At 45.4% G+C, this 57,671-nt stretch carries 51 protein-coding genes, 9 tRNA genes and 1 other RNA gene (1 of these 61 running past the window's edge); 57 read left to right on the plus strand and 4 right to left on the minus strand.

The window, feature by feature from the left end; translation table 11 throughout:
• Nucleotides 1–138: 138 nt before the first annotated feature.
• The 16 genes from ACQKMP_RS17905 to ACQKMP_RS17980 all read left to right on the plus strand — a co-directional run bounded on the left by ACQKMP_RS17905 (nucleotide 139) and on the right by ACQKMP_RS17980 (nucleotide 9,461).
• Nucleotides 139–230 (plus strand) — tRNA-Ser (locus tag ACQKMP_RS17905).
• A 30-nt stretch (nucleotides 231–260) separates the two neighbouring features.
• Nucleotides 261–337: transfer RNA gene (locus ACQKMP_RS17910), tRNA-Met, on the plus strand.
• Nucleotides 338–345: 8 nt separating this feature from the next.
• Nucleotides 346–421, plus strand: a tRNA-Val gene (locus tag ACQKMP_RS17915).
• Between the two features lie 33 nt (nucleotides 422–454).
• Nucleotides 455–530, plus strand: a tRNA-Thr gene (locus tag ACQKMP_RS17920).
• A gap of 13 nt (nucleotides 531–543) precedes the next feature.
• Nucleotides 544–621: transfer RNA gene (locus ACQKMP_RS17925), tRNA-Asp, on the plus strand.
• Between the two features lie 66 nt (nucleotides 622–687).
• Nucleotides 688–760: transfer RNA gene (locus tag ACQKMP_RS17930), tRNA-Phe, on the plus strand.
• Between the two features lie 9 nt (nucleotides 761–769).
• Nucleotides 770–855, plus strand: a tRNA-Tyr gene (locus ACQKMP_RS17935).
• A 5-nt stretch (nucleotides 856–860) separates the two neighbouring features.
• Nucleotides 861–933 (plus strand) — tRNA-Lys (locus ACQKMP_RS17940).
• A 149-nt stretch (nucleotides 934–1,082) separates the two neighbouring features.
• Nucleotides 1,083–2,177: a PucR family transcriptional regulator gene (locus ACQKMP_RS17945; RefSeq protein ID WP_042183986.1), complete on the plus strand. Its 1,095-nt coding sequence runs from the start codon at nucleotides 1,083–1,085 to the stop codon at nucleotides 2,175–2,177.
• A gap of 114 nt (nucleotides 2,178–2,291) precedes the next feature.
• Complete coding sequence (locus ACQKMP_RS17950; protein ID WP_042123255.1) at nucleotides 2,292–3,413, plus strand: ABC transporter ATP-binding protein; 1,122 nt, start codon at nucleotides 2,292–2,294, stop codon at nucleotides 3,411–3,413.
• A 210-nt stretch (nucleotides 3,414–3,623) separates the two neighbouring features.
• Nucleotides 3,624–4,562, plus strand: coding sequence for an HPr(Ser) kinase/phosphatase (gene hprK / locus ACQKMP_RS17955; RefSeq protein ID WP_042183988.1), 939 nt, complete (start codon nucleotides 3,624–3,626; stop codon nucleotides 4,560–4,562).
• A 12-nt stretch (nucleotides 4,563–4,574) separates the two neighbouring features.
• Nucleotides 4,575–5,606, plus strand: a complete 1,032-nt coding sequence (gene lgt, locus ACQKMP_RS17960; protein WP_042183990.1) for a prolipoprotein diacylglyceryl transferase — start codon at nucleotides 4,575–4,577, stop codon at nucleotides 5,604–5,606.
• A 5-nt stretch (nucleotides 5,607–5,611) separates the two neighbouring features.
• Nucleotides 5,612–6,268 (plus strand): pyrophosphatase PpaX, encoded by a 657-nt coding sequence (ppaX, locus tag ACQKMP_RS17965; RefSeq protein ID WP_076286834.1) that lies wholly within the window; start codon nucleotides 5,612–5,614, stop codon nucleotides 6,266–6,268.
• Complete coding sequence (locus ACQKMP_RS17970; RefSeq protein WP_179281711.1) at nucleotides 6,265–6,774, plus strand: acyltransferase; 510 nt, start codon at nucleotides 6,265–6,267, stop codon at nucleotides 6,772–6,774. The genes ppaX and ACQKMP_RS17970 overlap by 4 nt, the downstream gene beginning before the upstream one ends.
• 293 nt (nucleotides 6,775–7,067) lie before the next feature.
• Nucleotides 7,068–8,264: an acyltransferase gene (locus ACQKMP_RS17975; protein WP_427470287.1), complete on the plus strand. Its 1,197-nt coding sequence runs from the start codon at nucleotides 7,068–7,070 to the stop codon at nucleotides 8,262–8,264.
• Nucleotides 8,265–8,306: 42 nt separating this feature from the next.
• Nucleotides 8,307–9,461 carry an acyltransferase gene (locus ACQKMP_RS17980; protein WP_339244233.1) on the plus strand — a complete coding sequence of 385 codons (1,155 nt, stop codon included), beginning with the start codon at nucleotides 8,307–8,309 and terminating at the stop codon, nucleotides 9,459–9,461.
• Between the two features lie 72 nt (nucleotides 9,462–9,533).
• Here the strand turns inward: ACQKMP_RS17980 and gntK are convergent, their stop codons facing one another.
• Nucleotides 9,534–11,063, minus strand: a complete 1,530-nt coding sequence (gntK, locus tag ACQKMP_RS17985; RefSeq protein ID WP_339248359.1) for a gluconokinase — start codon at nucleotides 11,061–11,063, stop codon at nucleotides 9,534–9,536.
• A gap of 379 nt (nucleotides 11,064–11,442) precedes the next feature.
• On the opposite strand from gntK, the gene ACQKMP_RS17990 reads away from it, so the two are divergent.
• The 26 genes from ACQKMP_RS17990 (at nucleotide 11,443) to ACQKMP_RS18115 (ending at nucleotide 38,887) form a co-directional block, all read left to right on the plus strand.
• Nucleotides 11,443–12,660 carry an ATP phosphoribosyltransferase regulatory subunit gene (locus ACQKMP_RS17990; protein ID WP_042193089.1) on the plus strand — a complete coding sequence of 406 codons (1,218 nt, stop codon included), beginning with the start codon at nucleotides 11,443–11,445 and terminating at the stop codon, nucleotides 12,658–12,660.
• 69 nt (nucleotides 12,661–12,729) lie between these two features.
• On the plus strand, nucleotides 12,730–13,368 hold the full coding sequence (gene hisG, locus ACQKMP_RS17995) for an ATP phosphoribosyltransferase (protein WP_042123270.1): 639 nt from the start codon (nucleotides 12,730–12,732) through the stop codon (nucleotides 13,366–13,368).
• A gap of 36 nt (nucleotides 13,369–13,404) precedes the next feature.
• Complete coding sequence (hisD, locus tag ACQKMP_RS18000; RefSeq protein WP_042184000.1) at nucleotides 13,405–14,715, plus strand: histidinol dehydrogenase; 1,311 nt, start codon at nucleotides 13,405–13,407, stop codon at nucleotides 14,713–14,715.
• The gene (gene hisB / locus ACQKMP_RS18005; RefSeq protein ID WP_427470290.1) at nucleotides 14,702–15,310 is read left to right on the plus strand and encodes an imidazoleglycerol-phosphate dehydratase HisB; all 609 of its coding nucleotides are present in this window, start codon (nucleotides 14,702–14,704) and stop codon (nucleotides 15,308–15,310) included. Before hisD ends, hisB begins: the two co-directional genes overlap by 14 nt.
• Nucleotide 15,311: 1 nt before the next feature.
• Nucleotides 15,312–15,935 carry an imidazole glycerol phosphate synthase subunit HisH gene (hisH, locus tag ACQKMP_RS18010; protein ID WP_427470292.1) on the plus strand — a complete coding sequence of 208 codons (624 nt, stop codon included), beginning with the start codon at nucleotides 15,312–15,314 and terminating at the stop codon, nucleotides 15,933–15,935.
• 42 nt (nucleotides 15,936–15,977) lie between these two features.
• A complete protein-coding gene (hisA, locus tag ACQKMP_RS18015; protein WP_427470294.1) occupies nucleotides 15,978–16,715 on the plus strand; it encodes a 1-(5-phosphoribosyl)-5-[(5-phosphoribosylamino)methylideneamino]imidazole-4-carboxamide isomerase in 738 nt (245 codons plus the stop codon).
• 828 nt (nucleotides 16,716–17,543) lie between these two features.
• Nucleotides 17,544–18,302: an imidazole glycerol phosphate synthase subunit HisF gene (hisF, locus tag ACQKMP_RS18020; RefSeq protein WP_339799674.1), complete on the plus strand. Its 759-nt coding sequence runs from the start codon at nucleotides 17,544–17,546 to the stop codon at nucleotides 18,300–18,302.
• On the plus strand, nucleotides 18,299–19,015 hold the full coding sequence (hisIE, locus tag ACQKMP_RS18025) for a bifunctional phosphoribosyl-AMP cyclohydrolase/phosphoribosyl-ATP diphosphatase HisIE (RefSeq protein ID WP_427470296.1): 717 nt from the start codon (nucleotides 18,299–18,301) through the stop codon (nucleotides 19,013–19,015). Before hisF ends, hisIE begins: the two co-directional genes overlap by 4 nt.
• Nucleotides 19,016–19,030: 15 nt before the next feature.
• Nucleotides 19,031–19,858, plus strand: coding sequence for a histidinol-phosphatase HisJ (gene hisJ, locus ACQKMP_RS18030; protein WP_427470298.1), 828 nt, complete (start codon nucleotides 19,031–19,033; stop codon nucleotides 19,856–19,858).
• A 23-nt stretch (nucleotides 19,859–19,881) separates the two neighbouring features.
• Entirely contained in the window at nucleotides 19,882–20,832 is a 951-nt protein-coding gene (locus tag ACQKMP_RS18035; protein WP_042123288.1) for a ribose-phosphate diphosphokinase, read from the plus strand.
• A 234-nt stretch (nucleotides 20,833–21,066) separates the two neighbouring features.
• Complete coding sequence (locus ACQKMP_RS18040; RefSeq protein ID WP_042184012.1) at nucleotides 21,067–22,803, plus strand: tetratricopeptide repeat protein; 1,737 nt, start codon at nucleotides 21,067–21,069, stop codon at nucleotides 22,801–22,803.
• A gap of 40 nt (nucleotides 22,804–22,843) precedes the next feature.
• Nucleotides 22,844–23,797: a thioredoxin-disulfide reductase gene (gene trxB / locus ACQKMP_RS18045; protein WP_042184014.1), complete on the plus strand. Its 954-nt coding sequence runs from the start codon at nucleotides 22,844–22,846 to the stop codon at nucleotides 23,795–23,797.
• Between the two features lie 309 nt (nucleotides 23,798–24,106).
• Nucleotides 24,107–25,534 (plus strand): glucuronate isomerase, encoded by a 1,428-nt coding sequence (uxaC, locus tag ACQKMP_RS18050; protein WP_427470301.1) that lies wholly within the window; start codon nucleotides 24,107–24,109, stop codon nucleotides 25,532–25,534.
• Between the two features lie 57 nt (nucleotides 25,535–25,591).
• On the plus strand, nucleotides 25,592–26,590 hold the full coding sequence (locus ACQKMP_RS18055; RefSeq protein ID WP_427470303.1) for a LacI family DNA-binding transcriptional regulator: 999 nt from the start codon (nucleotides 25,592–25,594) through the stop codon (nucleotides 26,588–26,590).
• Between the two features lie 162 nt (nucleotides 26,591–26,752).
• Nucleotides 26,753–28,222, plus strand: coding sequence for a tagaturonate reductase (locus ACQKMP_RS18060; protein WP_427470305.1), 1,470 nt, complete (start codon nucleotides 26,753–26,755; stop codon nucleotides 28,220–28,222).
• A gap of 34 nt (nucleotides 28,223–28,256) precedes the next feature.
• A complete protein-coding gene (locus ACQKMP_RS18065) occupies nucleotides 28,257–29,747 on the plus strand; it encodes a UxaA family hydrolase (RefSeq protein WP_427470663.1) in 1,491 nt (496 codons plus the stop codon).
• A gap of 201 nt (nucleotides 29,748–29,948) precedes the next feature.
• The gene (locus ACQKMP_RS18070) at nucleotides 29,949–30,176 is read left to right on the plus strand and encodes a DUF1858 domain-containing protein (RefSeq protein WP_042184022.1); all 228 of its coding nucleotides are present in this window, start codon (nucleotides 29,949–29,951) and stop codon (nucleotides 30,174–30,176) included.
• Nucleotides 30,177–30,216: 40 nt separating this feature from the next.
• Nucleotides 30,217–31,479 (plus strand): DUF438 domain-containing protein, encoded by a 1,263-nt coding sequence (locus ACQKMP_RS18075; RefSeq protein ID WP_427470307.1) that lies wholly within the window; start codon nucleotides 30,217–30,219, stop codon nucleotides 31,477–31,479.
• A gap of 209 nt (nucleotides 31,480–31,688) precedes the next feature.
• Nucleotides 31,689–32,639, plus strand: coding sequence for an ROK family glucokinase (locus ACQKMP_RS18080; RefSeq protein WP_042184026.1), 951 nt, complete (start codon nucleotides 31,689–31,691; stop codon nucleotides 32,637–32,639).
• A 45-nt stretch (nucleotides 32,640–32,684) separates the two neighbouring features.
• A complete protein-coding gene (gene rapZ, locus ACQKMP_RS18085; RefSeq protein ID WP_042123306.1) occupies nucleotides 32,685–33,584 on the plus strand; it encodes an RNase adapter RapZ in 900 nt (299 codons plus the stop codon).
• A gap of 57 nt (nucleotides 33,585–33,641) precedes the next feature.
• A complete protein-coding gene (locus ACQKMP_RS18090; protein WP_179085868.1) occupies nucleotides 33,642–34,589 on the plus strand; it encodes a gluconeogenesis factor YvcK family protein in 948 nt (315 codons plus the stop codon).
• Between the two features lie 144 nt (nucleotides 34,590–34,733).
• A complete protein-coding gene (gene whiA, locus ACQKMP_RS18095) occupies nucleotides 34,734–35,663 on the plus strand; it encodes a DNA-binding protein WhiA (protein ID WP_042123310.1) in 930 nt (309 codons plus the stop codon).
• Nucleotides 35,664–35,760: 97 nt separating this feature from the next.
• Nucleotides 35,761–36,030 (plus strand): HPr family phosphocarrier protein, encoded by a 270-nt coding sequence (locus ACQKMP_RS18100; RefSeq protein ID WP_036687106.1) that lies wholly within the window; start codon nucleotides 35,761–35,763, stop codon nucleotides 36,028–36,030.
• Between the two features lie 150 nt (nucleotides 36,031–36,180).
• Nucleotides 36,181–36,936: an SIMPL domain-containing protein gene (locus tag ACQKMP_RS18105; protein WP_042184030.1), complete on the plus strand. Its 756-nt coding sequence runs from the start codon at nucleotides 36,181–36,183 to the stop codon at nucleotides 36,934–36,936.
• Nucleotides 36,937–37,062: 126 nt separating this feature from the next.
• Nucleotides 37,063–38,163, plus strand: a complete 1,101-nt coding sequence (locus ACQKMP_RS18110) for a PdaC/SigV domain-containing protein (RefSeq protein ID WP_427470311.1) — start codon at nucleotides 37,063–37,065, stop codon at nucleotides 38,161–38,163.
• An 85-nt stretch (nucleotides 38,164–38,248) separates the two neighbouring features.
• Entirely contained in the window at nucleotides 38,249–38,887 is a 639-nt protein-coding gene (locus tag ACQKMP_RS18115; RefSeq protein WP_042184032.1) for a GDSL-type esterase/lipase family protein, read from the plus strand.
• A gap of 95 nt (nucleotides 38,888–38,982) precedes the next feature.
• On the opposite strand, the gene clpP is transcribed toward ACQKMP_RS18115, so the two are convergent.
• Nucleotides 38,983–39,579 carry an ATP-dependent Clp endopeptidase proteolytic subunit ClpP gene (gene clpP / locus ACQKMP_RS18120; RefSeq protein ID WP_042184034.1) on the minus strand — a complete coding sequence of 199 codons (597 nt, stop codon included), beginning with the start codon at nucleotides 39,577–39,579 and terminating at the stop codon, nucleotides 38,983–38,985.
• A 193-nt stretch (nucleotides 39,580–39,772) separates the two neighbouring features.
• Nucleotides 39,773–39,847: transfer RNA gene (locus ACQKMP_RS18125), tRNA-Arg, on the minus strand.
• A gap of 335 nt (nucleotides 39,848–40,182) precedes the next feature.
• Between ACQKMP_RS18125 and ACQKMP_RS18130 the strand changes: the two genes are divergently transcribed.
• From ACQKMP_RS18130 to ACQKMP_RS18190, 13 genes are all read left to right on the plus strand, one after another.
• Complete coding sequence (locus ACQKMP_RS18130) at nucleotides 40,183–41,235, plus strand: sugar-binding transcriptional regulator (RefSeq protein ID WP_042123320.1); 1,053 nt, start codon at nucleotides 40,183–40,185, stop codon at nucleotides 41,233–41,235.
• A gap of 102 nt (nucleotides 41,236–41,337) precedes the next feature.
• The gene (gene gap / locus ACQKMP_RS18135) at nucleotides 41,338–42,348 is read left to right on the plus strand and encodes a type I glyceraldehyde-3-phosphate dehydrogenase (protein ID WP_036687120.1); all 1,011 of its coding nucleotides are present in this window, start codon (nucleotides 41,338–41,340) and stop codon (nucleotides 42,346–42,348) included.
• 116 nt (nucleotides 42,349–42,464) lie between these two features.
• Nucleotides 42,465–43,646 (plus strand): phosphoglycerate kinase, encoded by a 1,182-nt coding sequence (locus ACQKMP_RS18140; RefSeq protein ID WP_042184036.1) that lies wholly within the window; start codon nucleotides 42,465–42,467, stop codon nucleotides 43,644–43,646.
• Between the two features lie 27 nt (nucleotides 43,647–43,673).
• Nucleotides 43,674–44,426, plus strand: a complete 753-nt coding sequence (gene tpiA / locus ACQKMP_RS18145; protein ID WP_042123325.1) for a triose-phosphate isomerase — start codon at nucleotides 43,674–43,676, stop codon at nucleotides 44,424–44,426.
• Nucleotide 44,427: 1 nt separating this feature from the next.
• Complete coding sequence (gene gpmI, locus ACQKMP_RS18150) at nucleotides 44,428–45,972, plus strand: 2,3-bisphosphoglycerate-independent phosphoglycerate mutase (protein ID WP_042123328.1); 1,545 nt, start codon at nucleotides 44,428–44,430, stop codon at nucleotides 45,970–45,972.
• 68 nt (nucleotides 45,973–46,040) lie between these two features.
• Nucleotides 46,041–47,327, plus strand: coding sequence for a phosphopyruvate hydratase (gene eno / locus ACQKMP_RS18155; protein ID WP_042123330.1), 1,287 nt, complete (start codon nucleotides 46,041–46,043; stop codon nucleotides 47,325–47,327).
• A 211-nt stretch (nucleotides 47,328–47,538) separates the two neighbouring features.
• Complete coding sequence (gene secG / locus ACQKMP_RS18160; protein WP_042123332.1) at nucleotides 47,539–47,772, plus strand: preprotein translocase subunit SecG; 234 nt, start codon at nucleotides 47,539–47,541, stop codon at nucleotides 47,770–47,772.
• A 346-nt stretch (nucleotides 47,773–48,118) separates the two neighbouring features.
• Nucleotides 48,119–50,998, plus strand: a complete 2,880-nt coding sequence (gene rnr / locus ACQKMP_RS18165; protein WP_427470665.1) for a ribonuclease R — start codon at nucleotides 48,119–48,121, stop codon at nucleotides 50,996–50,998.
• A gap of 732 nt (nucleotides 50,999–51,730) precedes the next feature.
• Nucleotides 51,731–52,210, plus strand: a complete 480-nt coding sequence (gene smpB, locus ACQKMP_RS18170) for an SsrA-binding protein SmpB (RefSeq protein WP_339244261.1) — start codon at nucleotides 51,731–51,733, stop codon at nucleotides 52,208–52,210.
• Between the two features lie 198 nt (nucleotides 52,211–52,408).
• Nucleotides 52,409–52,773, plus strand: a transfer-messenger RNA (tmRNA) gene (gene ssrA / locus ACQKMP_RS18175).
• A 229-nt stretch (nucleotides 52,774–53,002) separates the two neighbouring features.
• Nucleotides 53,003–53,368 (plus strand): hypothetical protein, encoded by a 366-nt coding sequence (locus tag ACQKMP_RS18180; protein ID WP_042184038.1) that lies wholly within the window; start codon nucleotides 53,003–53,005, stop codon nucleotides 53,366–53,368.
• Between the two features lie 473 nt (nucleotides 53,369–53,841).
• On the plus strand, nucleotides 53,842–54,333 hold the full coding sequence (locus ACQKMP_RS18185; protein ID WP_339244263.1) for an RNA polymerase sigma factor: 492 nt from the start codon (nucleotides 53,842–53,844) through the stop codon (nucleotides 54,331–54,333).
• A complete protein-coding gene (locus ACQKMP_RS18190) occupies nucleotides 54,330–55,007 on the plus strand; it encodes a zf-HC2 domain-containing protein (protein ID WP_339244264.1) in 678 nt (225 codons plus the stop codon). Before ACQKMP_RS18185 ends, ACQKMP_RS18190 begins: the two co-directional genes overlap by 4 nt.
• A 140-nt stretch (nucleotides 55,008–55,147) precedes the next feature.
• Here ACQKMP_RS18190 and ACQKMP_RS18195 read toward each other — a convergent pair whose 3' ends face one another.
• Nucleotides 55,148–55,891 carry a nitroreductase family protein gene (locus ACQKMP_RS18195; RefSeq protein ID WP_427470315.1) on the minus strand — a complete coding sequence of 248 codons (744 nt, stop codon included), beginning with the start codon at nucleotides 55,889–55,891 and terminating at the stop codon, nucleotides 55,148–55,150.
• Between the two features lie 161 nt (nucleotides 55,892–56,052).
• On the opposite strand from ACQKMP_RS18195, the gene ACQKMP_RS18200 reads away from it, so the two are divergent.
• Both ACQKMP_RS18200 and ACQKMP_RS18205 read left to right on the plus strand, forming a co-directional pair.
• Complete coding sequence (locus ACQKMP_RS18200; protein ID WP_339244268.1) at nucleotides 56,053–56,541, plus strand: MarR family transcriptional regulator; 489 nt, start codon at nucleotides 56,053–56,055, stop codon at nucleotides 56,539–56,541.
• Nucleotides 56,542–56,984: 443 nt separating this feature from the next.
• On the plus strand, nucleotides 56,985–57,671 hold the 5' portion of the coding sequence (locus tag ACQKMP_RS18205; protein ID WP_341126483.1) for an aminoacetone oxidase family FAD-binding enzyme. 621 nt of this gene lie beyond the right edge of the window; the window shows 687 of its 1,308 coding nt (coding positions 1–687); the start codon lies at nucleotides 56,985–56,987; its stop codon lies off the right edge, out of view.

Genomic DNA, 57,671 nt, shown 5'->3' on the forward strand with positions numbered 1-57,671 from the left:
GGAAGTGCAGTAATGCATGGAGCTGACCAATACTAATCGGTCGAGGGCTTATCCTATACTTAAAATGCAAATTCAATTCGGATTCAGTTTTCAGGGAGTTAAATTCCTGTTTGGATTGCTGTGGTACTGATATCGTTTGGAGAGATACCCAAGTGGCTATAAGGGGACCCTCTGCTAAGGGGTTAGACTGCGTAAGCGGTGCGTGGGTTCGAATCCCACTCTCTCCGCCATTTTCAATCCATAGCATTTCTAATTATTGTGGCGGTGTAGCTCAGCTGGCTAGAGCGTACGGTTCATACCCGTGAGGTCGGGGGTTCGATCCCCTTCGCCGCTACCATAATACCTGGAGGCTTAGCTCAGCTGGGAGAGCATCTGCCTTACAAGCAGAGGGTCGGGGGTTCGATCCCCTCAGCCTCCACCATTATTACTTTTTAAGAAATACTTTTTACACCGTGCCGGTGTAGCTCAACTGGTAGAGCAACTGACTTGTAATCAGTAGGTTGGGGGTTCAAGTCCTCTCGCCGGCACCATTATTATCAATGCGGAACCGTGGTGTAGTTGGCCTAACATGCCTGCCTGTCACGCAGGAGATCGCGAGTTCGAATCTCGTCGGTTCCGCCATTTTTTTCCACAAGACTAGGGTGGGAAGTATAATACTACCACTTTATTTTTATGTCAATTTAATATGGCTCGATAGCTCAGTCGGTAGAGCAGAGGACTGAAAATCCTCGTGTCGGCGGTTCGAATCCGTCTCGAGCCACTTTTCCCTGGGGGATTAGCGAAGTGGCCAAACGCATCAGACTGTAAATCTGCTCACGTACGTGTTCGGTGGTTCGAATCCATCATCCCCCACCATTTATGAGCCATTAGCTCAGTTGGTAGAGCACCTGACTTTTAATCAGGGTGTCGAAGGTTCGAGTCCTTCATGGCTCATCCCAAACAGAAAGTCATCACCTTATGGTGGTGGCTTTTTTTGTGTTTTATGGTTGTATTATAGTAGCGCGCTACTGTAGCGATTAACATAATATAAGAGAATATGCTAAAATAGGCGAAAAGAGCAAAAGTGGTGGAGCATGGTGACTATGGATAGTGAGACATTGCGGAAAAAATTAGAGCAGCTCACCGGAAAGAGAACCGGAATCAAGCAGTTAGGGAGGCAGCATTCAGCTTCTCTTTTTAGCATGGGATTAGAAGGACAGGATCAGCTGGTAATCCATGAGGGTCATCTCTGGGCACCTTTGTATGAGAGTGACGGACGTATAACCGCTGTCTGGGTAGAAATGGAGGGGCTCACTTCTCTGGAAGTACAACTGGTCAACTATGCAGTTCGAAATTTTGCTATTGCACTTAAAGCAACAGGTCTTCGAGAAGAAGGTGAAGTGGAGGCGCGGCAGCTTGGCGCTTGGTTGAACACGGAGCTAGAGCAAGAGAAGAATGACACTGAAATTCCCGATGAGATCACCCTAAAGGGACGTCTGTTCGGAGATATGATTCCATTCCTCCTTAGTAGTGAGATTGCCCATAGTCCACAGATCTCTTATCGTTCACTGATGAAATTACTGCGTAGCTATTTTGAGAACGAAATTCTGCTCATTCCCCTTCAAGAGAAGGAATGGTTAATTTTAGCTCGTAAAGAATTACTTACGGGCGGGGATGATAAGGATGATGAAGAAGAGAGTGTAGATGATCTTCTAGCACAGACTAGTATGGGGTTACATGAGCTGATAGCTAGTGAATGGGTAGGAGTATTCCATTTGGCAGTAGCTCCGGCTATAGTCCCTGTTAAGGGATTGACTGGATCTGTAGCTTTGCTCAGGGAGACGATTGTACTCGGTCGTATTTTTCAAGTAGGAGAGTATATTCATTTACCTTGGGAACTGCATTTGGAACGTCTGGTTAACAGCATTCCTGATGTACGCCGCAAACAGTTGCTTGGACAAATTGGTGACTACTCCTCTGTACTATCAGATAAAGAAATGCTGCTGACTTTGGAGACTTTTTTTGAGATGGACTGTAATGTAAGTGAAACCGCCAAGAAGTTGTATATCCATCGTAATACGCTGCTTTATCGTCTGGATAAGATAAAACAAGAGACCGGAGCAGATGTACGAAGCTTTGGGGACGCTGCTATTGTTAAGCTTACTATGCTTTTGTATAAAGTGACGAAAAGGAAATAGGTTTTTTGTGAACCTTACAAATAGCCATAGTGTCCCGACTGGGGTAATATAAATGTACAAGGAAACAGAATTTTTATATTAACTAATTAATAATTAACTCGAGGGGGAAATACAATGGCAGGCGTACGTTTAGAGCATATTTTCAAAAAATACCCGGGTTCAGATAAAGCAACAGTAATCGATATCAATCTTGATATTAAAGATAAGGAATTTCTAGTATTGGTTGGACCTTCCGGTTGCGGTAAATCCACAACTTTGCGTATGATCGCTGGTTTGGAAGAAATCTCCGAAGGTAAAATGTACATTGGCGATCGTGTAGTTAATGACGTTGCACCTAAAGACCGCGATATCGCGATGGTATTCCAATCCTACGCCCTGTATCCGCATATGAGCGTATACCAAAACATGGCTTTCGGTTTGAAACTTCGTAAAGTGAAGAAGGATGAAATCGACAAGAAAGTTCGCGAAGCTGCTAAAATTCTTGATATCGAGCATTTGCTAGATCGTAAACCAAAAGCGCTTTCCGGTGGTCAACGCCAACGTGTCGCTTTGGGACGCGCTATCGTACGTGATCCACAAGTCTTCTTGATGGATGAGCCTCTTTCCAACTTGGATGCTAAACTTCGTGGTCAAATGCGTGCTGAAATCACTAAACTGGTTAAGCGCCTTGAAACTACTTGTATCTACGTAACGCATGACCAAACAGAAGCTATGACAATGGGTGATCGCATCGTAGTTATGTATGATGGTATCATTCAACAAGCAGCTTCCCCTGAAGAGTTGTACAATGAACCTACAAACTTGTTCGTAGCTGGATTTATCGGATCCCCTACAATGAACTTTATCAATGGTACTTTGTCCGAAGTGAGCGGTTCTATCCGTTTCCGTGCTGAGAACCTTGATGTTGAAGTACCAGGCGGAAAAGCTCAAATCATCCGCAACAAAGGTTACATCGGTAAAGAAGTAATCATGGGCGTTCGTCCAGAAGATATCCATGAAGAGCCAGTATTCTTGGAAGCTTCCCCGAACACAATCTTCACTTCATTGGTTGATGTTACTGAGAACCTTGGTCACGAAATGCTCCTTTACTTGAGCGGCCTTGGTAAATCTACTGTAATCGCTCGTGTAGATGGACGTTCCACTACTCGCGAAGGCAGCAAGCCTAAATTGGCTATTGATATGAACAAAATTCACTTCTTTGATAAAGAATCCGAAGCTAACATTTTGTTGGGATAAGATTGTAAAGATCTTTTCTCTCTTGATAAAGCCACCCGAAAGGGTGGCTTTATTGTTTAGATGGACCCTGTTTGGTTAGGCGCTAAGATTGCATTCATAAGCGTTATCAATTAAGATAGCAGGAGAATTACCTCCGGAATGTAAAGAGATCGCTGCCAACCGGACGCAGTAAGCGGACAAATACCGCAGGTGACGAAAGGACGAAATTACATGGCTAAGAAAGTAAAAGTATCTGAATTGGTACAGCATTTTCAATTAGAGGTTATTTCCGGCCAGGAAGGTCTAAAGAGACCCATTACGGTCGATGACCTGAATCGCCCTGGACTAGAGATTGCTGGTTATTTTGAATATTATCCAGAAGAACGTGTTCAATTGCTAGGCAAAACAGAACTCGCTTTTTTCTCCATGCTGCCCGAAGCTGAGCGGAAAAGCCGACTTCGTGGAATTTGCAATGATAACACACCTTGTATTGTAATTACACGTGGTTTAGAAGTGCCTCAAGAGTTAATTGACATAAGTAATGAAAAGGCTCTTCCTGTGCTTCGCAGCTCGATGGCTACGACTATTTTCTCCAGCCGTTTGACGAGCTTCCTAGAAGGAAAATTAGCGCCTACGGCGACTATTCATGGCGTACTTTGTGATGTATATGGTGTAGGTATGCTAATTACGGGTAGTAGTGGGATTGGTAAAAGTGAAACAGCCCTTGAGCTTGTAAAACGCGGTCATCGATTGATTGCTGATGATGCCGTAGAAATCCGTCAGACTTCAGATAACCAGCTGCATGGTACAGCCCCTGAGTTAATCCGTCATTTACTGGAGATCCGTGGAGTCGGTATCATTAATGTAATGACACTTTTTGGTGCGGGTGCCATTCGTAATCATAAACGGATTACACTTGTTGTTAGATTGGAAGCTTGGCAGCAAGACAAGCAGTATGATCGACTTGGACTTGATGAGGAAACGACACGGATTATTGACACAGATGTTCCGCTTGTAACGATTCCCGTACGCCCAGGACGTAACCTTGCAGTTATTATAGAGGTTGCAGCGATGAACTATCGCCTGAAACAAATGGGCTTTAATGCAGCCCTGCAGTTCACGAATAAGCTAACTGCGACCATATCTGAAGATATGGATGATCTCGATTAGGAGTGTGAGAGAATGTTCCCATTAGCACTAAATCCTATTGTCTTCTCAATTGGATCACTGCAAGTACACTGGTACGGATTAATACTAGGTTTCGGTGCACTCGCGGGGTTATTTCTTGCGATCCGCGAGGGCAAACGGTTTGGTATACCACAAGAATTCTTTATGGATATGCTGCTGCTAGGTGTGCCTTCGGCCATTATTGGGGCACGGATTTACTTTGTAGCGTTTAAATGGGAGGATTATAAGGATAATTTAATAGATGTCTTTAAGATCTGGAATGGTGGCATCGCCATTTACGGTGCGTTAATTGGAGCCATTATTTGCGGGATTATTTATTTCCGCTATAAAGGCTACCCCTTCTGGCGTATCGTTGATATTTGTGCACCTGGACTACTTGCGGGTCAAATGATTGGACGCTGGGGAAACTTTGTCAACCAAGAGGCATACGGCAGCGTGGTTGAAGAGTCGTTTTTACGGGATAAACTGCATTTACCTGACTTCATTGTGAACCAAATGTACATAGGGGATGCTTTTCATCATCCGACCTTCTTGTATGAATCTCTTTGGAGCTTACTAGGTATCGCGCTACTAATGGTTCTTCGTCGTCAGAAGTTTGTGCGAGCCGGTGAGATCTTCATGTCTTACTTTATATGGTATTCCATCGGTCGTTTCTTCATTGAAGCCATACGTACGGACAGCTTGGCCTTTAATGGAAGTGCAGGCTTGGCATCCTTTATGAACGGATTGTGGAAACCGATGGAATGGTTAGGCTTTGAGCAAGGATACTTGGACCCAAGCTATGGAAATATCCGTATTTCTCAGCTGCTTGCTTTACTGATCATCGTCGCAGCTGTACTGCTTATCATTATTCGTAGGGTCACGGGAGAGCCTAAAGCACATTATTCTGATCCTATCGTATGTACTAAACCGATCAAAGCAGATACCATAGTGCCTGAAAGCGCAGTAAATACACCGCAGAAAGCTCGTCACGGGGCTCAACCTGAGCAAGGACAGCCTGCGGATGGAGATAAGAAGGAGCAGTAAAGCTTATGATAGAATGCGTTCTTTTTGATCTAGATGGAACGATTGTCGATACGAATGAGTTAATTATTAGTTCGTTTATGTACGCGCTGAAGGACAATGGTCTAGCTCCACTCACTAGGGAAGAGATTATTCCGCATATGGGCACAACCCTTCAGCAACAGATGAGAGTCTTCTCTGGACTTGAGGATGTAAGTGGTGCGCTTGAGAAATCCTACCGTTCTTATAATTATGAACATCACGATGAGTTAGTACGTCCCTTTCCTCAAGTGAATGAGACAATGGAAGAGCTCTTACGTCGTGGAATTAAAATGGGGATTGTGACTACAAAAATTCGTCCAACAACGATTAAATCGCTTGAGATGTTTGATTTGCTAAAGTACATGGATACGATTGTGACGGTGAACGATGTTACTGAACCAAAGCCACATCCAGAGCCTGTTCTGACAGCAGTCAATAACCTTGGCGTTGATCCTCGTAAAACTCTTATGGTGGGTGACAGTACGGTTGATATTCAGTCAGCAAAAGCTGCTGGTGTATATGCGGCTGGAGTATCGTGGTCTTTAAAAGGCGAAGAGACTCTCCGCAAGTATGATCCCGACTATATCATCCATAACATGAAGGATATTATAGAAATTGTGGAGCGAGGAACGAGTGAATCGTGAGAAACGTAACCCGATATCCTGTAGAAGGTCATAACTCACTTTGGTACATTTACCGTACGGTCAGCCCGTGGAAGGGTGTCCGCAACTTTATTTTTATTCAGATTGCCCGTTATTGCCCGATTCTACCGTTAAAGAACTGGATCTATCGTCGGATTCTCGGGATGAAGGTAGGCAAGCATACCTCCTTCGGTCTGATGGCGATGGTGGATGTATTTTTTCCGGAAAAAATAACGGTGGGTGAGAACTCTATTATCGGTTATAACACGACGATTCTGGCGCATGAATATTTAATCAAGGAGTATCGCCTGGGAGAAGTAGTGATTGGGGAAAATGTATTGATTGGCGCCAATACAACGATTCTTCCCGGTGTAACCATCGGTGATTGGGCAGTTGTTGCCGCAGGATCAGTAGTACACAAGAACGTGGCGGCTGGCTCTTTTGTAGGAGGCAACCCACTGCGAGAGCTACGCCCAGCTTCATCGGAAGATTCTTCGGAACAAGTGTAAAAGATGCTTCGTAAACCCTGCAGTTTCATATTGCGTTTTTTTAGCGCAGGATCTGCAGGGTTTCTTGCGTCTTGGAGAAGCATATTAAGAAAACTTTAAGATCTTCTTAAGTTTTTTATTCGGATGTAGGCGGTATAATTAACCTTAGTAATCACGTAAATCCCACGCTAGGCATTCAGCGTCAAATATCAGAATGTAAATTCAGTAAGTGCAGACTTCCTGGTATGTTCAGTTTCCACATTCCGCTTAGCGTCTCTATGAACAACCATCATAGTAGAGAAGAGGAATTTAATATGAATACTGTGAGACAGGAAAGGCTGCCCCAGCTGGATATTTTCAGAGCTCTAGCTATATTAGGTGTGCTGCATGTGCATGCCTCATCTTTTGCTGCTGGAGAGCAGGCACTGCATTCACCTTATTATTACTGGCTGAACTGGATTAACATTTTCTTTAAATTCGGTACGCCCTCATTTATTTTCCTTAGCAGCTTCGTATTGTTTTATAATTATTATGGTCGTCCTGTGACACGTAGCTTGATCATTAATTTCTACCGTCGGCGATTAAAGTATATCTTACTGCCTTATTTGCTAGCTTCTATGGGCTATTATGCACTAACTCTATATGTGAACGGACGATTGATGCAGAGCCTTGGAGATAACTTGTTAAGCTTTTCTAGAGCGTTATTCTCGGGTTCCGCATATGCGCATTTGTATTTTGTCTTTATTAGCATTCAGTTTTATTTGCTTTTTCCAGTGCTGCTTAAGCTACTGCAGAGTTCCCGCTTCTTAATGAAATGGGCGATACCGGTGGGTTTGGCGCTTCAGTGGGGTTTTATTTTTTGGAATAAGTACGAACTGCACATTGTTGAAAAAGGGAGCTTGGCGATCTCCTACCTGGCCTATTATATGATGGGTGCTTATCTCGCCATTCACTTTGAGAAGGTGAAGCTGTGGCTGATAAAGCCATGGAGTGAGCTGGCTGCCAAGCAAAAGAGATGGACTGCCTTATTAGTGAGCTTGTGGTTAATTGCAGCCTTTATCCATGTGCAGCTATGGTATGTAGCCCGCCATTTTGGGGTGTGGACGGATTCGCTGTGGTACGAGCTGTTATGGAATGTTCATACGATGTTATCGGCATTGGTTCTGTTGTACGCTACATTTTTGCTTTATCGAAAGGCCCCTCGTGTGATCGTTGCTTTCTTGACTCGTTTAGGTGAGTTGTCATTTGCAATTTATTTGATTCATCCGCTATTGCTGGCGATATATCGCAGGTTCCGATATCATATTCCCCTCGAATCGCTAACTTATGTTTTCTTCATCTATGGAGGACTTGTAGTTGCACTGGGAGGAAGCTGGTTCATGGTGCAGTTTGCTTTTCGCCGAATTCCTAAGTCATGGATCTTCTTGGGAAGTGTTCCTCGGTCTCTAGAGTCTAGTTCCAAGGTAAAGTCAGGACATGTCTCGGAGGAGATGAGGAAGGTTAATACTTGATTAGGCATCATTTTGATGCGGAGCTTAACAGGAGGAAAGATAATGAGACAAAAAGAAAGAATTCCGCAGCTGGATATTTTTCGAGCGATTGCTATTTTTGCAGTGCTAGCTATTCATGCTACTTCGCGAACGTTGGCGGAGACACTAGGTACAAACATGTTTCATCCGTTCTTATTTATTAATAAATTCAGCCAGTTCGCTGTACCTTCATTCATATTTTTGAGTGGGTTCGTGCTGTTCTATAACTATATTGATCGTCCTCTGGGCGGAAAGACGCTGGGGAAGTTCTACAGTAGAAGGCTGCTTTATATTATCGTGCCTTATGTACTATTTTCACTGTTGTATTTTGCATTAAAAATGACGGCGGGACATACATGGAGTTTACCTCCAGGGGAGATGGCTTCTAAGCTTTGGAAGTATTTGTGGACAGGAACAGCATACACGCATTTGTATTATATTATTATCATTATTCAGTTCTATGTATTGTTTCCACTCATTCTGTGGTGTCTGCAAAAGGTTCGTCGTCTGGCGGCTTGGGCACCGCTAATCGGATTGATTCTACAATGGGGTTTTGTGCTGCTGAATAAATACATGACTAATAACGGGTATTGGCAGTTGTCCAAGGGCAGTCTGGCAATCACTTATTTCTCGTATTTCTTGCTGGGTGCTGGGATTGCAGTATATTATCCTTCTTTGAAAAAATGGCTGGTACCTTCACGTGAAGGCTGGCGCGCCGGTAAAGGTCCGGTATGGATTACGTTGTGGTTGTTGTGGATCGTAGCTGGGGTTGTTCATGTTGAGCTATGGTTTAACAACTATACGAAGAAAACAGTCATCAATAGTTTATGGTATGAAGGATTCTCTAACCTTCATGCGCTACTCTCTTGTGTGGTGTTGCTACAAGTCTCCTTCTTATTGTACGGAGCGGGCCGAAGCTTGCTCACAAGACTGTTGTTATCTGCCGGAGCTTGCTCTTTCGGTATCTATTTACTGCATCCGTTACTGCTATTTTTCTATAGAAAATTACCGTTTCACGGGGGTTCTCTTGCATATACCGCAGCGATTGCTGGGGGTTGGCTCTTTGCGTTGTTAGGTTCATGGGTGGTAGTGGCCTTTGCCTTCCGATATATTAAATCGGCTTGGATCATCTTCGGCTCGGGTCCACAGAAAGCAAAAGCAGAATCTAAAAGTGCATAGTCTATTGCAAGGAAATATAAAAGCGTCGGTTTTCCCACATATGTGGGCAGGCCGACGCTTTTTATTTTTGCCTTATTCTCCAGCTTGTTCTCGCTGAAATTCTGCAATGGCTTGATACTGGCTTTCGAGACTACGGTAGACAGAAATATAGATCGGCAGCAGCTGCTTGTATATTTTGGTATGTTCATCCAATGGATCATGTTTATAGGTTGAACCAATCATGTCAAACACCACATCAAATGAATCTACACGACCCGTAGCATAAAGGCCAAGTACAACCGCACCGAGGCAGGAGCTCTCGATACTCTCCGGAATGACAACCTCCTGATCAAAGATATCAGCCATCATCTGCCGCCACACTGAGGAGCGGGCGAAACCGCCTGTGGCAAGGATTCTGCTTGGGCGTCCGATTTGCTCTTCCATAGCAAGGAGAACCATATACATATTGAAGATTACGCCCTCTAGTACTGACCGAATCATATGCTCCTTATGGTGGTTCATAGTAAGGCCAAAGAAGGAGCCCCGAGCATCCGGATTCCACAGCGGTGCTCGTTCTCCAGTCAAGTAAGGATGGAATAAAAGTCCACCGCTTCCCGCAGGAACTTGCTCTGCAATGCGAGTCAGAACCTCGTAAGGATCAATGCCTAGTCGTTTGGCGGTTTCAACTTCAGAGGCCGCGAACTCGTCACGTACCCAGCGGAACAGCATGCCACCATTATTGACGGGGCCTCCGATCACCCAATGTTTTGGGGTTAAGTTATAACAGAAGGTCCGTCCTTTGGGATCGGTGAGCGGGTGATCGACTACGGTACGAATTGCTCCACTCGTACCAATCGTAGCGGCCACTACACCGGGCTCAATTGCGCCTACGCCGAGGTTGGACAGGACGCCATCACTGGCGCCAACAACAAATGGAGTTGTAGGGAGCAGCAAAAGCTCCTCTGCCAGACCAGGGAGCAGCCCTTGCATAATCTGCGTGGTGGGAACAAGCCGCGAGAGTTGATCTGTTGTAATGTGGGCAATCTCCAAAGCTTCTTTATCCCATTCTAGATTCTCCAGATTGAGCATGCCTGTGGAAGAGGCAATGGAATGATCGATGATGTATTCGCCAAACAGTCTTGCGAATATGTATTCTTTTATGGAAATGAATTTATAGGTTTGTTGGAACACTTCTGGATGTTCTTCTCGAAGCCACATTAGCTTGGTGATCGGAGACATTGGGTGTATAGGTGTACCTGTGCGTAGATACAATTCATGGCCGTTTAGCTCATCCTTCAAACGAAGTGCGCATCCGGCACTGCGATTATCAGCCCATGTGATGCAGGCAGTTAGGGCCTTACCCAGTTTATCAACTGCAATGACACTGTGCATGGCAGAACTGAAGGAGACGAAAAGGATTGCATCCGCAGATACACCGCTTTGCCGCATAACTTCAGAGATAGTATGGAAGACTGCACTCAGGATTTGTTCTGGGTCCTGCTCCGCTATTGAGGGTGAGGGCTGATGTAAGGGATATCCTACATTAGCTTGTGCAGCTATGGCTCCTTTTTCCTCGAAGAGAACTGCTTTGGTACTTGTAGTTCCAATATCAACGCCAATCATATAGGATTTAGTCACGCATTAGCCCTTCTTTCTAGTTGTAAGTAGATTTTTAGAACACTAATTACAGAATTATGAAGTACAATCATATTAGCTCATTATAGTATTGGATAAACGTGGAGGCAAAATAAAGGGATTCCCAAGTATTGGTTCGAAGTACATAAGTGTTTGATTTAGATTTTCTTTGTGAACAATTCAACCTAGGTAGACAAGCTTTAAGCATACAAGCATTAGAATTGAAGTCATAGCTTTACCCCGTTAGATTGACGAAAAAGCAGTGACCATGATACGATATTGAAAATACTTTAATTTGCTACCACTTTACCATAGTAAAGTAAATATAAACAGTATCTAATGATAACTGACGAGGTGAACAATGAAGATGTCCAAACCAAAGGGATTTGAGAAGCCGTCTGGCGTTCGGGACTATCTGCCCCGGGCCGTAACGAAATTACGCAAAATTGAGAATGATGTACTGCATTGCATGAGTCGCTGGGGTTATCAGCAAATGATGACTCCGACGCTAGAATATTACGATACAGTTGGCGTAGCTAGCTCTACGTCCGACCAAAAGCTTTATAAATTGCTCAACAATCGTGGTCAGGCGCTAGTGCTTCGTTCTGAAATGACAGCTCCGGTTGCCCGTGTTGTGGCATCTTTATTAAAGGATGAGCCATTACCATTGCGGTTGTCCTATCACGCTAATGTTTTCCGTGCCATTGAGGAAGAAGCAGGGCGGGAAGCGGAGTTTTTCCAGACAGGGGTCGAGCTGGTAGGTGACGATTCACCTGAGGCTGATGCTGAAGTAGTGGCGCTCGCAATTTCATCTTTACAGGCTGCGGGTGTGAAATCTTTTAAAATCGCTATGGGGCATGTAGGCTTTCTGAATGGTTTATTTCAAGAGGCACTTCCACAATTGCCGGAGGCTCAGGAGGAGCTCAAAAGTCATTTGTTGGGCCGTGACTACGTCTCTTTTCGGGAGACTTTACGCCGGCTGGATCTGACGGAAGCTCAGAAGAATGAACTGGATGGACTGTTACGTTTGCGTGGAGGCAAGGAGATTTGTGGACAGGCGCTGGAGCTTAGCGATCATCCGCTTGCCCGTCATTCGATAGATCATTTATGCAAGGTGTGGGAGGTACTGGTCTCTTACGGCGTATCACAGCATGTGCTGATCGATCTGACGATGATCGGGGACTTCTCTTATTATACAGGGATGACTTTCGAAGGCTATGCAGCGGAATTAGGGTTTCCGGTATGTAGTGGAGGCAGATATGATAATCTCCTTCAGCAGTTTGGACGTCCGATCCCTTCTACAGGTTTTTCTTTAAAAACGAATCGTATTCTCGATGGTGTGGCTGGATCGAGCGAAGAGGAAGAGCTGCCTATCTTGATCCAATATGATGCTACTCGCAGAAAAGAAGGTCTGGAAGAGGCAACACGCTTACGGTCGGAAGGGCACGCAGTAGTGACTAGACTGGCAGCAGGTCCAGAAGAGCTTGAAACGGTGAAGCGTCTAGATACGGATACGATCGAAGCAGATGGTATGCGGTACGGCGAAATCTATACCTTTGTATCTTTTGTAAGTGAGCATGGCTGAGATATTGCTAGCAAGAATGAGCAGTTAAGATAAATTTTGTATGGAAATGGAAAAGGAGGCAACTTAACGATGGCACAGATTTTGAAGGTCGCTATGCCAAAAGGTCGGATTTATGAAAAGGCTGCTGAGCTGTTCCGCCAGGCAGGTCTCCCGATTCCACCGGATGGTGAGGCATCCCGCAAGCTTGTTATTCCGCTGCCTGAGGCAGGCATGGAATTTATATTAGCTAAACCAGTAGATGTACCTACATATGTAGAATATGGTGTGGCCGACATTGGAATCGTGGGCAAGGACGTATTGCTGGAGGAAGATCGTGATGTATATGAGCTGCTTGATCTTGGCATCGCTCGATGCCGGATGTCGATCATTGGATTACCGAACTGGCAGCCGGGGATTCAGCAGCGTGTAGCGACGAAATATCCGAATGTGGCTTCAAAATATTTTCGGGAGCAGGGACAGCAGGTTGAAGTCGTGAAGCTGAATGGTTCAATTGAGCTTGCGCCGCTGATTGGTCTCGCTGATCGTATCGTGGATATGGTAGAGACGGGCCAAACGCTGCGGGATAACGGATTAATTGAAATGAAGAGCATATTCGAAATTACGAGCCGTCTTGTGGCCAATCGTGTGAGCTATCGGATGAAAAATGAAGAGATACAGCAGCTGTGTGACCGACTACAGGCGGTTATAGGGGAACCAAATTTGCGGTAGGTGACAGATGTTAAGGGGTAAAGGGAGGAACCGGCGATGAAGGTTGTATCGAGCAAGGATTTTAAGCTAGAGCGAGAAGTCGAGTATGGAACGCCAGAACAAAATCAGGCGGTAAAGGAAATTGTGACCGCGATTAAAAAAGAAGGAGACACGGCACTTCTTCGCTACACGGCGCAATTTGATCGGGTCACGCTTACGCCGAATCAGCTGAGGGTAACGCCGGAAGAGCTTCAGGCGGCGTATGGTCGAGTAGAGGAATCTTTCGTATCCGCTATTCAAGCAGCCGCAGCCAATATCCGGGCTTTTCATGCTAGACAGAAACGGAATTCGTGGATGGATTTGCAGCCCGATGGCACTATTCTGGGACAGATTATTCGTCCGCTGAAGCGGGTAGGGGTATATGTTCCTGGTGGTAAGGCAGCTTATCCTTCCTCGGTGCTGATGAACGTGATCCCTGCACAGATCGCAGGCGTGCCGGAGATCGTTATGGTAACCCCGCCATCCACCGGCGGCAAAGAAGGGATTGATCCTTACATCCTGGTTGCTGCTGCAGAAGCAGGGGTGAATGAAATCTACCGTGTGGGCGGAGCGCAGGCGGTAGCTGCTTTGGCTTTTGGGACGGAGAGCATAGCGCCGGTAGATAAGATATGTGGGCCCGGCAACATATACGTCGCGCTAGCAAAACGCGAGGTATATGGCGCCGTGGACATCGACAGTATCGCGGGACCAAGCGAGATTGTCGTGCTCGCAGATGAGACCGCTGAGCCGGCCTATGTCGCAGCGGATCTGCTCTCGCAGGCCGAGCATGACGAGATGGCCTCAGCGATTCTAGTCACGCCATCGCAGAGCTTGGCGGATAGCGTGGCTGCTGAAGTGGAGCGTCAGCTACAGGAGCTGCCGCGACAGGCGATCGCCCGTTCATCCGTAGAAAATTACGGGGCGATCATTGTTGTGGAATCTATGGAGGAGGGAATCTCCGTAGTGAATCGGTTGGCACCAGAGCATCTAGAGATTGTTGTCGAGGATCCAATGGGCCTTGTGGGCAGCATCGAGAATGCTGGGGCGATCTTCCTGGGAGCGTATAGCTCGGAGCCTGTGGGCGACTATTTTGCCGGACCGAATCATATTATCCCGACCAATGGTACGGCACGCTTCTCGTCGCCAGTGGATGTGGATGATTTTATAAAGAAATCAAGTCTGATCTATTACAGTAAAGAAGCCCTCCTGCGGGATGGGAAGACCATTATAGAGCTGGCACGTCGCGAAGGGTTAGAGGGCCACGCACGAGCTATTGAGATTCGACTCAAGAACGAAGGAAAAGGTGGAGACGGATATGGAGAACAATAATGAACAGGCCTTGCGCCAAGCAGGATTAAGCCGTAAAACAAACGAGACGGATATCAAGCTTTCTCTTAACGTAGATGGAAGCGGAGTTTCCGAGCTGGAGACGGATGTTCCTTTTCTGAATCATATGCTGGACCTATTTACGAAGCACGGCCAGTTTGACCTGTCAGTACAGGCGCGAGGAGATATCGAAATTGATGATCACCACACGGTTGAAGACATCGGGATCTGCCTAGGTCAAGCGCTGCACGAAGCACTTGGTGATAAAAAGGGAATCAAACGTTATGCGAGTGTTTTTGTACCGATGGATGAGGCGTTGGCGCAGGTTGTGATCGATATCAGCAATCGCCCACACTTTGAATATCGCGCATCGTATCCTTCACAGCAGGTGGGCAGCTTTTCGACGGAGCTTGTTCAGGAATTCTTATGGAAGTTCGCGCTGGAAGCTCGGATTACGCTGCATGTGATCGTACACTACGGTTCTAACACACATCACATGATTGAGGCTGTATTCAAGGCGCTCGGACGGGCACTCGATGAAGCGACACTGATTGATCCACGTGTGAAGGGTGTGCCTTCTACGAAGGGAGTGCTGTAGCATGACTGTTGCAATCGTCGATTATGGCATGGGCAACCTGCACAGTGTGAGCAAGGCGGTAGAACGTCTCGGTTATGAGTGTGTAGTGACGGGGGAAGCCGAGCAAATTCTCGCTGCTGAAAGTGTCATTCTGCCTGGTGTCGGTGCATTTGGCGATGCGATGGAGCAGCTGCGGGAAAGTGGTTTGGATCGTGTGGTCAAACAGGTAGCTGCCGGAACCCAGCCGCTGCTAGGAATCTGTCTTGGTATGCAATTACTGTTTAGCAGCAGTGAAGAGCATGGCAGCCATGAGGGACTTGATATTCTCTCAGGCTCGGTGGTGCGTTTCGCTCCTAGAGATGGCTATAAGGTGCCGCATATGGGTTGGAACAAGCTGAGCTTTAGGCAGCCGCTAAGTCCGCTTTTTGCAGATCTTGATGAGGGTCATGTGTACTTTGTGCACTCTTATCACGCGCTTGTAGCGAATGAGAGTGATCTGCTGGCTGTCACCGATTATGGTTACCCAGTCACAGCTATTGTGGGGCAAGATAATGTATTCGGCATGCAGTTCCATCCTGAAAAAAGTGGGGAGCTGGGAATCAAGCTGCTGGGCAATTTTTTGAAATTAAAGGGAGAGCGGGCGTAAGCCGCGCTATAAATATAATTTAACGAAAGTGGGGAGCGCCAAATGTCTTCTTTTATTGTATATCCGGCGATTGATATCCGGGATGGAAAATGTGTCAGGCTGCAACAAGGGGATTACAGTCAGGAAACGATATACAATGATAGCCCACTGGAGGTGGCAAAATCATGGGAAGAGCAAGGCGGAAAGTTCATTCATTTGGTGGACTTAGATGGCGCGAAAGCAGGTCATCCTGTGAATGATGCGATTATCGGCGCTATTGCTGCTAATGCTAATGTGCCTGTTCAGGTGGGCGGTGGCCTTCGTAATCTTGCGGACGTGGAAAAATTGCTTGGGCTTGGTGTTAGTCGGGTTATTATCGGAACTGCTGCGATTAACGATCATGCTTTTACCGAAACGGTATTGGCTAAATACGGTGATAAAGTAGCTATCGGCATTGATGCGCGCAACGGTTATGTTGCGACACATGGCTGGTTGAACACCTCTGAAGTACGTGCTGAGGATCTGGCTAAGGAATTGGCTGCAAAAGGAGCCGAGACGTTCATTTACACCGACATCTCCCGCGACGGGATGATGCAGGGTCCGAACGTGGAGGGCATTGTGTCCATGGCAAAGGTCAGCGGTAAAACGGTGATCGCCTCCGGCGGAGTCACCAGTCTTGATGATCTGTTACGTCTGAACGTACACAGTGGCAGCGGTGTGGGCGGAGCTATTGTTGGCAAGGCGTTGTACACGGGCAATATTGATCTTTCCAAAGCTTTGCAGGCGCTCGGGCAGAAGTAGTGCTGAGTATGTGCGTTTGTTGACGAACCTGACTAATTAACTCGTTCTTACTCTGTGAAAAGTCTCATTTAGGGGTGCTGGTTGCATTTTGTGCAATAGAAAGCTGCTTAAAGAAGCTGAATGCTTATCTGACTGCACTTTGTACAATCCAAACAGTTCAAAGCTCTTATTTTTGTGGATTTCTCAGGAATCTATTGCACGAAATGCAACAGACTGCACAATTAGATTGTTTGAGGTTGATTCTATTGTACAGAGTGCAATAGAACCTTGAACTAGGTTAATAATTCACTAAACTATTGAGCGACTAAGGTGGTTTCAGCTAAAGCCTGATTTGGAATCTGCTGCAATAAGTTAATTAGGCGCCGGGTTTGACATTATTCCTCTGATAGATGATATAAGTGTACTTCATACAACTATTATTCCAATTATGAGCGTGTTTGCTAATTTAATTGTATTTCGTGCAGCTATAAATGAGAGTTGAGCTTATATTTAAGTTCATTCCCAGATTTAATTGTACGAAATGCAGTTAAATGCCTAGTTTGCTGGATGGACGGTGAAATAACTGCACATTGTGCAATTAAATGAACCGATTATATCATGAGCGTAAGCCCACAGGCCGCCTATATGAATGTGGTCTTGCAGGTGTCACGAGTCCGTCGTCCTACTAGGAGCAAGAATCGTAGAAACATAGTGATTATAGAGTGAGTGTTGAAGTTGGTCTCACCTACGCCAATAATCCGGGTGTCCAGAGGGCCGGGGCCCTTGGGGTCCCCTTGGCTAAGGGGGATCAAAATGTTTTAGGGAAACACATGGAAAGGGGGATTAATAATGTTAGCAAAACGTATCATCCCCTGTCTTGACGTTAAGGACGGACGGGTAGTCAAAGGCGTTAACTTTGTGAATCTGCGTGATGCCGGAGATCCGGTAGAGCTGGCGGCGCTGTATGACCGTGAGGGTGCAGATGAGCTTGTGTTTCTCGATATATCGGCTTCCGTAGAAGGCCGGGCGACCATGATTGAAGTTGTGCGGCAGACCGCAGGTGAAATCGCCATTCCTTTTACGGTGGGTGGCGGGATCTCTACACCTGATGATATGAAGCGGATTCTTCGTGCAGGCGCAGACAAAATCGGCATTAATACGGCTGCTATCACTAATCCACAGTTAATTCTGGAAGGTGCACGCCGTTTTGGTTCTCAATGTATTGTGGTAGCAATAGATGCTAAATATAACGAGGCATTTGGTGAATGGGAAGTGTATACACATGGTGGTCGCAAGCCCACTGGCATCCGTGCTCTGACCTGGGCCAAGGAAGCTGAAAAGCTGGGTGCAGGCGAGATTTTGCTCACAAGTATGGATGCAGATGGGACGAAAGATGGCTTCGACCTGAAGCTGACTTCAGCAGTAAGCGATTTACTTAGTATTCCTGTGATTGCTTCTGGCGGCGCTGGGAAGAAGGATCATTTTTACGATGTATTTACGGAAGGGAAAGCCGATGCGGGACTGGCGGCGACCATTTTTCACTATAAAGAGATTGCCATTAACGACTTAAAGGCTGACTTGAAGCAAAAAGGGGTAGAGATCCGATGAGCGAAACAGAAAAGAATACATCCATTAGCCAAAAAGAAGCGCTGGCCAGCATTCGCTGGAATGAAGCGGGGTTGGTGCCTACCGTTGTGCAGGATGCTAACACACTAGAAGTTTTGATGGTTGCTTATATGAATTCGGAATCGTTGCAGCTCTCGTTGGAAAGTGGCCAGACCTGGTTCTGGAGCCGCTCACGCAGCGAGCTTTGGCACAAAGGTGGAACCTCAGGCAACACACAAGCGATTACTTCCATAGCCTATGATTGCGATAGTGATACACTGCTCGTGAAGGTTGTCCCTGAAGGACCAGCTTGCCATACTGGAGCTATGTCATGCTTTTTCCGTGACATTCCTTTGAATAACCAAGCTGAGGAATCTCAGAAATCGGTAGCTACTAGCCTTACGGATGGTGAGCGTTTTGCTGTTCTTGGTGAGCTGGAGCGCGTGATTGCTGAGCGGGAAGTAGAGCGTCCGGAAGGCGCGTATACAACTTATTTGTTCGATAAAGGTGTCGATAAGATCCTTAAGAAGGTAGGCGAAGAAGCCTCTGAAACGATTATTGCCGCCAAAAATAAAGATAATGCCGAGCTGCGTCTTGAAGTTAGTGATCTGATCTACCACTTACTAGTACTGCTACAGGAGCGCAAGCTTCCGCTGGATGAAATCATGGAAGAGTTGAGTACCCGCCACGAGCGCCCACGCCGGGACCAGTACTAGGGAGGGAACTGACAGATGCATATCGATTACCACACGCATCATGAGCGCTGCGGTCATGCCGTGGGCAAGCTTGAGGAGTATGTGCAGCGTGGGATACAGCTTGTTCTTCAGCAGCTGGGGTTATCCGACCACTTGCCGCTCATCCATGTTGATCCTGCTAGCTATTACCCTGAAATGGCCATGCCAATGGCTGAACTGCCTCGTTATGTGGAGGAATGCCTGACGCTGAAGGAACGCTACCGCGGAGTCATAGACCTGCGGGTAGGGCTGGAAGCAGATTATATTGAAGGTTACGAGGATCAAATTCGTGAGATTTTATCTCCTTACCCATGGGATTATCTGATAGGCTCTGTGCATTTCCTCGGGGAGTGGGATATCACAGATTATCGACAGGTTGATGGCTGGGAAGGCAAGGATGAACTAGAGGTATATCGCCTTTATTATGATGCTGTAAAGAAGTCGGCGTTATCAGGATTATATGATATTATAGGACATATGGATGTTATTAAACGGTTCGGCTATGGTCCTCAGACACCAGAAGGTAAAGCAGAGGTGAGAATGCTGGAGCTGGAAACCTTAAAGGTTATAGCGGATAGCGGAATCGCCATGGAGCTGAATGCTTCAGGACTTACTAAGCCATGTGCTGAGATGTTCCCGGCGGAACATCTGCTACAGGAGGCTTTTAAGCTCAGTATACCGCTTACGCTCGGCTCGGATGCACATGACCCTGCCAAGCTTGGCGACGGCCTGCAAGAGGCACGTAGCATGCTTTGGCACACAGGCTTCCGTGAGCTGGCTGTATTTGAGGGACGCCGTCGTACCACTGTTCCGTTCAAACTATAATTTATAATTCGCAGGAGGGTATTATGCATCATCAACAATTACGTATTTTTTCCGGTTCGTCGAATCCAAAGCTGGCGGCAGATATTGCAGAGCGACTTGGTGTTGAATTGGGGCAGATTAAGCTGACCCGTTTCATGAGCGGCGAGATTTACGTGCATTACGAAGAGAGCATCCGGAACTGCGACGTATTTTTGGTGCAATCCCTATCCCATCCCATTAATGAGATGTTCGTGGAACTGCTCGTGATGATAGATGCTGCTAAACGGGCATCAGCACGTACAGTTAACATTATTGTGCCGTATTATGGATACGCTCGACAGGAACGTAAGTCTGCACCTCGTGAACCGATCTCGGCTAAGATGGTAGCTGATGTACTTACGACCGCGGGCGCAACCCGTGTAATCACTATCGATTTGCATGCAGCGGCAATTCAAGGCTTTTTCAACATTCCGGTCGATCATTTGACTGCTCTCGATTTGATCAGCAGCCATTTGAAGGCCAAGGCTATGTCTGATTTGGTCATTGTTTCTCCGGATGCGGGACGTGCATCTATGGCTGAGAAGCTCGCAAATAAGCTGGATTCACCTTTTGCCATTATGATCAAGAAGCGTCCAGCCCATAATGAATCTGTAATCACTCATGTCATTGGTGATGTCGAGGGACGTACACCGATCATTATCGAGGACCTTATTGATACAGGGACTACCATCGTGAATGTGGTTGAGGGTCTGAAAGAGAGAGGTGCGAAGGACAGTATCGTCTGTGCAACGCATGGATTGTTCTCAGGACCTGCGCTGCAGCGGCTTGACCATCCCTCTGTTCAGGAAGTGGTCATTACGGACTCTATTGCACTGCCAGATGATCATTCAAGTCGGTTTACGGTCTTATCGGTGGCACCGATGCTTGCACAAGCTACACGTATTATTCTTGAGGGCGGTTCGATCGATAAGCTTTTCAGAGACGCGGGAATTTAATTCCCCGTCTTTTTTATTTTTATGTGAAAAAGTTGCTGTTTGTGGAGTGGTAGAGTCTTTCTCAACTTGAGAATCTCGCGGTCACATGTGGTATACTGTGTGAAGATAGCCGCACCCATAAAGGGAACGGAATAGCGATTAAGTTTGGAGCTCCGGTATACCCCATTGGGCGCCGTCCTCCTATTTTTTCGTTAGTATAAAAGGAAGCTTCTTATAAGGGGGTGCCTTGCTTCCATGATGGAGAGAACTTCAGAGTATGAGGAGAATGGTAATGTTATTCCTGTCACTCTGAATGCCAATTTTTTCTTTGAAAGAGCCGTTCGGTCCTTGGATCGCTTTCAATATGATAAGGCATTAAAGAATTTTCGCAAAGCTGTAGAGTACGAACCGGAGAACCCGGTAAATCATTGTAACGTAGCAGGTGTATTATCAGAGATGGGTAATTATGAGGCGTCTAACGACATTTTGACCCATGTGCTGGAGAATATTGATCCTGGAATGACGGAATGTTATTTCTATATGGCTAACAACTTCGCCAATATGGAAAGCTATGAGGAGGCAGAACGCTCACTCGTTACTTATCTCGAAGAAGATGTGAACGGTGAATTTCTGGCCGAATCGGAAGAGTTGATGGAACTTCTGCAATATGAGCTGGATCGTCCTGCACCACTTATCCGGATTAGAAGCCGGGAAGGGGTAATAGAGCATGAGCGGGCCAGAGCGCTGTTGGAGGAAGGCAAGTTTACACAAGCCGTAACTTTGCTTGAAGAGATTGTGAGCAATACGCCAGACTTCTTGGCGGCGCATAACAACCTAGCCCTTGCGTATTTCTATATGGGTCGTTTTACCAAAGCCAAAGAATGCATTATGCGGGTGCTTGAACAGGACTCTGGGAATTTGCACGCACTTTGTAACTTGGCGATCTTTTTGCAGTATGAAGGTGACCGCGGGCAACTGGCTGGATTATTACGTCTGCTAGAGACGACTATTCCTTTTCACCAGGAGCATTTATTCAAGATGGCCACTACGATGGGGATTCTGGGACGGCATAGAACCGCCTATGGTCATTTTCGGCGCCTGCTGAAAGATGAGGAAGTCGGCGGTGACGCCAGTTTGTACCATTACTGTGCGGCAGCAGCAAGTAATAGCGGTCTCTATGCAGAGGCTCAGCGTTGCTGGCAAAAAGCTGCTAAGCTGGATCCGGAATCGGCTGTGCCGAGATTTTTTCTGGCCCAACTGCAGCAAGCGCAGGGGGAAGGCAAGGCGTTGTCTTCAATCAGTTACAACTATCAGCTCCCCTTTCAAGAGCAGCTGAAGCTGTGGAAAGACAACAAAGGCAGCTTTGCTGAAGAGGTGCGGAACAATCCGCTGCTTCGATCTTCCTTCTTCTGGGCACTTCGCTACGGTGATGCCAATACGAAGCTTCAGGTTACGGAAGCTCTGCGCTGGATTGAAGATGAAGAAATGTCCGAGATTCTACAAGGACTTCTGAAGCAACAGCCATTGCAGGAAGAAAAGCTGCAGGAAGCTGCGCTTCTGAGCCTGCAGCGACTGATTGGTAGTGTTCCGGAGGAAAATGTACTTCAGGAAGCCAAAGAAACTTCTAATGCGCGTCTGAAGGGATTGCCAGAATGGAGAGAAGATTGGCAAAAAGTCATCGACCAGACGGTAAGTATGATGGACCGGAGATTTGATGCCGTCCAGAAAAAAGATGCTGAATTACTTTGGAAGCAATTCGTGAGTAGCATATATCCAGATGTTCCTTTTATCCGTCAAACGGAAGGCTGGTGTGCTGCTTTAGAATATCTGATCGCAAAAATGCATAACCTTCCAGTCACCTACCGCGAGGTAGCTCAGCGTTATGACGTATCCGTGTCGATGGTCAGTCGTTATGCTCGGCGTATCGATGATGAATGTAGTTTTCAGGGAAGTGTGAGCGACAGTCTTCCCCCGTTTACTGAAAATATCTAAATTCTTGATGCATAAACCCTATTGTGAGGAGGCCACTGTTATGTACAAAACGATTGTAATCGGAACAGGCCCTGCCGGGCTTACTGCTGCTATTTATTTGGCACGTGCCAACCTTAACCCACTTGTAATTGAAGGGATGCAGCCAGGTGGACAACTGACAACGACAACGGAAGTGGAGAATTTTCCAGGTTTTCCCGAAGGGATTCTCGGCCCGGATTTAATGGACAACATGCGGAAGCAGGCTGAACGTTTTGGTGCTGAATTCAAGAATGGTTGGGTGGATTCAGTGGATTTTTCACAGCGTCCATTTAAAGTGACAGTAGATGGTTTGGGTGTATTAGAGGCAGAGTCGGTAATTATCTCTACCGGTGCTTCTGCCAGATATTTAGGAATACCAGGGGAGCAGGAGAATGTGGGCCGGGGGGTCAGCACTTGCGCTACTTGTGATGGCTTCTTTTTCCGGAACAAAAAGATTATCGTGGTCGGTGGTGGTGACTCTGCGATGGAGGAAGCCAGCTTCTTAACAAGATTTGCTTCTAGCGTAACCGTGGTTCATCGTCGTGACGAGCTCAGAGCTTCAAAGATTATGCAGGACCGCGCACGCGATAACAGTAAGGTTGCGTGGGCACTTAACCGTACACCGCTTGAAGTAACAACCGGCGACTCTGGAGTTAAGGGACTGACGGTTCGAAATAATGATACAGGACTTGAAGAACTCATCGAAGCGGACGGAGTGTTTGTCGCTATTGGTCATACGCCGAATACCGGATTCTTGGGCGGTCAGATTACGACCGATACCAATGGTTATATTGTAGTAAATCCAGGTACTACTGAGACGAACATTCCGGGTGTATTCGCTTGCGGCGACGTACAGGATACCCGTTACCGACAAGCGATCTCCGCAGCGGGCACCGGCTGTATGGCAGCAATGGACGCTGAGAAATATCTTGAGGGCACAATGGTACATGACTGGAGCGAAAACTTGGGTAGTTAATATAACTAAATTTAATCGGAATGAATTCAAGCAGGTGATCCTTATCTTAAAGGGGCGCCTGCTTTTTTGTAGCAGGAAGCTGGGTGCTGTTAAAATAACTGTAACAATGTCTTTCGAAAAGGGCTTGCGCATTTAAAAAATACGTTTACAATAAGAGATAATGTTAACGTGAACAATTTTAACATATTTAGCAACGAAATTATTGTAATTTAAAGAAATAGCTAAGTTTAAATATCATAACCTGAAAAAATGTTCACGTTAAACTAATTGTAACTCCCATTATGATTATAAAGGAGAGCAGCAAACCTCATGAGCAAAAAATTCATGGATGAGAACTTCCTGTTGTCGAGCGAGACCGCCATTAAGCTGTTTCATAATCATGCGAAAGATATGCCTATTATCGACTATCATTGTCACCTCAGTCCTCAAGAGATCTATGAGAACAAGACGTTCAACAATATTACCGAATCTTGGCTGTATGGCGACCATTACAAATGGAGAGTGATGCGGGCAAATGGTGTAGAGGAGAAGTTCATTACTGGTGATGCTAGTGACTATGAAAAGTTCTTGGCATGGTCTAGAACCGTTCCTAAGATTATCGGGAATCCGCTCTATCATTGGACACATCTTGAGTTGCAGCGTTTCTTTGGAGTATATGATTTGCTAAATGAGGCTAATGCACCGAAGATTTGGGATGAAGTGAACAGACAGTTGCAAGGTGAAGGATATGGAGCAAGAGACCTAATTGTTAAATCGAAAGTAACTGTTGTATGCACCACCGATGACCCAGTAGATTCTCTGGAATATCATGAAAAAATCAGCAGCTTGAGTGGATTCGATGCCAGCGTAGTTCCGGGGTTTCGTCCAGATAAAGCCCTTGAGATTAATCGTCCTACCTTCAAGCCTTGGGTAGCTCAGCTAAGCGAAGTCTCAGGAATGGATGTTGAGAATTATGGTCAGTTTCTAGAAGCATTGGAGAGCAGAGTGAGATTCTTCCACGCCAGAGCGGGCCGTGTATCCGATCATGCTTTGGATGCAGTAATGTTTGAGCCTGCTACCTTGGAGGAAGCTACGGCTATATTCAACAAAGCTCTTCGTGAAGGCGTTGTAAGTGAGAGTGAAGAAAAGAAATATAAAGGGTTCACCCTTGTGTTCCTCGGGAAATTATATAGCGAGCTGGATTGGGCCATGCAATTCCATATCCATGCGCTGCGTAATAATAACAGTGTAATGTTCGGGCGCCTCGGTCCTGACACGGGTTATGATTCCATCAATGACGGCGTGATTGCTAAACCGCTGGCAGGTCTGCTAGATGCGCTGGATCGTGAGAATGCGCTGCCTAAGACGATTTTGTACTCACTGAATCCAAATGATAATCATGTCATTGCTGGTTTAATGGGCTGCTTCCAAGGCGGCGGAATTCCAGGGAAGATTCAATTTGGAACGGCATGGTGGTTCAATGACAATAAGGATGGCATGCTGGAACAGATGAAGACGCTCGCTAATCTCGGTGTACTTAGCCAATTTGTCGGGATGCTAACAGACTCCAGAAGCTTTTTATCGTATACCAGACATGAGTATTTTAGAAGAATCCTATGTGATCTTGTTGGCTCTTGGGTAGAGACTGGAGAAGCCCCGGATGATATGGAGCTACTGGGCAGTATGATTGAGAATATCTGTTACAATAACGCTGATCATTATTTCAATTTCTCGAAACAGGCATTGGTGACTAGGTAATCGTTATGATATCCTTACATGGAATAGCCAAACCCGTTTGATAAGGAAGGTTGACCCATGGCACCTACAATCAAGGATATCGCCAAGCTGGCGAATGTTTCACATACAACTGTATCGAGAGCACTTAACAACAGTCCCCTAATTAAAGAGGTCACACGTAAAAAAATTGCTGAGATTGCTGCACAAGTGGGTTACGTCCCCAATTACAATGCCAAAAGCCTTGTGATGCAACGTTCGTATACCATTGGTCTGTTCTTCACGAGTATTGCCAAGGGCACATCGTCCGGTTTCTTCTCTGACACGATTCGTGGTGTGAATAGGGTAGTGGATGTTGAATATAATCTGTTTATACGTGGGATCGACGATTATGCAGAGTATTCTTCTATTCATCGCAGACGTTTTGATGGAATTATTCTAATGAGTCAAAGCGAAGCAGATAATAAATTCATTTACCATGTAGTACAGCAAGGCATTCCAATCGTTGTGCTGAACCGACAAATTGATGACCGTTCCATTATCAACATCATCTCGAATGACCGGGAAGGCGCATATAATGCAGGCAAACATCTAATTGAAGCCGGGCATCAAGACATTGCGATTATTGAAGGTGTCGAGGGTTTTAAATCCACGCAGGAACGTAGAGATGGCTTTATAAAAGCATTGATTGACTATAATATTCCTGCACGTAATGACTACATGATCAGTGGTAATTACGATATGCAAAGTGGATATGAGGCGATGGGCAAGCTGCTAGATTTGGAAAAACCGCCGACGGCAGTATTTTGTTCCAATGACGATATGGCGATCGGGGCTATGAAAGCTGTGTTTGAGCGCGGGCTGCAGGTGCCAAGTGATGTTTCTATTGTTGGTTTTGATGATATTGGATTTTCGCTCTTTGCGAATCCTTCGCTTACCACAGTTAAACGTCCTATTGAGAAGATCAGCGAGCATGGAGCCCGCAAGCTACTAAGCTTAATTAAAGAACCTTTGGAGAATGACGGGCTAACCTCCATTGATACGGAGTTTATTGCGAGAGAATCGGTTAGGAAACTGTAGAAGCAAAAAGCTGCGCATAGCAGCTTGATCCTTTCAATCGTAAAGGATTTTGAATTAAAATTTTCACGTGTGCATTAATTAATAAAATATTAATATAAATATTGTATTATAAAGTATATTTAATTAGTTTATCGTGTGCATTAATAATCAGGAGGCGTTTATATGAGCAGATTAAATAGTGATAGTTGGAAAGCCTACAAGCAATATCCTGAGAAGGTTCTGCAATTTGGTGAAGGCAATTTCATGCGCGCTTTTGTAGATTGGCAGATTCATACCATGAATCAAAAAACGGATTTCAATGGTGGCGTGGTGGTTGTACAACCGCTGGGCAACGGACTTGCAGAAATGCTAAATGCTCAGAACGGTTTATATACGCTTTATCTCCAAGGAATCAAAGATGGAGCAGCGGTAAAAGAACATGAGGTCATCAACTGTATTACACGAACGCTTAATCCTTTTGCCCAGCATGAGGAGTATATGAAGCTTGCCGAAAATCCAGAGCTGCGCTTTATCGTGTCCAACACCACTGAGGCGGGAATTGCTTTTGAAGCAGGCGACAAGTTAACCGATGCTCCGCAGAGCAGTTTTCCAGGTAAACTGACGGCCTTATTGTATAAGCGTTTTGAATTTTTTAACGGTGATGCTTCTAAAGGTTTTATCATCATTCCGTGCGAGCTGATTGACCGAAATGGGGATGAGCTTAAGAAGGTCATTTTGAAATATGCTGACCTGTGGAATCTGGGAGAGGGCTTTCTAAACTGGCTGAATGAAGCCAATACCTTCTGCTGCAGTCTGGTGGATCGCATTGTTCCAGGATATCCAAGAGACAGCATCGCTGAGATTACGGAAGAATTGGGCTATGAGGATAAGTTGGTCGTTGTCGGCGAGCAGTTCCATCTTTGGGTAATTGAAGGGCCTCAATGGATTAAAAATGAATTCCCGGCTGAAGTAGCAGGTCTTAATGTGCTCGTGGTAGATGATATGACCCCTTACCGGACGCGTAAAGTGAGAATTCTAAACGGAGCTCATACCGCATTGACACCAGTAGCGTATTTGTACGGCATTGATACGGTTGCCGAGGCCATTGAGCACAAAGAGGTTGGGGCGTACGTGAAGTCCTTAATCTACGATGAGATCATTCCGACGCTGGATCTGCCGGTAGAGGAATTGAATTCTTTTGCAGACGCGGTATTAGAAAGGTTCCTGAACCCTTATGTGCAGCATTACTTGATGAGCATCTCCCTTAATTCTATCTCGAAATTTAAGACAAGAGATCTGCCTTCTTTATTGCAATATGTAGAGTCCAAAGGACAATTGCCCGAGAAGCTTGTCTTCTCATTGAGTGCATTAATTGCCTTCTATAAAGGACGTAGAGGGGAAGAAGAGATTCAGCTGGCGGACGATGCGGATATTTTGGAATGGTTCGCCTCCTTGTGGGGAGGATGGGATGGCACAGACCCTGGGTTACGCGCACTGGCTGTCGAAGTATTAGCAGCGACAAATCGCTGGGGCTGTGACCTGAATGAAGTGGCTGATCTTACTGACAAGGTGACAGAAGGGCTCATTGCGATTGAGAGAACAGGTATGAAGCAAGCGCTGCATGCGTACGTGAAGAGACCTGCACACAACTAATACACAGGAGGTGGATAACGACATGATTAAGACTATGAAAGAGGTACTGCAGATCAACGAGGCTGATAACGTGGCAGTTGCACTTAAAGACTATCAAGCAGGCGACACCATTGTGATTGGTTCAAAAGAGATTAAAATTACGGAAGATATTGCTAGAGGTCATAAAATTGCACTAACCAGCATTAGCGAAGGCGAGAATGTATTGAAGTATGGTTATCCCATCGGTCATGCTAAAGCGCCTATCGTGCCGGGCCAGTGGGTGCATACCCATAATACGAAGACAAACCTAACAGGGGTTGAGGAATATACTTTTGAACAGAAGCTGACACCCAATCCTTTTAAAGTAGAGAATTTGACCTTTAAGGGGTATCGTCGCTTTGACGGATCTGTAGGTATTCGTAATGAGCTTTGGATCGTCCCAACGGTTGGTTGTGTGAATGGAGTGGCGGAGCAGATCATCAATATTTTTAAGGCAGAGGTTGGTGATATCGCTCCGTTCGATAACGTGCTCGTACTGAAGCATAACTATGGTTGCTCCCAGCTGGGTGATGATCATGACAATACTCGTACAATACTTGCTAACGCGGTTAAGCATCCAAATGCGGGCGCCGTACTTGTGCTCGGACTAGGTTGTGAGAATAACAATTTGCATATTTTTAAAGACATGCTGGGTAGTTACGATGAGGATCGAGTGCGTTTTCTTGTCTCCCAAGAGGTTGGAAACGAGATTGAAGAAGGCGTAAAGCTGCTGAAGGAACTCTACAATAACGTACAGGGCGATCATCGGGAAGAAGTGGCACTCTCTGAGCTGAAGATTGGTCTGAAGTGTGGAGGCTCGGATGGCCTGTCCGGGATTTCAGCGAATCCCCTTCTTGGACGTCTGTCTGACTATATTGCTGCCCAAGGCGGCACAACTGTACTCACTGAAGTACCTGAAATGTTTGGCGCCGAAAAGATTCTGATGGAACGTGCTGCAGACGAAGCTATTTTCCACAAAATTGTTGATCTCATCAATGACTTTAAGCAGTATTTCATGGACTATAAACAGCCGGTATATGAAAACCCTTCACCAGGCAATAAAGCCGGAGGGATTACTACGCTTGAGGATAAATCGCTGGGTTGCACTCAAAAATCCGGTAATTCCACGGTAATGGATGTACTCAAGTACGGAGAGCTTATCACTAACAAAGGCTTAAATCTTCTTAACGCGCCGGGCAATGACCTAGTGGCTTCGTCGGCTCTGGCTGCTGCTGGCTGCCAATTGGTGATCTTTACGACCGGACGGGGGACACCTTTTGGTACATTCGTGCCAACAATGAAGGTGTCTACCAATACCCCATTGTACGAAGGCAAACGTCACTGGATCGATTTTAATGCGGGTGTGTTGGTTGAAGATGGTTCTCCAGATGAGGTCCTGCGTGACTTCATTAACTACATTATCAGCGTGGCTAGTGGGGAATGGGTAAATAACGAGAAGAATAACTTCCGCGAGATATCCATATTTAAAACAGGAGTAACGCTATAATAAATAATTTATTACGAATTAGACTGTCCCTTATGCTATTAAGCTTAGGGGCAGTTTTTTTAATTTGACATTATTCATAATCCATCTTTAAAAGAACGGTCCTTGCTTTCTTCTGATTTAGTGATTGCAATCACAATTGCTTTGTACGGCCTATGCTAATCTGTTGTTGAGAATAGTTCTCATATAAAGGAGAAGAGTCCAATGGAAAAAATGCTGCGAATGGATGAGTCTATCTTCGAGATGGTATCCCGGCATCCAGAGGTCGTTGAGATTATGGTAGAGCTGGGCTTTAAGGACATTGCTAAGCCAGGTATGCTGCAGACCGCTGGCCGTTTCATGACCTTATCCAAAGGAATCAAGCTGAAGAAAATGGATCTCAACACCGTGAAGTTAGCATTTGAACGACATGGCTTCGAGATTATGAAATAAAGGAATCTATCATCAAAATTTCATTAAGGAGAGATCAATAATGAGTGAACTGATAAATAACCGCGAGGTTGATGTACCGGAGCAAACTCGTCGCCAAGCCATGCTCAAGGAGATTATTAAAGAACTGCATGCAGGCAAAAGTGTTGAAGAGGTTAAGGCACGCTTCGAGGAAGCTGTAGGTGATGTTACTGTTGCGGAAATCTCTGCAATGGAGCATTCGTTAATGACTGAAGAGGGAATTCCAGTATCCGAGGTACAGCGGCTTTGTTCGGTGCATACAGCAATATTCAAAGGCTCTATTGAGCAAATTCACCGCTCCTCAAAGCCTGAAGAACAACCCGGCCACCCAGTCCACACCTTCAAGCTAGAAAACCGTGAGATTGAAAGACTTGTGAACTTCCGTTTAGATTTGCATGCTACCAAATTCCAGAAGAATGACAGCGAGGAGCTGATCTTTAAGCTGCTGGAGGATCTTAGCTTACTGCTGGATCTAGATAAACACTATAGTCGAAAAGAAAATCTGTTGTTCCCTTACCTTGAAAAATACGGCATTTATGGACCAACCAAGGTAATGTGGGGCGTGGATGATCATATCCGTCGTATGATTAAAGATGCAAAAACAGCGCTCAGCAGCTACAGCGGAAATGTAGCAGATATTGGTGTTCAACTTACGGAGATCATCAAGGAAGTTAATGAAATGATTTTTAAGGAAGAAAATATTTTATTGCCTATGTCGCTGGATAAATTGACGGAAGACGAATGGGTCAAAATCGCTCGGGAGAGCGATGAGATCGGATTCTGCCTAACGGCGCCGGAACAGGAGTGGATACCCGAACGTGCCGCAGAGCCGGAAGGTGCAGCATTGCAGGGTGAAGCAGTGGGAGCCGCTCCGCAAGAAGGGTTCATCCGTTTTGAGACAGGGCTGTTGTCGTTGCATCAGCTCGAAACAGTACTCAATCACCTGCCAGTAGATCTGACATTCATTGATGAGAATGATGTCGTTCGATATTTTTCACACGGGAAGGAACGTATCTTTGCCCGAACTAAGGCAGTTATCGGCCGCACGGTACAGAACTGTCATCCGCCTCAAAGTGTTCATGTGGTGGAGAAGCTTCTGGAAGATTTTAAGGCAGGTCGTAAGGATGCTGAGGACTTCTGGATCAACATCAAGGATAAATTTATCTATATCCGTTATTTCGCTGTCCGCGACGAGACTGGTCGGTATATGGGTACGCTGGAGTTTACACAGAATATCGCACCTATCCGTGCACTGGAGGGGCAAAAGCGTATTTTGTCAGAATAAATGGGTGATTTAGGTTATTTTCCAGATAATAATATAGTCAGAAGACTCTCTTACTTAGTCGTAAGGGGGTCTTTTTAGAATATAATAGAGTATAGTATTAAAATAAGGAATTCCCGGGTGTGTTGTCTTTCCTTGACCACAGAGGGGGCTTCTATTATAGTTGGTACTTAGGATTAACTATTTTAGTATAAAAAAAGGTGGCTTGTTACATGTCTGAGAATATCTACGTTGGCGTGGATTTGGGTGGAACTGCAATTAAGGTTGGAATCTGCAATGCTGAGGGAACGCTACTGCATACTTATGAGGGACCCACAGGAACTGCAGAAGGTGTCGATACTGTTATCGATAATATCGAGAAGTATGTACGCCAAATTGTGGAGGATTCCCCGTACTCTTGGGATCAGCTTGCAGGTGTAGGCGCGGGCGTAGCAGGGTTCACAAATATTCGTGAAGGAATCATTATCCTTGCGCCCAACATAGGATTTAAAGATGTGCCGATTCGTTCCATTTTGGAAGACCGCTGGAACAAGCCTGTCAAAATAGACAATGATGCGAACGTGGCTGCACTGGGTGAAGCCTGGAGTGGTGCAGGACGCGGGATTGAAAACTGTGTCTGCTATACGCTAGGAACAGGTGTTGGTGGCGGAATCATTATTAACGGAAAGATTTATCAAGGTTTTGCAGGTCTAGCAGGTGAGCTTGGCCATATCACTGTAGTGCCGGATTTGGAAGCCATTCAATGTGGTTGCGGTAATATGGGATGTCTGGAAACCGTTTCCTCTGCTACAGGAATTATTCGTATGGCTAACGATGCAGTAGCTCGTGGTGATCGTACTTCCCTCTCAATGGTAGAGAAGATTGCTGCGAAGGAAGTCTTTGATGCGGCTAAGGCTGGCGATGAAGTAGCGATTCGCATAGTAAACCGTGCAGCATACTACCTGGGTAAATCTATGGCTTCTGTTGCAGCCGTGCTTAACCCTGAGGTCTTTATCATTGGTGGTGGTGTGTCTAAGGCTGGAGATATTCTATTTGATGAAGTTCGTCGTGTGTTTGCTAAGCTCGCACCGGCTCCGCTTCAGACTGGTGTTTCGATTATTCCTGCAGAGCTTGGTAATGATGCAGGTATTGTGGGTGCAGCAGGTCTTCTGCTTCGTTCTTAAAAGATAGGGAGTATTCATATACTAATTTAGGGAGGGGACGCTTTAATGACCGAATTGGACAATACTCCAACGGCTGGAGCCACCCTGATCATTATTACCGGAATGTCAGGTGCGGGTAAGACAATTGCTGTGCAGAGTCTGGAAGACCTAGGGTTCTTCTGTGTCGATAATTTGCCGCCGGTGCTGATCCCTAAGTTTGCAGAACTGATTGAGCAGTCGAAGGGTAAGATCGCCAAGGTAGCGCTTGTGATTGACCTGCGCGGTAGGGAATTCTTCACTGCTTTGTCCGAGTCTCTAGCCTATATTAAAGATGAGTCAACCATTGGCTGTGAAATCTTGTTCTTGGATGCTACGGATTCGGTGCTTGTGCAGCGTTACAAGGAAAGCCGGCGTCATCATCCTCTAGCGCCTAAGGGACTTCCGCTTGATGGTATCAAGCTGGAACGTAAAATGCTTGAGGAATTAAAGAATTCAGCTACATTATGTCTGGATACTAGCAGTATGAAACCAGTGCAGCTCAAGGAGAAGATCGTTTCTCGGTTCTCGCATTTAGGAAAAAGTACACTCTCCGTCAACATTACATCGTTCGGATTTAAGTATGGTATTCCTATTGATGCAGACCTCGTCTTCGATGTTCGCTTTTTGCCTAACCCACATTATGTGGATCACCTGCGGCCAAAAACAGGTCAGGACAGCGATGTCTATGACTATGTAATGAAGTGGCCTGAAACACAGGTGTTCCTGACCAAACTGCTCGATATGCTTCATTTCTTAATTCCGCAATATCGTAGGGAAGGTAAATCCCAGATTATTATCGGCATTGGCTGTACAGGCGGGAAACACCGTTCAGTAGCCATTTCTGAATATTTGGGCAAAATGCTGGGCGTCAGCGAAACGGAATCCGTAGCCGTTAGTCATCGGGATTCCGAGCGTGATCGGCACTAATGAGAGAAGGGGTCCATAGTGGCTGAAGAACAAAGACAGCGTCCACGTATCGTCGTTATGGGCGGTGGCACGGGGCTATCTGTCATGCTTCGCGGCTTAAAAGAAAAGCCGCTAGATATTACAGCTATAGTTACCGTAGCAGATGATGGAGGAAGCTCGGGCATTTTGCGCAGTGAACTGCAAATGCCGCCTCCTGGGGACATCCGTAACGTATTAACAGCTATGGCTGATGTAGAGCCGCTCATGGCGGATATTATGAGATATCGTTTCAACACGGGCGAAGGCTTGGCGGGTCATAGTCTTGGCAATTTAATTCTTGCCGCGCTTACAGATATATCAGGCGATTTTGTCACAGCTGTTCGTGAGCTTAGCCGATTATTTGCTGTTCGCGGAAGGGTATTACCCGCTGCGGGGGATGCCGTAGTATTGCGTGCAGAAATGTCAGACGGCACGATTATCACGGGTGAGTCTAAGATACCGGAAGCAGGCGGGATCATTAAACGGGTTTCTTTGGAGCCTGCTGATGTTGAACCGTTGCCTGAAGCACTTGAAGCGATTCGAAATGCTGATGCAATTCTTTTGGGGCCAGGTAGTCTATATACGAGCATTCTTCCGAACCTACTTGTTCCGAAGCTAGCAGAAGCAGTTGTATCTTCTGATGCAATCAAAATTTTTGTCTGCAATGTAATGACTCAGCCTGGTGAAACGGATAATTATACTGTAAATGACCATCTACAAGCCGTTTATGATCATATTGGGATTCATTTATTTGATTATATTATTGTGAATGACGGTGAAATTCCAGAGCAGGTGCAGTCGAAATACGCTGAGAAGGGTGCACGTCCGGTACAGCTCGACAAGGATGTACTAGAAGGCAGTGCATATAAAGTTATAGCGGATAAGCTAGTGTTATTCCGAACTTATTTAAGGCATGATACCGATAAGCTTAGTCATCATATCTATCAGCTTGTGCAAGATTGGATAAACAGAAACCCTAGGGTATAACTTAAAATATAAGAAAATATAAGTTTTACACCTATACTTTCTTATATTTCTCGCTTAAACGCTTACCGTCCTCAAAAGGACGCCGAAGGTGTTTATGCTTGTATATATGAATGACGTACTTATTTTCAGAAAGAGGTGAGACCCTTGTCTTTTGCGGCCCTTACAAAAAAAGAGCTGACGATGGTGGAGAGTGAGCCCTGTTGTGAGAAGGCGGAAATGTCAGCGCTTATCCGTATGAATGGATCTGTGCAGCTTTCAAGCAAAAAGGTGATTCTCGACATTTCGACGGAGAACGCCGCGATTGCAAGGCGGGTATATTCTTTGCTTAAGAAATATTACCAGGTCCATATTGAGCTACTCGTGCGTAAAAAAATGCGTTTGAAGAAAAATAACGTTTATATCGTTAGAATCCCTAGTCGCGTACAGGAAATCTTAAATGATCTCAGAATTGTGTCCGAAGGATTTATTTTTACCGACGGTATTGATAAAGAGATTGTTGGGAATAACTGCTGTAAGCGTGCTTATTTGCGGGGTGCCTTTTTGGCGGGCGGATCCGTTAATAATCCGGAGGGTTCCTCTTACCATTTGGAGATTTCCTCGATGTATGAGGAGCATTGTAAGGCGCTGGTCGATCTGGCTGGTGAATTTCACCTAAACGCACGCTGCATTGAACGTAAAAAAGGGTTCATTCTATACATTAAAGAAGGCGAGAAGATTATCGAATTCTTAAGTCTGATCGGGGCGCATCAAGCGTTGTTCAAATTTGAGGATGTAAGAATTATGCGCGATATGCGTAATTCCGTGAATCGGATCGTGAACTGCGAGACCGCGAATCTCAATAAAACGATAAGTGCCGCGGTGCGGCAGATTGAGAATATCAAACTGCTGCAGCGAGAAGTGGGTCTGGAGAGCTTACCGGATAAACTGCGGGAAGTTGCAGAAATTCGAATGGCACATCCGGATATCAACCTTAAAGAGGTTGGTGAAATGCTGAAAGGTACGGTTAGTAAGTCCGGAGTAAATCATCGACTTCGTAAGATTGATGAACTGGCGGACAAGGTTCGAGGCGGCTAGTCACTTTTTTTCTAGTGTGGTTTACGTTATAATGATATAATAATATAAAATTAATGTGAAATTTTTGGGGAGAACTCAATTAGGGGGTAAGCGTTTCATGACAAAGCACCCGGTAGTTGTTCGGTTGAAGACAGGGCTACACGCTCGACCGGCAGCATTGTTTGTGCAAGAAGCTAACAAGTTTTCGTCGGAGATTTTCGTGGAAAAAGACGATAAAAAAGTAAACGCCAAAAGTATTATGGGTATTATGAGCCTAGCGATCAGTTCCGGCACGGAGATCTATATCAGCGCGGATGGTGCAGACGCGGATCAAGCTGTAAACGCTTTGACGAGTCTCGTCAGCAAAGAAGAGCTTGAGAACCAATAATCTTTTGAAGTGACTTTTTATCGAATGACTAAAAAGCCCCTAGGGGCTTTTTTTTATACCAAAAAATAGATTTTAACTGTGCAACATTTACCAAAAAGACTCGTCTAGAGGATAATAACAAATCACAAAGGATGAAAGGGGCTGGCAAATATGAAAGGTTTGGTAAAAAAGATTGGTTCAGTGTTGATCGTAGGAAGTTTGTTAATTGGAGGGATTAGCATGAGTGGTGTCTTCCAAGGCCCTGCAAAGGCTTACGCAGATGAAGTGCAGAAAAATGTTGTTAGTGTAGTAGGTAAAGGTGAGTTGTCCATCAAGCCGGATATTGTATACTTGTCCATCGGTGTGGATACTACGGCTACAACTGCGCAAGAAGCGCAAAAAACAAATGCTGCTAAAATCCAAAAGATCACTACACTACTGAAGGGGACTTGGAAAATCGCAGATAAGGATATTCAAAGTACCCAATTCTATGTGCAACCCAACTATAGTTATAGTGAAAAAGAAGGACAGCAAGTGAAAGGATACAACGCGAATCATACACTGTTAGTGTCCTATAGAGATCTGACCAAGGTTGGTGAATTGCTGGACGCTGCATCTGCGGCGGGGGCAAATAATATCGGAAATGCACGTTTTTCCGTGGAAGATACTTCTGCCTTTGAAGCTCAGGTGATTGAAAAGGCGATGGCGAACGCAGATGTTAAAGCAGGTGCTATTGCTAAGGCAGCTAAACGTAGCTTGGGTCAAGTAATCACGGTCAGCCAAAATGATGGCAATGTCACTCCGGTTTATTTTGAACAGAATCTAAAAATGGAAATGGCTGCAGCAGATGCTGGTGCAAGCACATCCGTTCAACCGGGAGTAGTTAAAGTTACAACACAACTGAGCGTAATGTATGAATTGAAATAGTAGCAGAACAAGATGATTGCAGAGAGGAGAGGTGATCTTCCACTAGTAATAGTGGGGGATGCCTCTTTTTTTGTGTAAATTCTCTAAGATTAGGTTTAATAAACTGGAAAGGAGTGGGAAAATTAGATGGTGAATATCTCAAAAGAAACAGTACGCAAATGGGGCATAGGTTTGATGTCGGCGGGATTATTGCTTGGTGGAGGATTGCTGCCTAGTAATAAGGGTTATGCAGCGTCTGATCAGACGAAGAGCAAGGCTATTGCTGCAAGTATAGCTTTAAAGGCGAACGGGGTAATTTCTCAGCAGACAGGTATTTTGCAGGAAGGGAAGGTCTGGATTCCGATTACCTTTATGCGTGATGTGCTGCAATTACCTCTAACTTATGATAAAAAAGAAAATGCATACACGATCGGAAAGGGAACGACTAAGGCCAAGTTGCTGTTATCTAGCTATGGTACTTCAATTTGGGTGAATAATTATTACATTCGAGAGTATGAAGGAAAGCTAATAAACAACCGGCTCTATGTTCCATCCGGTCTGTTAAATGATTATTTGGGCTATAAAGTGGATTGGAGTCGGGGCTCTAGTAGGTTGAATGTGGTGAATAGATCACAGAATGCGTTGATAGTAACCACGGAGACCTATGCTAAGGATCGGAAAGAGGCTTTGATCCAGCTTGATTATCCGAAGTTTAGTGGATTAAGCAATTCCAATGCACAGCAGGTCATGAATGATATTTTGAAAGAAAGTGCCATGAAATTCGCTGCAGGCGCAGAGAAGGATATCTCGAATCGATCCGGGTCAGAGCCTAAGTATACTTATGATATAGATTATGTGGTGACCTACAATCAGGATGGTGTGATCAGTTTAGTGATGTCAGAGTATAGCGATACGGGCGGCGCTCATGGTATGACCAATCGGGAGGCTTTTACCTTTTCGCTCAAGGATGGCAAACGTCTGCTGTTGGGCGACCTGTTCGGAGCTAACCCAAACTACAAAAAAGAGTTGAATGCTAAGTTAAACAAGCTAGTAAAAGCGGAGGAAAGTTATTTGGGAGGATTCAACGGATTGAATACGGAAAAGTATTTTTATCTGAAGGATGATCAGGTCGTTCTGTTCTTCCAATTGTATGAATACACAGCTTATGCTGCGGGGTTCCCCGAATACATCTTTACTTTCAAAGAACTGTTGCCGGAAGGCGGCAGCCCATTTGCTGCTGTAAAATAAATAGAACTGGACATCTCCCCCTTACCAGAATCACCTCGAATTCATATGCTAAATGGAGTAACTAGTTTATGAACGGGGGAGAGCTATGAGCTATCAATACACTGCAATTGGCGATTCCTTGACGACTGGATTTGGAGCTCTGCCAGGTAACGGTTTTGTACCGGTGTACCGTAGAATGGCGGAAGGGAGACTGCGTTCTAACGTAGCCTCCACGAATTTGGGCGTGAATGGATTGACTACTTCTGAATTGGAACAGCGGCTACGCGGAAGCTCTATGACTCGTGAAGCCATTCGAGCAGCGGATATTATCACTCTATCCATTGGTGGTAATGATTTAATCCATGCAGCGAAGGCTGCAGCTAGACAACCTGAAAATTTATCTAAAGAGCTGCGAAGATCATTGCAAGAGTGCAAACAGAATTTTGCTGCAATTATGAGTATCCTCTTCCAATTGAAGGCGGGAACGCGTAGACCTTATATCATTCGAATTGTGGGATTGTATAATCCCTATCCTCAGGTAGTAGGCGCTACAGAGTGGGTAAGGCAGTTTAACAGTTATGCCTCACAGTACAGTAGCCGGGTATGTGGATTTGCTTCTATTTATAGTGAGTTTGCAGGAAACGAGAGAGGGCTTTTATCAATTGACCACTTACATCCTAATGGTCGAGGCTACCGTGTGATTGCTGAGAAACTGGATGCGCTTGGTTATGGTGGTTTGTATTAATCGAGATTCGTATGAAGTAGTGGTCTGAAAAGTAAAGAGGCTGTGCACTAACCATCAAGTGGATAGGGCACAGCCTCTTTGTGTTGTTTTATAGCTTACACACCGCTAGGCAGTGTCTTCTCGATGACTTTATCAACGATACCGTAAGCTGCCGCATCTGCAGCAGTCATGAAGTAATCACGATCAGTGTCCTTCTCAATACGTTCTAGCGGTTGACCCGTACGTTCTGCAAGAATACGATTCAACTTATCACGCAATTTCAGGATACGACGGGCACGGATTTCAATATCCGTTGCTTGACCTTGAGCACCACCCAGAGGTTGGTGAATCATGATCTCACTGTTAGGCAGCGCGAAGCGTTTGCCTTTAGCGCCAGCGTTAAGTAGGAAAGCTCCCATAGAAGCTGCCATACCCACACAGATGGTGGAAACGTCCGGTTTAATGTACTGCATTGTATCAAAAATAGCCATACCTGCAGTAATGGAACCGCCGGGGCTATTCACATAAAGGTGAATGTCCTTCTCCGGATCTTCGGCAGCCAAGAACAGCATTTGTGCGATGATAGAATTGGCTACCACGTCATTAACCTCCGTTCCAAGGAAAATGATGCGGTCCTTCAGCAGGCGGGAATAGATGTCATAAGCGCGCTCACCGCGGTTGCTCTGTTCTACTACCATAGGAATATAACTCACGTGGAAAACCTCCTTGATATTGGTTCTTCAAATGTATTCATTTTTACTCTTGCCGTATTACCCACATGATAAACAAATTCAAACAAAAAGTCAAAGAAAGTCAAACTTATATTCAAAAAAAAGAGCCGACACGCGGCTCTTTGGTTAAGTAGTAGTATAGGCACTACTAAATTATGTACAAAAGTGAAATTAATGGCGCGCCCGCCAAGAATCGAACTTGGATCTCAGGCTTCGGAGGCCTACGTCATATCCATTGGACCACGGGCGCAACAAAAATGATTATAATACAATTTCTGTGCAATTGCAATGAATTAATAATACTGTACTCAGGCTCTATCCCTAGTCTTCAAGGTGGACAAGCGTACATTGTGTTTCACTTAGCTAAAGAATCTGGATTGTTAATGACAGGTTTTTTGGAGCTGAATCTCTTTCCCAATCCTATAAATGTATAAGAAGACAAGCGCTTGAGAATTCTACTCTCGGAAGACTTGCACTTCGAGCAATATTTGGTTAGAATATGAGTGGGACTTAAAAAGTTTACCCGGGACATTTTGAGACCATGAACAAGGGAATAGAGGAAGACGAAGTTGCAGGAGTGAAAGTATGCGTAATTTATTAGATATCCAAAAGCAGCTTCTGCCTGATCTCATGGAAACCCTTAAGAGACGGTACACGATTCTTCATCAGATCATGCTGTCCGATATAATTGGGCGCAGAACGCTTGCCGCTTCACTTGATATGACTGAGCGGGTACTGCGTGCCGAGACGGATCTTCTGAAATCGCAAGGGCTCATTGAGATCGAGAGCGTTGGCATGCGCATTAGCGCTGCTGGGCGTAGACTGCTTGATTTGCTAGAGCCGGTTGTTAAGAGCCTGTTTGGTCTGGATGAGCTGGAAGAGAAAATTCGGGCAACGTACGGTCTGGATAAAGTTATTGTGGTGCCGGGTGATTGTGAGTCATCGCCGTTCACCAAACGTGAGCTTGGCCGAGCGGGTGCAAAAGCGCTGCTCAGTGTACTTCGTACAGATGATATAGTTGCTGTCACAGGTGGATCAACGCTTGCCGATATGGCTGATCAACTGACACCGCCGTTATCCCTTTCCTATAAGAACGCTTGGTTTGTTCCGGCGCGTGGTGGATTAGGAGAGAGTATGGAGATTCAAGCCAATACGATTGCCTCAACAATGGCAAAACGGGTAGGAGCGAATTACCGGTTGCTGCATGTACCTGATTTACTTAGTGGGGATGCCTACCAGTCACTAGCACTTGACTCTAATATTGGAGAGATTGTACAAATCATCCGCAGTTCGCGTATTATTGTACATGGGATTGGGGATGCCATTGAAATGACTCGCCGCCGCAAGCTGGATGAGGCAACTGTCTCAGAAATCCAGGGTGAGGGAGCCGTGGCTGAATCCTTTGGGTATTACTTTAACGAAGATGGTCAGGTTGTCCATACGATGCTTACGATGGGACTACGTCTAGAAGATATTGTTCGGACGGAGACAGTCATCGGTATTGCTGGAGGCAAACCAAAGGCCAAAGCCATTCATGCCATGCTGCGTTTCGGGCAGGAGAATATACTCGTCACCGACGAGGCTGCTGCTGTGGAAATCGGCAAGGAAATTGATAATCAGTTACAGATATCCTCGTAACTCACTAGAGCATATATCTTGCATCATACTTAACATTGTTGTCATGACAGGCTTCACGGTCTGTTTTGAATAAATAAAACGAATTCTAGGAGGAACTATTCAATGAGTGTAAAAGTTGGAATTAACGGATTTGGACGTATTGGACGCCTTGCTTTCCGCCGTATTCAAAATGTAGAAGGTATCGAAGTGGTAGCAATCAACGACTTGACTGACGCTAAGATGCTTGCTCATTTGCTTAAATATGATACAACTCAAGGTAAATTCCAAGGTGATGTTGAAGTGCATGATGGCTTCTTCAAAGTCAATGGCAAAGAAGTTAAGGTTCTTGCTAACCGCAACCCTGAAGAATTGCCATGGGGCGACCTAGGCGTTGATATCGTACTTGAGTGCACAGGTTTCTTCACAACTAAAGAAGCAGCTGAAAAACACTTGAAAGGTGGAGCTAAGAAAGTAGTTATCTCCGCTCCAGCTACTGGCGACATGAAAACTGTCGTTTACAACGTTAACGATGACATTCTTGATGGTACTGAGACTGTTATTTCCGGCGCATCTTGCACAACGAACTGCCTAGCTCCAATGGCAAAAGTATTGAACGACAAGTTCGGTATCGTTGAAGGCTTGATGACTACAATTCACGCTTACACTGGTGACCAAAACACTTTGGATGCTCCACACGCTAAAGGTGACTTCAGACGCGCTCGTGCAGCAGCTGAGAACATCATTCCTAACACTACTGGTGCTGCTAAAGCAATCGGTCTTGTTATTCCAGAACTTAAAGGTAAATTGGATGGCGCGGCTCAACGTGTTCCAGTTGCAACTGGTTCCCTGACTGAGCTTGTAACTGTTCTTGATAAGAGCGTTACTGTTGAAGAAATCAACGCAGCAATGAAAGCAGCTTCCGATCCAGACACTTATGGTTACACTGAAGATGAAATCGTATCTTCCGATATCAAAGGTATGACTTTCGGATCCCTGTTCGATGCTACACAAACTAAAGTATTGACTGTTGGCGACAAACAACTCGTTAAGACTGTTGCTTGGTATGACAATGAAATGTCCTACACTGCACAATTGGTTCGTACTTTGGAGAAATTCGCTAAAATCGCTAAGTAATTGACTTGATATAAGTAACATCTATAGAGCGGAAACAGAAGTTCCTTGTTTCCGCTCTTTCTAAATGTATTTCTTGTTTCCTGCTAGAAACAACTTTGGGTGTGGAGGAATTAATCATGAACAAAAAGAGCGTCCGTGATGTAGAAGTAAAGGGTAAACGCGTATTTGTACGCGTGGATTTCAACGTACCTGTAGAAGACGGTAAGATTACTGATGATACTCGTATTCGCGAAACCCTTCCTACCATTAAATATTTGATTGAGAACGGTGCAAAGATCATTCTTGCGAGTCACATGGGTCGTCCTAAAGGTCAATTCGTAGATTCCATGCGTTTGACTACTGCTGCTGAGCGTCTGTCCGAGCTTCTTGGCAAACCAGTAGCTAAAGCTGACGAAGCTGTTGGCGAAGCTGTCAAAGCAAAAATTGCTGAGCTAGGCGAAGGCGACGTACTTGTACTTGAGAATGTTCGTTTCTACCCAGGCGAAGAAAAGAACGATCCTGAATTGGCTAAACAATTCGCTGAACTGGCTGATTTGTTCGTCAATGATGCGTTTGGTGCGGCTCACCGTGCACATGCATCGACAGAAGGTATCGCTCATTTCTTACCAGCTGTATCAGGTCTTTTGATGGAGAAAGAATTGACCGTTCTTGGTAAAGCTCTTACTAACCCAGAACGTCCTTTCACTGCGATCATCGGTGGTTCGAAAGTTAAAGACAAGATTGATGTTATTGATAACTTGTTGTCTTTGGCTGATAACGTCCTGATCGGCGGTGGATTGTCTTATACATTCACTAAAGCACAAGGCTTTGAAATCGGTAAGTCACTTGTAGACAACGACAAACTTGATGTTGCTCTTGGATTCATCGAAAAAGCTAAAGCACTTGGCAAAAACTTCATGCTTCCTGTTGATGTTGTGGTTGCTGATAAATTCGGTGCTGATGCTAACACTAAGATCGTTAATTACAATGAAATCCCAGAAGGTTGGGAAGGACTTGATATCGGACCTAAGACTCGTGAACTTTATGCCGATATTATCAAGAACTCCAAGCTGGTTGTCTGGAATGGACCTATGGGCGTATTCGAAATCGATAAATTCGCTGAAGGTACACTTGCAGTAGCAAAAGCTTGTGCAACAACTGAAGGTTACACTGTTATTGGCGGCGGAGATTCCGCAGCAGCAGCAGAAAAATTCCACCTGGCTGACCAAATGGATCACATCTCCACTGGTGGCGGTGCATCCCTTGAGTTCATGGAAGGCAAGGCGCTTCCTGGCGTAGAAGCACTGAACGACAAGTAAGACGTATAGAAGGAGGCAATTTAATTCATGAGAACACCAATTATTGCGGGTAACTGGAAGATGTTTAAAACAGTTCCTGAAGCAGAAAGCTTTATTGCTGACATCAAAGGCAAAGCAGAAGTAGAAGGCGTTGAGACTGTGATCTGCGCCCCATTCACTAACCTGCCTGCACTTGTAGCAGCTGCAAAAGGTACAGACATCAAGATTGGCGCACAGAACCTGCACTTTGAAGATAACGGTGCTTACACAGGAGAAATCAGTGGTGTAATGCTTAGCGATCTTGGCGTAGACTATGTAATCATTGGTCACTCAGAGCGTCGTGCTTATTTTGGCGAAACAGATGAAATCGTGAATAAGAAAATGCATGCTGCATTCCGTCACGGTATCACTCCAATCGTATGTGTTGGCGAAAAGCTCGAAGAGCGTGAAGCTGATCAAACTAAAGCAGTATGTAAAGTACAAACTGAAGCTGCATTCCAAGGACTTAGTGCCGAGCAAGCAGCAAAAGTTGTCATTGCATACGAACCTATCTGGGCTATTGGCACAGGTAAATCTTCCACTTCCCAAGATGCTAACGAAGTTATTGCTTACATCCGCAGTCTTGTAAAAGATTTGTATGATGTTGCAACAGCTGAAGCTGTTCGTATTCAATACGGCGGCAGCGTGAAGCCTGAGAATGTAACTGAGTACATGGGCCAAAGCGACATCGATGGTGCGCTTGTTGGCGGTGCCAGCTTGCAGCCTGCTTCCTTCGTTCAATTGGTTGAGGGGGCGAAGTAAGATGTCAGCTCCAAGACCTGTAGCTTTGATCATCATGGATGGTTTCGGTTTGCGTGGAACATCTGAAGGTAACGCCGTTGCTCAAGCTAACAAACCTAACTATGACCGTTACTTGAAACAATATCCTAATACTACCCTTACTGCTTGTGGTGAAGCTGTTGGTCTTCCAGAAGGCCAAATGGGCAACTCTGAAGTAGGGCACTTAAATATTGGTGCAGGACGGATTGTATACCAGGATTTGACTCGTATCGATAAATCGATCCGTGAGGGCGAATTCTTCGATAATGAAACACTGGTAGCCGCAGTTAGAAATGCTAAGAACACAGGTAAAAAGCTTCATCTTTACGCGCTTGTATCCGACGGAGGGGTACATAGCCATATTAATCACCTGTTTGCTATGCTTGACCTGGCTAAGAAAGAAGATATGCACGAAGTGTATATCCATGCTTTCATGGATGGCCGTGATGTACCTCCAGATAGTGGTAAGAAGTTTGTCCAAGATCTGGTGGCTAAGATTGAAGAAGTTGGAGTAGGTACAATTGCAACGGTATCCGGACGTTATTACGCCATGGACCGTGACAAACGTTGGGATCGTGTAGAAAAAGCCTATCGTGCTATGGTTTATGGCGAAGGACCGAAATACACAGATGCTCTGCAAGCTATCACTGCATCTTATTCAAATTCCGTGTTCGACGAATTCGTTGAACCTAGCGTGATTGTAGACAGTGAAGGCAAGCCGGTAACGGCAGTAGAGAGCGGCGATTCTGTCGTGTTCCTCAACTTCCGCCCTGACCGTGCTATTCAGTTGTCACAAGTGTTCACGAATCAAGATTTCCGTGGTTTCGACCGGGGTCCTTTGTTCCCGCAAGACTTGCACTTCGTATGCCTGACTACTTTCAGTGAAACGGTACAAGGTTATGTAGCCTATTCACCGAAGAACCTGGATAACACATTGGGTGAAGTACTTGTGCAACACAACAAGAAGCAACTGCGCATCGCGGAAACTGAGAAGTATCCGCACGTAACGTTCTTCTTCAGTGGTGGACGTGATGAGGAACTTCCAGGAGAAACTCGTATCTTGATCAACTCTCCTAAAGTGGCAACCTATGATCTTCAACCCGAGATGAGTGCTTACGAAGTGGCTGCAGCCTGCGTAGCAGAAATCGAAGCGGAAAGACAGGATGCTATTATCCTTAACTTTGCAAACCCTGATATGGTTGGACACTCCGGTATGTTGGAGCCAACAATCAAGGCTGTAGAGGTAACTGATGAGTGTGTAGGTAAAGTAGTGGACGCAGTAGTTGCCAAGGGTGGCGTTGCGATCATTATCGCCGATCACGGTAATGCAGACATGGTATTTGATGAGAACGGTCGTCCGTTCACAGCTCATACCACTAACCCGGTTCCGTTCATCCTTACGGATGAAAATGTTGTATTGCGCGATCGCGGTATCCTTGCTGATGTAGCACCAACCATTCTGGATCTGATGGGAATTCCGCAACCTGCGGAAATGACTGGTCAATCCATGATCGCTAGTCGCAAATAAGGAAACAATACCTAAGATTAAGCTTCAACAATCAAAACCAAAACATTGTTTAAAGGAGATTAACTAAAATGACTATTATTTCTGATGTTTATGCTCGCGAAGTCCTTGACTCCCGTGGTAACCCTACTGTAGAGGTTGACGTTTATCTTGAATCCGGTGCTAAAGGCCGCGCTATCGTTCCTTCCGGCGCTTCCACTGGCGCTCATGAAGCTGTAGAGCTTCGTGATGGCGACAAATCCCGTTACATGGGTAAAGGCGTTCTGAAAGCTGTTGAGAACGTAAATGAAATCATCGCTCCAGAAGTTATTGGTATGGACGCTCTTGACCAAGTGGGCATCGACAAATTGATGATCACTTTGGACGGAACTCATAACAAAGGTAAATTGGGCGCTAACGCAATCCTAGCTGTATCCATGGCCGTAGCTCGTGCAGCTGCAGCAGCATTGGATATTCCTTTGTACGTATACCTGGGCGGATTCAACGCTAAAACTCTTCCAGTACCAATGATGAACATCATCAATGGTGGTGAGCATGCGGACAACAACATCGACGTTCAAGAGTTTATGGTTCTTCCTGTAGGAGCTCCAAGCTTCAAAGAAGCTCTTCGTACAGGTGCTGAAATCTTCCACAACTTGAAATCCGTACTTCAATCCAAAGGCCTGAACACAGCTGTTGGTGACGAAGGTGGTTTCGCACCAAACCTTGGTTCGAATGAAGAAGCAATCACTACAATTATCGAAGCTATCGAAAAAGCTGGTTACAAACCAGGCGTTGACGTATTCTTGGGTATGGACGTTGCTTCCACTGAGTTCTACAAAGACGGTAAATACACACTTGCTGGCGAAGGTAAATCTTACACTTCCGCTGAGTATGTTGACCTTCTTGCTTCATGGGTTGAGAAATACCCAATCATCACAATCGAAGACGGTATGTCCGAAGACGACTGGGATGGTTGGAAATTGCTTACTGAAAAATTGGGAGACAAAGTTCAATTGGTTGGTGACGACTTGTTCGTTACAAACACTGAGCGTCTTGCAACAGGTATCGAAAAAGGTATCGGTAACTCCATCTTGGTTAAAGTTAACCAAATTGGTACATTGACTGAAACTTTCGATGCTATCGAAATGGCTAAACGTGCTGGTTACACAGCAGTTATCTCTCACCGTTCCGGTGAATCCGAAGATAGCACAATCGCTGACATCGCTGTTGCGACTAACGCTGGTCAAATCAAAACAGGTGCTCCTTCCCGTACAGACCGTGTTGCTAAATACAACCAATTGCTTCGCATCGAAGACGAGTTGGGTGAATTGGCTCAATACAACGGCCTGAAATCCTTCTACAACCTTAAAAGATAATCTGCTTTTATAGCAGAGTACGAAGACCCGCCATTATGGCGGGTCTTTTTTTAATATGTGTTTATCCTAATCTTTCAAGAAAAGCTACGACTTTACAGTCTAGGCGGTTGTATTACCGGCACTGCTATGATAAAATAAGAGTACTGTTTATGTATCGTGATAACCTCAATTACCATAGATAGTGATGCTTAGGCGTAGGAGGTGGAAGTGAATGGATATCTTTTTGAAAGTTGTGCTCCTGATTTTTTCCGTCGGTCTTATTGCGGTCGTTCTTCTGCAAAAGGGGAAAAGCGCGGGTCTTTCCGGTGCCATCTCCGGTGGTGCTGAGCATCTCTTTGGTAAAACAAAAGCTCGTGGTATGGAACTCGTACTACAACGTGTAACAGTTGGACTTGCTGCAGGATTCTTCATTATGGCGATTCTAGCTGCTGTTTTCATTGACTAAAGTACCTACAGTAAGCCCTCGCTCTGTTCTGAATGGAATGGAGCGAAGGCTTTTTTGTTATAATAAAAAGGGGATAAAGCACCTGCAGGTGCTTTTCTTTGCATAGCAGAAAGAATAAGATTCGATACGGTAAAGCCTTAATAAATAAACTTTCTCCTTCGATGTGAATGAAATTTCGTACTGCGTTTACCTTTGGATGACAGTAACAGGGATGCGCAGGATTGATTTCGTGTATACTAGGGTATGAAGTAGGTAAAGGTAAATTTTACTTGGCATTACTACAGAGCAGGACAAGACATACATATTTGCCAGCGGCTTGGAGCCGCGGAGGGCTGGGGTGACGAACATGATAACACAAGAAATATTACTCGATTTCATGCGGGAAACTGCATATAAACCAATGACTTATGAAGAGCTGGTGAGCCATTTTGCTCTAGAAGATAGCACAGGGTTTAAAAAGTTCGAGGAACTACTAATTGAATTAGAGCAGGACGGAAGAATTGTATTAACTCGTAATGCACGTTATGGCGTGCCGGAACGAATGGATTTACTGCGAGGCCGGTTACAGGCTCATGCGAAAGGCTTCGCTTTTCTTATCCCGGATGATCGTGATCATCCTGACGTATATATCCATGCGAATGATCTTAAGGGAGCTATGAATGGTGATATCGTCCTTATCCGTATTACCTCTAAAAGTCCGTCCGGCGGACGTATGGAAGGCGAAGTTGAGCGCATTGTAAAACGGGGAGTATTGCAGACGGTTGGCGTATTTCAAAATCTGGAGACCTATGGCTTTGTGCTGCCTGATGATAAACGGATTAACCGCGATATTTTTATTCCGAAGCAATCCTTCATGGGGGCGGTAGACGGTCAAAAGGTCGTTGTACGTATCGTGAATTATCCAGAAGGCCGATCAGCGGCAGAGGGTGAAATTATTGAGATCCTCGGACATAAGGATGATCCAGGAGTCGATATTCTATCTATTATCCGTAAGCATCAGCTGCCAGAGGCCTTTCCGGCTGAAGTGATGAACGAAGCGGACAACGCTCCGGATTCAATCACAGAAGAGGAAATTGCTGAGCAGGGACGTCGCGACTTGCGCGGACTAAACATTGTCACGATTGATGGTGAGGATGCTAAGGACCTGGATGATGCGGTTAATGTTCAGCGACTGGAGAACGGAAACTACAAGCTAGGCGTGCATATTGCGGATGTAGGTTATTACGTACGCGAGAGCTCTGAGCTCGATAAAGAAGCCTATGATCGGGGCTGTAGTGTGTACTTGGTGGATCGGGTGATTCCGATGCTGCCTCACCGTTTGTCTAACGGTATTTGTAGTTTGAATCCACAGGTAGACCGCTTAACGATGTCCTGCGAGATGGAATTTAACGAACACATGAAGGTCGTGAAGCACGATGTCTTTACAAGTGTGATTCGCACCAAGGAAAGAATGACTTATTCCAATGTCCGCAAAATTTTGGAGGATGAAGACGCTGAATTGCTGGAGCGCTATAGTCCATTAATTGATGATTTCCGTCTCATGAAAGAATTGGCGATGAAGCTGCGTGATGCACGGATGCGGCGAGGCGCGGTTGATTTCGATTTTGAAGAGAGCAAAATCATCGTAGATGAGAACGGCAAGGCTGTAGATATTGTGAAGCGTGAGCGTTCTGTAGCTGAGCAGATTATCGAGGAATTTATGCTCGCGGCGAATGAAACAGTCGCGGAGCATTTTCACTGGTTGAAGGTTCCGTTCCTTTACCGGATTCACGAAGATCCAGATCCAGAGAAGCTGCAGAATTTTATGGCTTTTGCAGCTAATTTCGGATATCACGTGAAGGGACGTGGCAATTCAGTTCATCCACGTGCTTTGCAGGATCTGTTGGAGCAAATCCAAGGGACTAAAGAACAGACCGTTATTAGCACAATGATGTTGCGTTCCATGAAGCAGGCAAAATATGATGCGGAGAGCACAGGCCATTTCGGACTGGCTGCGGAATACTATTCCCACTTCACTTCGCCGATTCGCCGTTACCCCGATCTGGTCATTCACCGCGTAATGCGTGAAGTGATTGAGAATGGAGGGGCGCTGAGCCAGAAACGACATGATTATTTGGCCGGCCGGATGCCTGACATTGCTCAGCAGTCCTCGGAGCGTGAGCGTGTAGCGGTAGAAGCAGAACGCGATACAGAGCAGCTGAAGAAAGCTGAATACATGCAGGATAAAGTAGGCGAGGAATTCGAGGCAATGGTCAGCAGTGTGACCAGCTTCGGAATGTTCATCGAGCTGGACAATACTGTCGAAGGCCTTATTCGACTCAGCGCTATGAGCGACGATTATTATCACTTCGACGAGGCCCATATGGCGCTCATCGGCGAGCGCACATCACGGGTGTTCCGTATTGGCGACGAGGTGAAAATTCGAGTCGCCAAGGTAAACATGGATGACCACACGATCGATTTCGAGTTGGTCGACATGAAACCACGCGCGCCAGGTGAGCATCGCGGCGGTGGTTTTGGAGGCGGCCGCGGTGGCAAAGGCGGCCGTCCAGGTAGCGGCGGCTTCAAGGCGCCAGCCGGGGGTAAAGGCGGCGCGGGCAGCAAGGGCCGCGGCGGTAAAGGCAAGCCCGGCGCTGCTGTAGGCGCGGGCAAGGGCAAGCCGGGCGCTGGTGTGCGCGCCGGCGAAGGGCCGCGCGAAGCGGCCGGTGTTGGCGCACCGGGCGGACGCGGAAAGCGGAAGCGCGGGCGTGATTCCGGCGAGGATGCGAGCCGGGTAGTTACAGCGCCGGGCGGAAGCCCCGGCGCAGAGCGCGGGGGCGAAGCCGGCAACGCAGGCGCGCCACGTGAGCGCAGCGGCGGGCGAGGCCGCGGCGGTGACAACGGCGGTGCCGGTGGTGGACGCGGCATCAGCTTCGGCTTTGGCTCCGGCAAAGGCGGATACGGCGCTCCTGCGTCTGACTCTTCCGGCGGCGAGGTCCGCGGCCTGGACGGCAGCACGAAGTTCCGTAGCCGAGAGGACCGCGGCGGTAACTTTGGCGGTGGAGAAGGCCGTAGCGGCGCTCCAACAGGTAAAGGTCGCCGGAAAAAGAAGAACAAAAGCGGTGTGTTCATCGGTCAATCCGTGACACCAGGCAACGTTCAGACGTCAGAACAAGCCGCTTCTAAACGTAGTGAAACTACAGGTAACGCACCAGACGGTGCTCCTCGTAAGAGAAAGAAGAAATAAATAACGTTATTGGGCTACATTACGTAGCTCTATGACGCAAAATTAAGCACTGCCCCCTTTGATTGGGGGCGGTGCTTTTTTAATTCTTTTTCGCGGCTCAAGTGTGAAATTCTCATTTATGACCGAGACTATTGGTTGCCACAAGTTTGTTGAGTAATAATCAGAAGAAGCTAGGTTGCAGCATTGTTTGTAACTATGACACTTGGGTTGGAGCAAAGTAACCCGTGCTATCACGATGCTTATTTTTTAATTGCATAATGTGCAGTTAAAATTCCGGCGTTTCAGTAGAGATTGAGGTTAATTGCACTTTGTACATTAAAATGTGATCAGTATCTTCAAAACGGCATGATTTTGAGTTTTTAACTGCAGAAAGTACAACTAAACAACCATCGAGCATCTAAATATATTAAATAGATGTATAAAGTGCATTTATGTAGCTTTAGGGTAGCGTCGGAGGGAGAGAGTGAATAGAAAAGGGTATGAGTTGACTGGGATGTGTGAATATAGAAACATAAACAATTTTTTATAAATAAATGTAATTAAAGTTAACTATTGGGCAAACTTACTGACAACTAGTTGTCAAAATGGCTGGGAAAGGATTACCTGATCCTTCCTTGCGCACAATCGATTCCATTTGTTACAATATAGATCAGACGTTCGATGACTATGTCGTTTAAGATTAGAGAGACATGGTTACTTTAACTTATGAATATGATTCAAGGAGTGATTCTCATGGGTAAAAAAGCAGACGGGAAAGTACTTGCCCAGAACAAAAAAGCTTCCCATGATTATTTTATCGAGGATACTTATGAAGCTGGCTTGGTGCTGACAGGTACAGAAATCAAGTCGCTACGTAATGGCCGCGCTAATATTGGAGATGCTTTTGCTACGATCCGTAACGGTGAGATTCACATTCACAACATGCATATCAGCCCTTTTGAACAAGGTAATCGTGCTAACCCTACGGACCCGACGCGTACTCGTAAATTGCTGATGCATAAGGAGCAAATTCATAAACTGCTGGGCTTGTCCAAGCGAGATGGATTTACGATTGTGCCACTCAAGATTTATGTGCGAAATGGCTATGCGAAGCTGTTAATTGGTCTTGGTAAAGGTAAGAAAGAGTACGATAAACGTGACTCTGCTGCTAAGCGTGATGCTCAACGTGATATTCAGCGTGTATTGCGTGAGAAGCAAAAGATCGCCAGATAATCTAGGAAGAATGTACGATTCAAATGAGTACCAGTTTCCACCTTCAATTCCTTTAACCTACGTGTTAAAGTATTGATAAATGTGATATACTGAGTAAGTAAGATTATTGCTTCGTTACAGACTTCTTGAAGAAGAAGCTGTGGATAGGATCTCTCTTGCTTGGAAGATCCGCTTGATCCGAAGCGCCCTTTTTAATGAGGGGCCGTTCTTGGATTCGACGGGGGTAGTTCGAGCATGAGTAGCGAGTAGTGGGGACGCGTCCGCTTCATCAACGCTAAAGCCTATTAAACGGCAAACAACAAAACAACTACGCTTTCGCAGCCTAAGAAACTGCGCGCGTGCTTCTACCCTGCATCGCCCATGTGACAGGGATAGGGGCTAACAAGTAGTGGGATACGCCGTCTGGTCTCCGCCTGGGGTCAACGGAAGAAGATAATCAGGCTGACCCAACGTATAGCCGGTTACGGGGCGATACTCGGGTGACATCAAAACTGTGACTACACTCGTAGAAGCTTATGTGCCGTTATCTTCGGACAGGGGTTCGACTCCCCTCGGCTCCATAAGAAAAACCCGCTAAAATAGCGGGTTTTTTGCTGTTTAGTGGTTGGATTGCAGACCGAATGTAGACAAGGAGTTATAGGGAACTAAATGTGTTCATTATTGTAGACATGTTGTCTACATCTAAAATTAGATCATTCACTTTGAAGTTATTAATATCTATAAGAGCCCGAACTGATATAAAATTATAGTATTAAGCATCCAAAAACAAAAACATTCGGAGGAATTACTATCATGAGTTTTACTATTGATTATGTTAAAAACAAAAACAGAATTATTGTAACATCGGACGGTATGGATGTTGAGGATGCCCTTGCGTACGCGGAACAATTTCCGAAAGTACTGAAGAAAACTAAGCGAGGGTTTACAGGTATGACTGTAATTACTGGTGGCCTGGTATTTAAGCAAGAAGTGTTGGCAATTCTTGCTCCAACTAGTGAAGATGCTGTGAAAGCTGGAATCTCTACAAAACACAAATGGGTGTATGTTGCGCCTACCTCTTTCTACAAAACGCAAATGCATCGTATGTTTAAAGATATTGCAAACTTGTACGAATCGATAGAAGAAGCTGAAACGTATCTTGATTCTGCAGGGAATTAGCAACTTCTAATAATTAAAAGGGTCCAGCCATCATCTGTAGCGGCAAAGGTACTTTTGCGTATTAACTTATATAATTGCATCACTATACTAAGGAGATATTCCTATGATCAGTCTCCTTTTTTAACCATAGATAAGTAATTTTTATACGATTCTATAATTTGTTAAATATATAACAAGGAAGAACAGTAATATAGCCAATTTTTATCTAAGTAAAATCAGACGGACTCATCAAATGCTGGTTAGAATGCTTCTAGGGTGACATCAAAACTGTGACTACACTCGTAAAAGCTAATGTGCCGTTATCTTCGGACAGGAGTTCGACTCCCCTCGGCTCCATATGGAGTGTAAGTGATGACACCTTTAGGGGTGTCTTTTTTATTTCTTTTTTTCTATTACAAGTACAATAAAATAAACTGAATTCATTGTAACGTTTTTATGTTTAGTTAGTCTTATATATGTAAGGTGGTGAACCATTGGACAAATCAGATGAATTAGAAGGAGTCTATGATCAATACTTCCGTGATGTATACATATTTGTGCTGTCGTTAAGCAGGGACGAGCAGATTGCCGAGGAAATTACACAGGAAACCTTTTTTAAAGCGCTGAAGCGAATTGACCAGTTCAGGGGGGACTGCAAAATGAGCGTCTGGCTGTGTCAGATTGCGAAAAATACTTATTTCTCCTATATGAACGGGCAGCGGAAGTTAGCTTCGTTGGCTGTACAGGAAGAAGAGGGCAGCATTAATCTGGAGCAAAAACTCATTGATCAGACTGAAGCTATGCGTATTCATAAGGTTTTGCACGTTTTGAACGAGCCGTATAAGGAGGTTTTTATGCTCAGGTTATTTGGAGAACTATCTTTCGATCATATTAGTCAAATCTTTGGGCGAACGGAAAGCTGGGCAAGAGTGACCTATCACCGTGCTCGGCTAAGAATACAAAATCTGCTAGTGGAGGATAAATGATGAACCGAATCTCATGTGACGTAGTTCAAGATCTTCTCCCCTTGTATTATGATGACATATGCAGTGAAACTAGTAAGGGACTGGTGGAGGAACACCTTGTTGATTGCCCTGACTGCCGTTCTTCTCTGGAACAATTGAAATCCAGCCTGAGCTTGCCCATTCAAGATATGGAAGTAAATAAATTGGAGGGAAAAGGGCTGCAAAGCATTAAAAGAATGTGGAGCCGTACCCGATCGATGGCTTTTATGAAAGGATTGTTTGTGGCTGCTTCCGTATTTGGAATGTTGATTGTTGGCTACTTCGGTCTTTTCCGCTGGAATATCCTACCGGTGTCATCCGACCATATTATTATTTCTGATATAAGAACCATATCAAGCGGTGAAATTGCTTTTCGTGTTCAAATCAGGGACGGGTATAGTTTCGCTCATGTGAAGAATACCGTTAAGGATGATGGGAGTTTCTATATGATCCCCGTTCATCCTCTTATCATATCGAAGAAATATAATGCCTCCAATCCAGTCAATGGCGAGATGTTCGTCAATCCTCTGAATGTAAGGGCCTATCAGAAGAAGTATGGTAAGGACGTGGAGATTACGTCCATCTACTACGGTTCACCGGATCATCCGATTCTGATTTGGAAGAAGGGAATGGAACTGCCGACGGCAAGTCGATAATTAGGGGGCTCATGTTGAGACAAGGGCTGTTCGACTCCCCTCGGCTCCATATGTTAAATCCACAACCGAATCTGGTTGTGGATTTTGCGTTTCAGGGATAAGAAACTATAGAATAAGATGCTCTTTTTACAGAATTCTCACTATTTCAAATCAAATCCTTTGCTTTTTACGTATTCCGTATAACCATCCAACGGCAAATCTTTATCCAGCATGGCGATGAATTTTCCGGACCAGCTTGCCATTTGTTTGTTATTCGTTCGCGCGCCGTAGTACTCCTCGATTTCCCGGTCATATCTTTCGACCTTTGCTTTAAGATCTGGATCATACTTGTTTTCAAAAAATACGGCAGACCGTGGCAACCGTGGCTTTTGCTCTGGAACCTCGTCGGGAACACCTACTGCAAGACCGACCAAAGGAATGACGAAGTCCGGCAGTCCAAGCCATTCGTCCAGTCCAGGCAGGGCTTCGTTAATTCCGCCAATAATCACGGCTCCGAGCCCCATCGATTCGGCTGTCAGATTGGCATTTTGCAGGGCAAGCGCGGCACTCAGCACAGCGGATTGGTAAAAATACGAGAAGCTCAGGTTACGACCCATTTTTTCTTGTTGGTCCGGGCCAGCGGCCAACATCATCCGATGAAGATCGGCGCAAAAAATAAAAAAGTACCCACATTCCTCAATCGATGGATTTTTCGAATGCACCGCGATCTTCTTCCGAAGTTCCTGATCGTTAACGCCGATGATCGAGAACGGCTGCATATGCGCCGAGGTCGGTGCCATTTGCGCTGCATCGACAATGGCTTCGATTTGCTTGCCAGTCAACGGAATATTTTTAAACTTACGGATGGAGCGATGCTGGCGGATCACTTGCATGACCTCATTCATTAAAATTCCCTCCCAATCGATGGTTTTTGTGGAAGCTGTAAGAAAATTGTGTTTTGCAAAATGGTTTCCATGGAAACGATGATAACAAGAAAAAGATATCTTGTCAAATGGTTTCCGCGGAAACCATGATATAATAAAAAGAAAAAAGGTAGGCTTGCCTTATGCCAGATATGAATGATGATTTGCTTCAGCTCAAAAACCGTATCGAAAAGTCCATTTACCGGATCCTCATCAGCGAAACCGACGAGGACCAGGATCGGCTTTGGCTCATAGAGCACATCTCCGACGACCGGCTAAAAAGGCTGCTGCCCCGCCTATCCGTCTCAAGCCTGCACGTTTTGGACGTCATCAATATGCATGAAGGTATTAAAGGGGCTGATATCGCCCGCGATATGGAGATAACGAAAGGCGCCGTCTCCAAAATCACCCGCAAATTGCTGGATTATGACCTGATCCGGAAAACCCAGCTGCCGGACAACCTGAAAGAAATTTATTTCTCCATGACTCCGCTCGGCACCGAATTGGCCGAACTGCATCGGGTATTCCACCAGGAGAAAGATCAAAAGGTGATGGAACTGTTGACAAGTTTCGATGCAGCGTCGTTGGAAATTGTGGCAGACTTTTTGGAGAAGCTAGCCCGTCTGCGATAGGGCATGGGTGCTCCGATAGGTAACGGTTTTGCATCGCCACGGTTCTCCTCCATATGGAGTACCAGTGAAAGACACCTTGAAGGGTGTCTTTTTTTATGTTTTTCAAAGTATGATCTAGACTATGTGTAATGGTTCAAAAAAACTGCGTATTTTGCTAGGTCCAGTATCTTACGTGTATGGAATTAAAGATTGCAGTGTAGAAAGCATGCTCGTCCCGTAATCAAAGTTGATAAGCTCTGGAAATGCTATTCATTCAGTCTTAGAGTTGTGAAAGTTTTGAAGGCCAAAAAAATTTAAGGTTCTATATAGGGATAAAAAAGGCAAACATAGGATAGGAAGAGTTAATAGGGAGATATAAATGAAAACCAGTATACTTATGCTATAATTTAATAAAGTGACTCTGTGCTTTTAGAAAAATTGGATAAAGGATGCATTGACCAACCATGTATGAGAATCAGACTTCTATGCACCACAAGCTGTTTATTATCGGCGCAGGTGCTGCCGGACTAATGGCCGCCGTTACTGCGCGTGATATGGGTATCGATACTGCCATTCTGGAGGGTAACGACCGGATTGGAAAGAAGATATTAATGACAGGTGATGGCCGCTGTAACATTACGAATGAATCCACTGCAACGGGTACGGATGAAGCAATCGCTTTATCGCGCAAGTATCACAGTAATCAGGCCGGATTTCCACTTGCGGTATTGCAGCAATTTGGCATCCGTCAAACCATAGATTTTTTCTCCTTCCTCGGGCTTCCGCTTACAAGATTGAAGGAGGGCTTGATGTATCCAATGTCGCTGCAGGCAGCAGCGGTGCTGGATATTTTCCAGCTTGCGCTGGAGGATCGGAATGTTCCGGTATACCTCAATAACAAAGTGTTGGATGTTACTGTTTCGAAGAATCATCCGCGCTTCAAGATAAAATGCCAAACGGAGACAGAGGAGGAGGTTGTTTATACTAGCGACTATCTACTTCTATCTGCGGGTGGTCTTGCCGGTCCAAATGCGGGAAAAGAACCTCCTGGGTATACACTTGCCGAACGTCTGGGACACACCCTGATTGAGCCTTTGCCGGCCATTGTGCAATTGAAGCTGCAATATCCGAATATGAGGGCACTGTCCACT

Source organism: Paenibacillus sp. NPDC101420, assembly GCF_050277435.1.
Taxonomy (GTDB): domain Bacteria; phylum Bacillota; class Bacilli; order Paenibacillales; family Paenibacillaceae; genus Paenibacillus_AQ.

Bases quoted from the DNA above. Each gene is read 5' to 3' on its own strand.
- ACQKMP_RS17945 (WP_042183986.1), top strand. From the start codon at position 1,083: ATGGATAGTGAGACATTGCGGAAAAAATTAGAGCAGCTCACCGGAAAG.
- ACQKMP_RS17950 (WP_042123255.1), top strand. From the start codon at position 2,292: ATGGCAGGCGTACGTTTAGAGCATATTTTCAAAAAATACCCGGGTTCA.
- hprK (WP_042183988.1), top strand. From the start codon at position 3,624: ATGGCTAAGAAAGTAAAAGTATCTGAATTGGTACAGCATTTTCAATTA.
- lgt (WP_042183990.1), top strand. From the start codon at position 4,575: ATGTTCCCATTAGCACTAAATCCTATTGTCTTCTCAATTGGATCACTG.
- ppaX (WP_076286834.1), top strand. From the start codon at position 5,612: ATGATAGAATGCGTTCTTTTTGATCTAGATGGAACGATTGTCGATACG.
- ACQKMP_RS17975 (WP_427470287.1), top strand. From the start codon at position 7,068: ATGAATACTGTGAGACAGGAAAGGCTGCCCCAGCTGGATATTTTCAGA.
- ACQKMP_RS17980 (WP_339244233.1), top strand. From the start codon at position 8,307: ATGAGACAAAAAGAAAGAATTCCGCAGCTGGATATTTTTCGAGCGATT.
- gntK (WP_339248359.1), bottom strand. From the start codon at position 11,063: ATGATTGGCGTTGATATTGGAACTACAAGTACCAAAGCAGTTCTCTTC.
- ACQKMP_RS17990 (WP_042193089.1), top strand. From the start codon at position 11,443: ATGTCCAAACCAAAGGGATTTGAGAAGCCGTCTGGCGTTCGGGACTAT.
- hisG (WP_042123270.1), top strand. From the start codon at position 12,730: ATGGCACAGATTTTGAAGGTCGCTATGCCAAAAGGTCGGATTTATGAA.
- hisD (WP_042184000.1), top strand. From the start codon at position 13,405: ATGAAGGTTGTATCGAGCAAGGATTTTAAGCTAGAGCGAGAAGTCGAG.
- hisB (WP_427470290.1), top strand. From the start codon at position 14,702: ATGGAGAACAATAATGAACAGGCCTTGCGCCAAGCAGGATTAAGCCGT.
- hisH (WP_427470292.1), top strand. From the start codon at position 15,312: ATGACTGTTGCAATCGTCGATTATGGCATGGGCAACCTGCACAGTGTG.
- hisA (WP_427470294.1), top strand. From the start codon at position 15,978: ATGTCTTCTTTTATTGTATATCCGGCGATTGATATCCGGGATGGAAAA.
- hisF (WP_339799674.1), top strand. From the start codon at position 17,544: ATGTTAGCAAAACGTATCATCCCCTGTCTTGACGTTAAGGACGGACGG.
- hisIE (WP_427470296.1), top strand. From the start codon at position 18,299: ATGAGCGAAACAGAAAAGAATACATCCATTAGCCAAAAAGAAGCGCTG.
- hisJ (WP_427470298.1), top strand. From the start codon at position 19,031: ATGCATATCGATTACCACACGCATCATGAGCGCTGCGGTCATGCCGTG.
- ACQKMP_RS18035 (WP_042123288.1), top strand. From the start codon at position 19,882: ATGCATCATCAACAATTACGTATTTTTTCCGGTTCGTCGAATCCAAAG.
- ACQKMP_RS18040 (WP_042184012.1), top strand. From the start codon at position 21,067: ATGATGGAGAGAACTTCAGAGTATGAGGAGAATGGTAATGTTATTCCT.
- trxB (WP_042184014.1), top strand. From the start codon at position 22,844: ATGTACAAAACGATTGTAATCGGAACAGGCCCTGCCGGGCTTACTGCT.
- uxaC (WP_427470301.1), top strand. From the start codon at position 24,107: ATGAGCAAAAAATTCATGGATGAGAACTTCCTGTTGTCGAGCGAGACC.
- ACQKMP_RS18055 (WP_427470303.1), top strand. From the start codon at position 25,592: ATGGCACCTACAATCAAGGATATCGCCAAGCTGGCGAATGTTTCACAT.
- ACQKMP_RS18060 (WP_427470305.1), top strand. From the start codon at position 26,753: ATGAGCAGATTAAATAGTGATAGTTGGAAAGCCTACAAGCAATATCCT.
- ACQKMP_RS18065 (WP_427470663.1), top strand. From the start codon at position 28,257: ATGAAAGAGGTACTGCAGATCAACGAGGCTGATAACGTGGCAGTTGCA.
- ACQKMP_RS18070 (WP_042184022.1), top strand. From the start codon at position 29,949: ATGGAAAAAATGCTGCGAATGGATGAGTCTATCTTCGAGATGGTATCC.
- ACQKMP_RS18075 (WP_427470307.1), top strand. From the start codon at position 30,217: ATGAGTGAACTGATAAATAACCGCGAGGTTGATGTACCGGAGCAAACT.
- ACQKMP_RS18080 (WP_042184026.1), top strand. From the start codon at position 31,689: ATGTCTGAGAATATCTACGTTGGCGTGGATTTGGGTGGAACTGCAATT.
- rapZ (WP_042123306.1), top strand. From the start codon at position 32,685: ATGACCGAATTGGACAATACTCCAACGGCTGGAGCCACCCTGATCATT.
- ACQKMP_RS18090 (WP_179085868.1), top strand. From the start codon at position 33,642: ATGGGCGGTGGCACGGGGCTATCTGTCATGCTTCGCGGCTTAAAAGAA.
- ACQKMP_RS18100 (WP_036687106.1), top strand. From the start codon at position 35,761: ATGACAAAGCACCCGGTAGTTGTTCGGTTGAAGACAGGGCTACACGCT.
- ACQKMP_RS18105 (WP_042184030.1), top strand. From the start codon at position 36,181: ATGAAAGGTTTGGTAAAAAAGATTGGTTCAGTGTTGATCGTAGGAAGT.
- ACQKMP_RS18110 (WP_427470311.1), top strand. From the start codon at position 37,063: ATGGTGAATATCTCAAAAGAAACAGTACGCAAATGGGGCATAGGTTTG.
- ACQKMP_RS18115 (WP_042184032.1), top strand. From the start codon at position 38,249: ATGAGCTATCAATACACTGCAATTGGCGATTCCTTGACGACTGGATTT.
- ACQKMP_RS18130 (WP_042123320.1), top strand. From the start codon at position 40,183: ATGCGTAATTTATTAGATATCCAAAAGCAGCTTCTGCCTGATCTCATG.
- gap (WP_036687120.1), top strand. From the start codon at position 41,338: ATGAGTGTAAAAGTTGGAATTAACGGATTTGGACGTATTGGACGCCTT.
- ACQKMP_RS18140 (WP_042184036.1), top strand. From the start codon at position 42,465: ATGAACAAAAAGAGCGTCCGTGATGTAGAAGTAAAGGGTAAACGCGTA.
- tpiA (WP_042123325.1), top strand. From the start codon at position 43,674: ATGAGAACACCAATTATTGCGGGTAACTGGAAGATGTTTAAAACAGTT.
- gpmI (WP_042123328.1), top strand. From the start codon at position 44,428: ATGTCAGCTCCAAGACCTGTAGCTTTGATCATCATGGATGGTTTCGGT.
- eno (WP_042123330.1), top strand. From the start codon at position 46,041: ATGACTATTATTTCTGATGTTTATGCTCGCGAAGTCCTTGACTCCCGT.
- secG (WP_042123332.1), top strand. From the start codon at position 47,539: ATGGATATCTTTTTGAAAGTTGTGCTCCTGATTTTTTCCGTCGGTCTT.
- rnr (WP_427470665.1), top strand. From the start codon at position 48,119: ATGATAACACAAGAAATATTACTCGATTTCATGCGGGAAACTGCATAT.
- smpB (WP_339244261.1), top strand. From the start codon at position 51,731: ATGGGTAAAAAAGCAGACGGGAAAGTACTTGCCCAGAACAAAAAAGCT.
- ACQKMP_RS18180 (WP_042184038.1), top strand. From the start codon at position 53,003: ATGAGTTTTACTATTGATTATGTTAAAAACAAAAACAGAATTATTGTA.
- ACQKMP_RS18190 (WP_339244264.1), top strand. From the start codon at position 54,330: ATGATGAACCGAATCTCATGTGACGTAGTTCAAGATCTTCTCCCCTTG.
- ACQKMP_RS18195 (WP_427470315.1), bottom strand. From the start codon at position 55,891: ATGAATGAGGTCATGCAAGTGATCCGCCAGCATCGCTCCATCCGTAAG.
- ACQKMP_RS18200 (WP_339244268.1), top strand. From the start codon at position 56,053: ATGCCAGATATGAATGATGATTTGCTTCAGCTCAAAAACCGTATCGAA.